This is a genomic window from Methylobacterium aerolatum, from assembly GCF_022179085.1.
Taxonomy (GTDB): domain Bacteria; phylum Pseudomonadota; class Alphaproteobacteria; order Rhizobiales; family Beijerinckiaceae; genus Methylobacterium; species Methylobacterium aerolatum.
This window is the reverse complement of the sequence record NZ_BPQE01000016.1, coordinates 55,977-113,647: the sequence shown is the minus strand read 5'-3', so window position 1 is coordinate 113,647 and position 57,671 is coordinate 55,977. Positions and strand designations below refer to the sequence as shown.

42 protein-coding genes, 1 pseudogene and 1 other annotated feature (2 of these 44 cut by a window edge) are annotated in these 57,671 nt (G+C 70.8%); of the genes and pseudogenes, 21 read left to right on the top strand and 22 right to left on the bottom strand.

Annotated features, from left to right (window positions below; all coding sequences use genetic code 11):
* The 3 genes from MFF06_RS11690 to MFF06_RS11680 all read left to right on the top strand — a co-directional run.
* Positions 1-7,904, top strand: partial view of a hemagglutinin repeat-containing protein gene (locus MFF06_RS11690; RefSeq protein ID WP_238203947.1) — the 3' portion only. It extends 739 nt beyond the left edge of the window; the window shows 7,904 of its 8,643 coding nt (coding positions 740-8,643); its start codon lies beyond the left edge, outside the window; it ends in the stop codon at positions 7,902-7,904.
* Between the two features lie 86 nt (positions 7,905-7,990).
* Entirely contained in the window at positions 7,991-8,275 is a 285-nt protein-coding gene (locus tag MFF06_RS11685; protein ID WP_238203946.1) for a hypothetical protein, read from the top strand.
* 7 nt (positions 8,276-8,282) lie between these two features.
* Positions 8,283-9,395 (top strand): hemagglutinin repeat-containing protein, encoded by a 1,113-nt coding sequence (locus tag MFF06_RS11680; protein ID WP_238203945.1) that lies wholly within the window; start codon positions 8,283-8,285, stop codon positions 9,393-9,395.
* Here the strand turns inward: MFF06_RS11680 and MFF06_RS11675 are convergent.
* From MFF06_RS11675 to MFF06_RS11655, 5 genes are all read right to left on the bottom strand, one after another.
* Positions 9,304-9,612 (bottom strand): SCP2 sterol-binding domain-containing protein, encoded by a 309-nt coding sequence (locus MFF06_RS11675; protein ID WP_238203943.1) that lies wholly within the window; start codon positions 9,610-9,612, stop codon positions 9,304-9,306. The genes MFF06_RS11680 and MFF06_RS11675 overlap by 92 nt on opposite strands.
* A gap of 123 nt (positions 9,613-9,735) precedes the next feature.
* Positions 9,736-11,520 carry an acyl-CoA dehydrogenase C-terminal domain-containing protein gene (locus tag MFF06_RS11670; RefSeq protein WP_238203941.1) on the bottom strand — a complete coding sequence of 595 codons (1,785 nt, stop codon included), beginning with the start codon at positions 11,518-11,520 and terminating at the stop codon, positions 9,736-9,738.
* A 4-nt stretch (positions 11,521-11,524) separates the two neighbouring features.
* A complete protein-coding gene (locus tag MFF06_RS11665) occupies positions 11,525-13,846 on the bottom strand; it encodes a 3-hydroxyacyl-CoA dehydrogenase/enoyl-CoA hydratase family protein (protein WP_238203939.1) in 2,322 nt (773 codons plus the stop codon).
* Positions 13,846-14,982 carry a thiolase family protein gene (locus MFF06_RS11660; protein ID WP_238203937.1) on the bottom strand — a complete coding sequence of 379 codons (1,137 nt, stop codon included), beginning with the start codon at positions 14,980-14,982 and terminating at the stop codon, positions 13,846-13,848. Before MFF06_RS11660 ends, MFF06_RS11665 begins: the two co-directional genes overlap by 1 nt.
* 280 nt (positions 14,983-15,262) lie before the next feature.
* Positions 15,263-15,667 (bottom strand): MerR family transcriptional regulator, encoded by a 405-nt coding sequence (locus MFF06_RS11655; protein WP_238203936.1) that lies wholly within the window; start codon positions 15,665-15,667, stop codon positions 15,263-15,265.
* Between the two features lie 585 nt (positions 15,668-16,252).
* On the opposite strand from MFF06_RS11655, the gene MFF06_RS11650 reads away from it, so the two are divergent.
* Positions 16,253-17,572, top strand: a complete 1,320-nt coding sequence (locus MFF06_RS11650) for an OmpP1/FadL family transporter (RefSeq protein WP_370876750.1) — start codon at positions 16,253-16,255, stop codon at positions 17,570-17,572.
* A gap of 44 nt (positions 17,573-17,616) precedes the next feature.
* Here MFF06_RS11650 and MFF06_RS11645 read toward each other — a convergent pair whose 3' ends face one another.
* Positions 17,617-18,345 carry an aspartate/glutamate racemase family protein gene (locus tag MFF06_RS11645; protein WP_238203935.1) on the bottom strand — a complete coding sequence of 243 codons (729 nt, stop codon included), beginning with the start codon at positions 18,343-18,345 and terminating at the stop codon, positions 17,617-17,619.
* 154 nt (positions 18,346-18,499) lie between these two features.
* Between MFF06_RS11645 and MFF06_RS11640 the strand changes: the two genes are divergently transcribed.
* Positions 18,500-19,999 carry an NCS1 family nucleobase:cation symporter-1 gene (locus tag MFF06_RS11640; protein ID WP_238203934.1) on the top strand — a complete coding sequence of 500 codons (1,500 nt, stop codon included), beginning with the start codon at positions 18,500-18,502 and terminating at the stop codon, positions 19,997-19,999.
* A 7-nt stretch (positions 20,000-20,006) separates the two neighbouring features.
* On the opposite strand, the gene MFF06_RS11635 is transcribed toward MFF06_RS11640, so the two are convergent.
* The 6 genes from MFF06_RS11635 to MFF06_RS11610 form a co-directional block, all read right to left on the bottom strand.
* Positions 20,007-21,071, bottom strand: coding sequence for an ABC transporter ATP-binding protein (locus tag MFF06_RS11635; protein ID WP_238203933.1), 1,065 nt, complete (start codon positions 21,069-21,071; stop codon positions 20,007-20,009).
* On the bottom strand, positions 21,071-21,895 hold the full coding sequence (gene ugpE / locus MFF06_RS11630) for a sn-glycerol-3-phosphate ABC transporter permease UgpE (protein WP_238203932.1): 825 nt from the start codon (positions 21,893-21,895) through the stop codon (positions 21,071-21,073). Before ugpE ends, MFF06_RS11635 begins: the two co-directional genes overlap by 1 nt.
* A complete protein-coding gene (locus MFF06_RS11625) occupies positions 21,892-22,773 on the bottom strand; it encodes an ABC transporter permease subunit (protein ID WP_238203931.1) in 882 nt (293 codons plus the stop codon). Before MFF06_RS11625 ends, ugpE begins: the two co-directional genes overlap by 4 nt.
* Before the next feature lie 41 nt (positions 22,774-22,814).
* Positions 22,815-24,158, bottom strand: coding sequence for a sn-glycerol-3-phosphate ABC transporter substrate-binding protein UgpB (gene ugpB, locus MFF06_RS11620; protein ID WP_238203929.1), 1,344 nt, complete (start codon positions 24,156-24,158; stop codon positions 22,815-22,817).
* A gap of 192 nt (positions 24,159-24,350) precedes the next feature.
* On the bottom strand, positions 24,351-25,274 hold the full coding sequence (locus tag MFF06_RS11615) for a response regulator transcription factor (protein ID WP_238203927.1): 924 nt from the start codon (positions 25,272-25,274) through the stop codon (positions 24,351-24,353).
* Positions 25,267-28,632, bottom strand: a complete 3,366-nt coding sequence (locus MFF06_RS11610; RefSeq protein WP_238203925.1) for a hybrid sensor histidine kinase/response regulator — start codon at positions 28,630-28,632, stop codon at positions 25,267-25,269. The genes MFF06_RS11615 and MFF06_RS11610 overlap by 8 nt, the downstream gene beginning before the upstream one ends.
* Before the next feature lie 302 nt (positions 28,633-28,934).
* On the opposite strand from MFF06_RS11610, the gene urtA reads away from it, so the two are divergent.
* From urtA to MFF06_RS11565, 9 genes and pseudogenes are all read left to right on the top strand, one after another.
* Positions 28,935-30,203 carry an urea ABC transporter substrate-binding protein gene (gene urtA / locus MFF06_RS11605; RefSeq protein ID WP_238203923.1) on the top strand — a complete coding sequence of 423 codons (1,269 nt, stop codon included), beginning with the start codon at positions 28,935-28,937 and terminating at the stop codon, positions 30,201-30,203.
* Positions 30,204-30,348: 145 nt separating this feature from the next.
* Positions 30,349-31,275 carry an urea ABC transporter permease subunit UrtB gene (gene urtB / locus MFF06_RS11600; RefSeq protein WP_238203921.1) on the top strand — a complete coding sequence of 309 codons (927 nt, stop codon included), beginning with the start codon at positions 30,349-30,351 and terminating at the stop codon, positions 31,273-31,275.
* A gap of 10 nt (positions 31,276-31,285) precedes the next feature.
* The gene (gene urtC / locus MFF06_RS11595; RefSeq protein WP_238203919.1) at positions 31,286-32,458 is read left to right on the top strand and encodes an urea ABC transporter permease subunit UrtC; all 1,173 of its coding nucleotides are present in this window, start codon (positions 31,286-31,288) and stop codon (positions 32,456-32,458) included.
* Between the two features lie 10 nt (positions 32,459-32,468).
* Complete coding sequence (gene urtD / locus MFF06_RS11590; RefSeq protein WP_238203917.1) at positions 32,469-33,254, top strand: urea ABC transporter ATP-binding protein UrtD; 786 nt, start codon at positions 32,469-32,471, stop codon at positions 33,252-33,254.
* 2 nt (positions 33,255-33,256) lie between these two features.
* Complete coding sequence (gene urtE, locus MFF06_RS11585; protein WP_238203915.1) at positions 33,257-34,021, top strand: urea ABC transporter ATP-binding subunit UrtE; 765 nt, start codon at positions 33,257-33,259, stop codon at positions 34,019-34,021.
* Between the two features lie 179 nt (positions 34,022-34,200).
* The gene (gene fmdA / locus MFF06_RS11580; protein ID WP_238203914.1) at positions 34,201-35,430 is read left to right on the top strand and encodes a formamidase; all 1,230 of its coding nucleotides are present in this window, start codon (positions 34,201-34,203) and stop codon (positions 35,428-35,430) included.
* A 1-nt stretch (position 35,431) separates the two neighbouring features.
* A complete protein-coding gene (locus MFF06_RS11575) occupies positions 35,432-35,749 on the top strand; it encodes an FmdB family zinc ribbon protein (RefSeq protein ID WP_238203913.1) in 318 nt (105 codons plus the stop codon).
* Positions 35,750-35,850: 101 nt separating this feature from the next.
* Positions 35,851-35,906: a sequence feature (sul1 is cis-regulatory element that is thought to sense ions involved in sulfur or methionine metabolism; They are found in Alphaproteobacteria), on the top strand.
* 110 nt (positions 35,907-36,016) lie between these two features.
* Positions 36,017-37,501: a SulP family inorganic anion transporter gene (locus MFF06_RS11570; protein WP_238203912.1), complete on the top strand. Its 1,485-nt coding sequence runs from the start codon at positions 36,017-36,019 to the stop codon at positions 37,499-37,501.
* Positions 37,502-37,740: 239 nt separating this feature from the next.
* A pseudogene (locus MFF06_RS11565) lies at positions 37,741-38,220 on the top strand (sigma factor); the annotation flags it as partial.
* A 24-nt stretch (positions 38,221-38,244) separates the two neighbouring features.
* Here the strand turns inward: MFF06_RS11565 and MFF06_RS11560 are convergent.
* The 3 genes from MFF06_RS11560 to MFF06_RS11550 are packed head-to-tail and all read right to left on the bottom strand — an operon-like array spanning position 38,245 to position 42,028.
* Positions 38,245-39,666: an MATE family efflux transporter gene (locus MFF06_RS11560; protein WP_238203911.1), complete on the bottom strand. Its 1,422-nt coding sequence runs from the start codon at positions 39,664-39,666 to the stop codon at positions 38,245-38,247.
* Positions 39,667-39,674: 8 nt separating this feature from the next.
* On the bottom strand, positions 39,675-41,006 hold the full coding sequence (locus tag MFF06_RS11555) for a lysine N(6)-hydroxylase/L-ornithine N(5)-oxygenase family protein (RefSeq protein ID WP_238203910.1): 1,332 nt from the start codon (positions 41,004-41,006) through the stop codon (positions 39,675-39,677).
* 8 nt (positions 41,007-41,014) lie between these two features.
* Positions 41,015-42,028 carry a GNAT family N-acetyltransferase gene (locus MFF06_RS11550; RefSeq protein ID WP_238203909.1) on the bottom strand — a complete coding sequence of 338 codons (1,014 nt, stop codon included), beginning with the start codon at positions 42,026-42,028 and terminating at the stop codon, positions 41,015-41,017.
* A 158-nt stretch (positions 42,029-42,186) separates the two neighbouring features.
* Between MFF06_RS11550 and MFF06_RS11545 the strand changes: the two genes are divergently transcribed.
* Positions 42,187-45,021 carry an amino acid adenylation domain-containing protein gene (locus MFF06_RS11545; RefSeq protein ID WP_238203908.1) on the top strand — a complete coding sequence of 945 codons (2,835 nt, stop codon included), beginning with the start codon at positions 42,187-42,189 and terminating at the stop codon, positions 45,019-45,021.
* The gene (locus MFF06_RS11540; RefSeq protein WP_238203906.1) at positions 45,018-45,809 is read left to right on the top strand and encodes a GNAT family N-acetyltransferase; all 792 of its coding nucleotides are present in this window, start codon (positions 45,018-45,020) and stop codon (positions 45,807-45,809) included. Before MFF06_RS11545 ends, MFF06_RS11540 begins: the two co-directional genes overlap by 4 nt.
* 119 nt (positions 45,810-45,928) lie before the next feature.
* On the opposite strand, the gene MFF06_RS11535 is transcribed toward MFF06_RS11540, so the two are convergent.
* From MFF06_RS11535 to MFF06_RS11510, 6 genes are all read right to left on the bottom strand, one after another.
* Entirely contained in the window at positions 45,929-46,615 is a 687-nt protein-coding gene (locus tag MFF06_RS11535) for a class I SAM-dependent methyltransferase (RefSeq protein ID WP_238203904.1), read from the bottom strand.
* A gap of 50 nt (positions 46,616-46,665) precedes the next feature.
* Positions 46,666-47,757: a glycosyltransferase gene (locus MFF06_RS11530; RefSeq protein WP_238203903.1), complete on the bottom strand. Its 1,092-nt coding sequence runs from the start codon at positions 47,755-47,757 to the stop codon at positions 46,666-46,668.
* Entirely contained in the window at positions 47,754-48,701 is a 948-nt protein-coding gene (locus tag MFF06_RS11525) for a glycosyltransferase family 2 protein (protein ID WP_238203901.1), read from the bottom strand. The genes MFF06_RS11530 and MFF06_RS11525 overlap by 4 nt, the downstream gene beginning before the upstream one ends.
* A gap of 40 nt (positions 48,702-48,741) precedes the next feature.
* Positions 48,742-49,884, bottom strand: a complete 1,143-nt coding sequence (locus MFF06_RS11520; RefSeq protein ID WP_238203899.1) for a glycosyltransferase — start codon at positions 49,882-49,884, stop codon at positions 48,742-48,744.
* Between the two features lie 22 nt (positions 49,885-49,906).
* Positions 49,907-50,779, bottom strand: a complete 873-nt coding sequence (locus MFF06_RS11515; RefSeq protein ID WP_238203897.1) for a glycosyltransferase family 2 protein — start codon at positions 50,777-50,779, stop codon at positions 49,907-49,909.
* Positions 50,780-50,846: 67 nt separating this feature from the next.
* The gene (locus tag MFF06_RS11510) at positions 50,847-52,898 is read right to left on the bottom strand and encodes an HAD-IIB family hydrolase (protein WP_238203896.1); all 2,052 of its coding nucleotides are present in this window, start codon (positions 52,896-52,898) and stop codon (positions 50,847-50,849) included.
* A gap of 65 nt (positions 52,899-52,963) precedes the next feature.
* Between MFF06_RS11510 and MFF06_RS11505 the strand changes: the two genes are divergently transcribed.
* Positions 52,964-54,004: a glycosyltransferase family 4 protein gene (locus MFF06_RS11505; RefSeq protein WP_238203895.1), complete on the top strand. Its 1,041-nt coding sequence runs from the start codon at positions 52,964-52,966 to the stop codon at positions 54,002-54,004.
* On the top strand, positions 54,004-55,188 hold the full coding sequence (locus MFF06_RS11500; protein ID WP_238203892.1) for a glycosyltransferase family 4 protein: 1,185 nt from the start codon (positions 54,004-54,006) through the stop codon (positions 55,186-55,188). The genes MFF06_RS11505 and MFF06_RS11500 overlap by 1 nt, the downstream gene beginning before the upstream one ends.
* Positions 55,189-55,219: 31 nt before the next feature.
* Here the strand turns inward: MFF06_RS11500 and MFF06_RS11495 are convergent, their stop codons facing one another.
* Positions 55,220-56,200 carry a glycosyltransferase family protein gene (locus MFF06_RS11495; RefSeq protein ID WP_238204020.1) on the bottom strand — a complete coding sequence of 327 codons (981 nt, stop codon included), beginning with the start codon at positions 56,198-56,200 and terminating at the stop codon, positions 55,220-55,222.
* Positions 56,201-56,306: 106 nt separating this feature from the next.
* Between MFF06_RS11495 and MFF06_RS11490 the strand changes: the two genes are divergently transcribed.
* The 3 genes from MFF06_RS11490 to MFF06_RS11480 all read left to right on the top strand — a co-directional run.
* Positions 56,307-56,930, top strand: coding sequence for a hypothetical protein (locus MFF06_RS11490; protein ID WP_238203890.1), 624 nt, complete (start codon positions 56,307-56,309; stop codon positions 56,928-56,930).
* Between the two features lie 4 nt (positions 56,931-56,934).
* Complete coding sequence (locus tag MFF06_RS11485; protein ID WP_238203888.1) at positions 56,935-57,579, top strand: hypothetical protein; 645 nt, start codon at positions 56,935-56,937, stop codon at positions 57,577-57,579.
* A gap of 68 nt (positions 57,580-57,647) precedes the next feature.
* Positions 57,648-57,671, top strand: the 5' end (the start) of a protein-coding gene (locus MFF06_RS11480) for a hypothetical protein (RefSeq protein ID WP_238203886.1). 258 nt of this gene lie beyond the right edge of the window; only the first 24 of its 282 coding nucleotides appear in the window; it begins with the start codon at positions 57,648-57,650; its stop codon lies off the right edge, out of view.

The window sequence follows — 57,671 nt, the reverse complement described above, 5'->3', positions numbered from 1 at the left end:
TGACCTACGACGCCGCCGGGGACCTCGCCACGCCGCTCGCGGGGGCGGCGGCGGTCACCGGCCCCGCCATCGCGTCGAGCGCGGGCGGGACAATCCGGGCCGGGACGATCTCGGTGCTGTCGCAGGATGCCAACCTCGGCATCGTGCTCGACGGGACGCTCACGGCCCTGTCGGGGCCGATCGAAATCCGCAGCTTCGGCGACCTGAGAATGGCCGCCTCTTCGAGCGCGGGCGACCTGCGGGTGCAGGCCGACGGAGCGGTCACGGTGACCGGCCGTAACGAGGCCGTGGGGCGCATCACCGTCGAGGGCCGCTCGGCCATTTTCGCTCCGGGCTCGCTCCTGATCGCCAACGATGCGATCGTCGCGGAGACCCTGGAGGACCTCTCGGCCAAGGGCACCCTGGTCTCCGGCCGCGACGTCTCGCTCACCGCCGCCGGGGCACTGACGGCGAGCGGCACCGTCTCGGCCTACGGCCGGGTGGCGATCGAAGGGGACACCGTCGCGGCGGGCGACCTGCAGGTCGGGGCGGCGGCGATCGCGCTTGCGGGGCAAACCAGCGTCCGGACCGACCGCTCGGCCTTCGCGGCGCAGGGCGACGTCAGCGTCTCCGGCCGCGCCGTCACCCTCGGGCAGGGCACGGGCTTCGAGGCCGGAGGCCGCCTCGCCGTCGATGCCCGCGACGGGCTGACCCTGGGCACGGTCCTCGACAATCCCAACCTCGACCTCGCCGTGGGCGGCCGCCTGACGATCACCGCCACGGGCGGGCTCGTGCAGGACGACCTGCTGCTCACCCTGCGCGACGGGCTCGTCAACGACGGCTCCCTCTACGGCCGCGTGAGCACCACGCTGACGGCGCCGGAGGTCGTGAACGGCGCGACCGGGACGGTCTACGGCGGCGACCTCACCCTCGGCGTCGGCGGCCCGCTCACCAACCTCGGCCGCATCCTCTCGGCCCGCACCCTCGGCGTGACCGCCGCTGGGCTGGTGCGCAACGACGGCACGATCGCCACCGACGGCACCCTGACCCTGCGGGCGCAAGGTTACACGGCCAACTCGGCCCAAGCCGTCCTGGCCGGGCAGACGGCCGACCTCCTCGTCACCGGCGCCTTCGCGACCCTCGGCACGGTGCTCGGCCAGACCGCGCTGACGCTCCAGGCGGCCTCCCTCACCAACGGCGGGGTGGTGGCGGGTGGAGGGACGCTGACGTCGCTCATCGTTTCCGGGGATCTGACCAACGAAGGGACTTTGTACGGCGGCGGCGCCCTCACGGCATCCGCGGGCAATCTCACCTCGCCCGGACATCTCTACGCGGCGGCGGGGGATCTCACCCTGACCGCGACCGGAGCGATGACGAGCGGTGGCGACATCATCGCGGCAGGCGTCGTCACGCTGAAAGGCGACAGCTTCACGGCCGACACATCTGCGCAGATGTCCGGCAGCCGGATCACGGCCACCGTGACCAAGGGATTCGTCAGCGCGGGACTGGCGGTCGCCGCTACGGACATCGTCCTGGCCGCCGACACCATCACCCTCAAGGACACCGCCAGCTTCAACGCTCCTACCGTTCGCTTCACCTCCGGTGGCGATCTTGTGAATGCCGGGACCGTCACCGGCCAGGCCAGCGTGACGGTGACCGCAGACGGCAAGCTCACCAACAGCGGCATGATCGCCGGAACCTCCGGGCGTTTCACCGCCGGCAAAGACCTCGCCAATACGGGCCTGATCAACGCCATCGACGGATTGACGCTTTCAGCGGGCGGCCCGGTGGTCAACCGAGGCAGCCTGATGGCCCAAAAGGGCGATCTCTCGTTGACCGTGGACAGCGTCGTCACGTCGACAGGCGACATCATCGCCGGGGGCAAGCTCACTCTAACCGCCACCGGCTTCGAGGCCACGACGTCCTCCGCCCGGTTGGGGGGCGCGGACGTCGTCATAAGCCTTGGCACGGGTCGCCTTCTGACCCTGGGACAGCTCATTTCCGCCTCCGGCCTCGACGTGAAGGGAGGCGACCTCAAGAACGAGTCCGGTGGACGGATCGCAGCGGCGGGTCTCCATCTCACGCTGACCGGAGCGGCCACAAACGGTGGGCGTATCGAGTCGACGGGGGACATCGCCATCACCGCGGCGAGCCTGTCGAACGGAGGCTCCGTTCTCGCTAACGGAGCCGGCACCCTGACGCTCGCGGGTGCCTTCGGTAACGAGGGCCAGATCATCTTCAGCCGCGACGGGACGGTCACGGCCTACAGCTACAGCGATGGGACCGGCGCCCGGCTTCGGGCCCGCAACCTCGACCTCACTGTCAAGGCTGCGTCGACTGATGCCGGTGAGATCTCGGCGGCGGGCCGGCTCGATCTTCATGCCGGATCCCTCGACGTTCGCTCCGGAGGCACCCTTTCGGCGGGCGTCGCGCAGCTCACCGTCAAGGGAGATGCCAGCAATTCCGGTTCGATCTCCACCGATGACAGTCTCACGATGTCCCTCGACGGCGGCCTCACCAATCGCGGGACGATCACCGCCAAGGATCTTGGGCTGACAGTCGGCACCGGAATCGCCAATTCCGGGCGGATCGAGGCGGCAGGGACGGCGACGGCCTCCGGCTCCACGCTCGACAACCAGACCGGCGCACGCATCGGCGCTGGCAAGATCAGCTTGGAACTGCGCAGCTCGGCCTCGAACGCCGGAACGATCACAGCCTCCGACACTGCGGCAATCAAAGCAGCTTCGTTCACTAATCGTGGCTCGGCCGGACAGGTCGCCACGCTCGAGGCGCCCGGCCTGGCGATCACCGTTTCCGGTGCGCTGTCCAACGGACCGTACGCGGCGATCCGCGCGGCCTCGCTCGCCGATCTGCACGCCTCGACCGCCGATCTCGACCTCTACGGCCTCAACGACGAGGCCAAGGGTCTGTTCGCGTTCGGCGGCGATCTCGGACTTGAAATGACCGGGCAGGGTTTCACCGTCGACGCCGGTCGATCCCTCACAGTCGCCCAAGGGCGTCTCGCGCTGAAGGTCGCAGGCGACCTGACCGTCCTGGGCACGATCGCCTCACAGGGCGATCTCACCCTGATTACCGGCAGCAATCTCGTCGTCGGCAGCGCATCGAGCGTTGGCGCTCAAATCTTCACGCGTGGAAACGGTGAGCTCCGGGCCACCGGCAACATCATCAACACCGCCTCGACGATCCAGGCCTCCGGCGGCCTCTCGCTCATGGCCGGGGGCACGGTCACCAACACCCGCACCGCGCAGAGCGTAAACACGACCGTGGTGAGGCCCAGCACCCACGCCACCAAGTCCCGCAAGAAGTATGCAGACTTCACCACGACGACGACGGAGACATCGGACGCGGCCCAGATCGTCGCCGGGGGAAACCTGATCGTTCAGGCCGGGGCGATCCGCAACGATGCGTCCGTGATCCACGCGGGAGGCGTGCTCGGGCTCAGGGCCACGACGGTGGACAACGTGAGCCGCCAGACCGGTTCCTACCTGCGGATGTACAAGGTCGGCGGCTCGGTCAACCTCGGCCGAGTGTACTTCCAGGGCTGGCTGAACGGCCCCGCCGAAACGCCCGCCCTGATGGAAGGCGATGGCGGCGTCCGGATCGTGGCCGGAAGGTTGACCAACACCGGCACGATCACCGGCCCGACCGTGGCGATCGCCGCCCAGGTCGTCGTCAACGGCCTCGCGGGGCCGACCGTCGTCACTCCTACTCCGCACATAGGCGGGAGCACGATCGACCTCGCGTCCCAGGCGAGCGGGGGCAGCCTCACCGCAGCGACGGTGAAAACGGCGGGCGGCGGCGTTCTCGGAACGGGCGACACCGCATCCGGTCGCGTTGCCTCCGCCCGGCTGTCCGGCGGCATCAACGCCGCGATCAACGCCCCCGCCCGCACGGACACCGTCTCCGGCATCGTCTACCTGCACGCCGCGCCCTTGCCGGGGGCGGGCGAGCGGGGGCCGGACTGGATCCTCTCCCAGGTGGGTGACAGCCGCCGTTCCGCAGGGCTCCGGGTCTTCGCGGACCCCACCGTCGAGCAGGGGCTGATCCGTCAGGCCTTGGTGGAGCGGACCGGCCGGGCGCTCCTTGACCCGTCCTACACGAACCCGGAGCAGCAGCGCCAAGCCCTGTACCAGGGGACGGTCGACTACCTGAAGGCGCATCCGGAGGTGCATCTCGGCGACACGCTCAGCGACGCCCAGAAGGCGGCGGTGACCGCACCGATGCTCTGGTACGAGAACCGGGTGATCGACGGGCAGACCACGCTGGCCCCCGTGCTGATCCTGCCTCCCGGCTACACCGACCGTTACGCCCCGAGTACGGGCGGACAGATCTCCGGCGACGACGTCTTCATCGCCGCCGACCGCGTCACCAACACCGGCAACCTGCTCGCCACCGGTGCCATGATCATCGACGCGGGGACGTTCCTGAACGAACGCCGGGTCGTCGATGTCGGCACCGGCGCCGTACCGCAGCAGGTGGCGCAGGCCGGAGGAATGGTCTCCGGCTCGACCGTCTCGATCTTTACGAGCGGCGACCTGAGCGATCGCGGTGGAAGCATCGTTTCGGGTGGCGACCTCACGCTCCTCGCCGGCGGGAACATCCTGATCGCCAGCCAGGCCGTGTCGACCACCGCCATCGCCGGCGGCAAGAACCACTGGACGGTCACATCCTCCACCACTCAGCTCGGCGGCACGGTCGCGGCCGGGGGACAGCTCGTCGCCGTGGCTGGCGGGAGCCTCGCCGTGCAGGGCTCGACGATCGCCGCCGGGGGAGACGCGGTCCTCGCGGCGAAGGGTCCGGTCTCTATCACCGCGACGGAAGACAGCACCGCAACCACGGCGTTCGCGCGCAAGGGCGGCCTGTTTGCGTCGCGGACGCTGCGCGCCACGCAGACCGACACCACGACCCACGCCTCGGACGTGTCGGCGGGCGGGGCGCTGACGATCGTCTCGGGCAGCGACCTCACGGTCACGGCCAGCCATCTCTCCGCTGGGGACGATCTCACCGTCAGCGCCGCCGGCTCCGTGGCGCTGCAGGCGGGGCAGGACCGGCACACGAGTACGGTGAGCGCGACGAGCGGCGGGCTCGGCCTGTTCGGCGGCGGTGGCACCCTCGACGTCTGGCGCACCAAGCGCGTCGGCGGGGCCGTCGACGAGAGCACGAACGCGCCCACCACGCTGGACGCGGGCGGCAACGTGACCGTCGTGGCGGGGCAGAACCTCGCGGTCACGGGCTCGGCGGTGGTGGCGGGCGGGGTCGCGCGCCTGGCGGCGGGTCACGACCTGACCATCGATCCGGGCACGAACCGGACGCTGAGCGTGACCCAGCGCAGCGTCGCGGGCGTGGGGATCGGCGCGTCGGTCGACGACAGCGGGGTCTCGACCACGGCGGGCTACCGCTCGAAGTCCACGACGGTGGCCGGCGACACGACGACGGCGGAGGCCTCCGCCATCGTCGGCGGGACGGGGGTCGTGATCACCGCCGGGAACGACGCGACGCTGACCGCGACGGACATCGCCTCGGGCGGCGACGTCACGGTGGCGGCCGGGCGCAACCTCTCCCTGCTGTCCCAGGGCCAAGTCTCGCACAGCGCGGTGACGCGCAGCCGGACCGTGATCGGCTTCACGAACGAGGTGAGCCAGAACGTCTCGGGCGCGGTGAACCAGCTGTCCGGGGCGGTGGCCACGGCGGGCTCGGGCCACGGCGGCAGCGGCTACCAAGCGATCGGGGCGGCCTCAGGCGTGATGCAGGCGACCGACGGGGCGATGGCGCTGACGCACCCGGCCCTCTCGGCCAGCGCGACGATCGGAGCCTCGCACAGCCAGAGCCGGAACGACGCGCAGAGCGACACGCAGCGACCGACGACGATCCAGGCGGCGGGCTCGATCACGCTGTCGGCGGGTCGGGATGCGCACCTGCAGGGCACGCAGGCACAGGCCGGGGCCCGGCTCGACGTGGTGGCGGGGCGCGACCTGACGATCGAGAGCGCGGTGTCCAGTGGGTCCTCCTCGCAAGCGGCCTCGGCGTGGCAGGTCGGGGCGGGGCTCGGCGGAAGCGTCGGGCTCGGCGGCGCGACGGTGGGGTTCACGGCGAACGGGGCGGTGTCCCAGTCGCGGGGCGGCTCGCAGAGCACGACGAACGGGAACGCGCAGCTCTCGGCCGGGACGGGGCTGAGCCTGACGTCGGGCCGTGACACGACGGTGGCCGGGGCGACCATCGGCGCGCCGGACGTGGCGGTGACGGTGGGGGGCGACCTGACGGTGGCCTCGCGGCAGGACACGGCGCAGGGCGGCAGTACATCGTTCCACGCCTCGGCCAGCGTGACGATCGGGGTTGGGACCGACCCGAGTTCGGGTTCGCTCTCGCTCGGCGGGGGCCGGAGCACGAGCGACCGGGCCTGGACGGATCATCAGACGACGATCCACGCGGATGACGGGCTGAGGATCGACGTCGGCGGCCACACGCAGGTGGACGGGGCGGTGATCGCCTCGGGGACGGGGAACCTGAGCCTGAGCACCGGCACGCTGACGGTGACGGACCTGCAGGATCACGACCGGGGGAGCTCCCTCGACGTGATGGTGGGGGCGAACGTCACGACGGGGGGCAGCGACGGGAAGGGCCAGCCGCAGCCTACGACGACACCGGACGGGCGTCCGGTGGGGGCGTCGATCTCCGGGCAGGTGGCGGATCACGACAAGGAGGGTGTGAGCCGGGGAACGATCGGGGCGGGGACGATCACGATCCGAGACCCCGCGCACCAGACGCAGGACGTCGCTTCGATCAATCGGGATCCGTCGCAGGCGCAGGCGGTGACGAAGGACACCTCGTCGGGGGTCAAGTTCTACGGGTCGGACTCATCCGTGCGCGAGATCGCAAGCGGCTTTCAGGGGATCCGGGAGGGGATTAACCAAGTCGCAGCAGCCCTGGGTCATGGCCTTGGCGCGCTGCCATCCTCCCTGTCGGGGGTGTCCAAAGGCGACAAGCTGAGTTCGGCGACCGAGTTCAGGCAGGAGTTGATTGACAAGGGCGCGACGCCCGAAGCAGTCGATGCGCTGTTTGCGAACCCGGCTTTTGCAGAGCAGTTCGGAGCAGTCGTCCAAGCGGCGGCACGAGGCACTAGCGAGGGCTGGCAGAGTCAGAGTTCGGATCCTAATCCGCCGACCGATGATCAAGCAGACCCGAACGCTCTCGACGTAACGGTCAGGCTGCCCGCCTTGTCGGTTACCGCCGAGCAATCGAATGGCGAACAGCTGCTGACACGGATGGGTCAGCTGGCGGATGTGGTTGACTCGCTTCCGACGTGGCAAGTCACGGCAGCAAACCTTGCGCTACAGGTCGCGCTCGGAGGACCTCTCGGCCCGCTGAAAGCGTATGTAGCGTCGAAGATCATCGACGCGACTGTTGGGGATGCCCTCGCAAGCGCGACTACCGCGACGAGCAAGGCAATCTTTGGCTTTCTGAGCGGTCGATCATGGGATGACACAGGAGGTAATAGATCACAGGCCACGATGCAGGCGGGTGCTATGCTTGCAGCTGGGGTTCTCATTGCCTCCGCGACAGGCTTAGCATTCGGAAAAATAAGCAATGTTGCAGGAAAGGCCTCAAACGCGGCGAATGCAGGTAGGCTAGCTGACCAATTACGAAATCAGTCAGCCCGTTCGCCATTTACTAAAAATGGTCAGTTGACAGCAGATGCAGTCAACTCGTCCAAGATGATTATTCAGCCATCTGACCTAAAGAACCCTGCGATCCCAACGGGATACGGTAAATACACTACCGAAACATTTCAAAGTCCATCCGGTGATTTTCAGGTGCATTTTTACAAAAATCCTACTACCGGAGCAGTGCTCTATGATCTGGATTATAAGGCAGTTTACAATAAGGGAGTGCCAGGCTCACCATGAAAATCAAGTGCGTCAAATACATAAATTCCGACGGCGCGGAGACTAATACATCTGCGTGGCTAAATATAGGGAAGAATTACCATGTGATGGGTATATACATCGATCCTAATTGCGTCAAATATTTTCAACTAATCAGCAACGATGTAGATCCTGGATTTGCAACTATGGGATATCATCACGCTGCCGCCTTTGAAATTGTAACAACATCTTTACCTGTAAATTGGCACGTGAAAATTTATTTAAACGGAGCAATAAATATATCGCCGAAATCATGGCAGGTTGATGGTTTTATGGAAGATTTTTATAATAGAGATCCACTTGCAAATGAAATATTTGAGTTTGAAAAACAGAAGATCATAGAGGCGGATTGATCATTATTTGACTGTCGGCGGGTTCGGCCTGTTCGGCAGCGGCGGCCATCTCGACGTCTGGCGCACCAAGCGCGTCGGCGGGGCCGTCGACGAGAGCACGAACGCGCCCACCACGCTGGACGCGGGCGGCAACGTGACCGTCGTGGCGGGGCAGAACCTCGCGGTCACGGGCTCGGCGGTGGTGGCGGGCGGGGTCGCGCGCCTGGCGGCGGATCACGACCTGACCGTCGATCCGGGCACGAACCGGACGCTGAGCGTGACCCAGCGCAGCGTCGCGGGCGTGGGGATCGGCGCCTCGGTCGACGGCAACGGGGTCTCGACCTCGGCGGGCTACCACTCGAAGTCCACGACGGTGGCCGGCGACACGACGACGGCGGAGGCCTCGGCCATCGTCGGCGGGACGGGGGTCGTGATCACCGCCGGGAACGACGCGACGCTGACCGCGACGGACATCGCCTCGGGCGGGGACGTCACGGTGGCGGCCGGGCGCAACCTGTCCCTGCTGTCCCAGGGCCAAGTCTCGCACAGCGCGGTGACGCGCAGCCGGACCGTGATCGGCTTCACGAACGAGGTGAGCCAGAACGTCTCGGGCGCGGTGAACCAGCTGTCCGGGGCGGTGGCCACGGCGGGCTCGGGCCACGGCGGCAGCGGCTACCAAGCGATCGGGGCGGCCTCAGGCGTGATGCAGGCGACCGACGGGGCGATGGCGCTGACGATCCGGTCGGCGGGCGTCACGGTCGAGTCCGAGTCCGGTCAGGAGGTCCAGACCGGGACGGGCAAGACGGCGCGGGTCTTGACGCAGGCGAACGCGGTGGACGGGGACGCCTCGCCGGCGGCGGTGGTGACGGGGCTGTCGGCGCAGGCGGGCCTGGGGTGGATGGCGCAGGTGGCGCAGGGCGGCGCGCCTGTGATGGATGTGGGCCTGACGACGCAGCACCGGTCGTGGGACAACGACAACACGGTGCTGTCGCCGGCGGCGCAGGCGCTGATCGCAGTGGCGGCGTCCCCAGCCCTTTCCGGTGAGGCCCTCACCCGTCGAGGAGCCCCGCGAGCTTCATCGCCACGCCCTGCGAGCCCTGCACCTTCAGCCGTCCGGTGGAGAAGGCCATCATCGGGCTGAGCTTGCCCTGGATCAGCTTCAGCAGGTTGTCGGAACTCAGCGTCATCACCGTATCCGCCTCGGTGCCCTCGGCGGTCGAGACGGTGACCCGGCCGCCGGTCGCATCCACGAGGATGCCGCCGCCGTCCGTCAGGTCGAACCGGACCTTGTAGCCGAGGGTGCTGAGGGTATCCGATCGCTCCTCGATGGAGTCGACCAGGGTTCCAATATCCGCCATTCGTTTTGCTCCACACCGTATTGGCCCACCGTCATGGCGAGCGCCGGCGAAGCAATCCAGGGGCGGCGCCACGATTGGCGATAACCCTGGATTGCTTCGCTTCACTTGCAATGACGCCGGCGTTCAGAACATCGCCTCGTCGAGCGCCATCATCGCGCCCTTGCCCGCCTTCACCGCCGCCAACAGGCCGGCGACCTGGGGCAGGATGCGCTCCATGTAGAAGCGGGCCGTGGTGAGCTTGGCCTCGTAGAAGGCACGCTCGTCGGTTCCGGCTTTGAGGGCGGCGTGGGCGACCTTGGCCGAGCGCAGCCAGACGTAGCCCAGCGCCACCAGCCCGAAGAGGCGGAGGTACTCGGTGGCGGCGGCGCCCGCCTCGTCCGGGTCCTTCAGGCCCTTCTGTGCGATGTGGGCGGTGGCGAGTTGCAGGGCGCCGAAGGCCTTCGACAGGGGCTGGGCGAGGGGAGCGAGGTCGTCGTCGTCGATCGCCTCGTCGAGCGCCGCCAGCACCGGGTGGAAGAAGCTGCGCAGATACCGCCCGGCATGGGCCGGGAGCTTGCGGCCGACGAGATCGAGGGCCTGCACGCCGTTGGTGCCCTCGTAGATCATCGAGATCCGCGCATCGCGGACATACTGCTCCATACCGTGGTCGCGGATGAAGCCGTGGCCGCCATAGACCTGCATGCCGATGCTGGCCGATTCGAAGCCGAGATCGGTGAACAGCGCCTTCACGATCGGGGTCATCAGCGCGCAGAAATCCTCCGCCCGGCGCCGCTCGGCCGGATCGGGATGGTGCTCCATCACGTCGAGGCTGCGGGCGACCCAGGCGCCGAGCGCCCGGCAGCCCTCGTTGTAGGCGCGGATCGTCATCAGCATCCGCCGCACGTCCGGGTGGACGAGGATCGGGTCGGCGGGCAGGTCCGGCCGCTTGGCACCAGTGAGCGCGCGGCCCTGGAGCCGCTCCCTGGCGTAGGCGACGGCGCCCTGATAGGCGGCCTCGCCCGCGCCCAGCCCCTGGATGCCGACCGAGAGCCGCTCGCTGTTCATCATCGTGAACATCGCGCGCAGGCCCTTGTGCGGCTCGCCGACCAGCCAGCCCCTGGCGTCGTCGAAGGACATCTGGCAGGTGGCGGATGCCTTGATGCCCATCTTGTGCTCCAGCGCCGAGCACGTGACCCTGTTGCGCTCCCCCGGCGAGCCGTCCGCGCGGGGCAGGAACTTCGGCACGAGGAACAGGCTGATGCCCTTCACGCCCTTCGGGGCATCGGGGAGCTTGGCCAGCACGAGGTGGACGATGTTCTCGGTGAGGTCGTGGTCGCCCGCCGAGATGAAGATCTTCGAGCCGGTGACGGCGTAAGAGCCGTCGCCCTGCGGCACGGCCTTGGTCCGCAGGAGGCCGAGATCGGTGCCGCAATGGGGCTCCGTCAGGCACATCGTACCGGACCACGTGCCGTCCACGAGCTTGGGCAGGTAGGCGGCCTTCAGTTCGTCCGAAGCGTGGCCTTCGATCGCCTGATAGGCCCCGTGGCTGAGGCCCGGATAGAGGCCGAAGGAGAGGTTGGTCGAGCAGATCATCTCCTCGACCAGCTTGTTAATGCCCGCCGGCAGGCCCTGGCCGCCATAGGCCGGGTCCGCCCCCATGGCGGTCCAGCCGCCCTCCCGGAATGCCCTGTAGGCCTCGGGAAAGCCCTTCGGCGTGCGGACCACGCCGTTCTCCAGGCGGCAGCCCTCCTCGTCGCCGGAGGCGTTCAGGGGCAGCAGGCGCTCCGTGCAGAACTTGCCCGCCTCCTCCAGGATGGCGTCGGCCACGTCGGGGGTGAAGTCTTCCAGCCCCGGCAAGGGCTGGGCGTCGGCGTGCAGCTCGTTCAGCACGAAGCGCATGTCGCGCAAGGGAGCCTTGTAGGTCTGCATCGGGTCAGTTCCTCACCGGCTTGCCGGTTTCGATCACGCTCTCGAACCGGTCGAGGGTCGCCTCCGTCCGCACGAGGCGCATGAAGCCCTCGCGTTCGAGGTCGAGGATCGCCGCCTCGTCGAGCGTATCGAGGCCGTCCGCCTCGCCCCCCGACAGGACGGTGGCGAGTTCCCCCGCCACCACGAGGTCGTGCTTGGTGGCAATGCCCCGGTTGGCGAAGCCCTCCGCCGCCATGCGCAGCGCCAGCGCACCCGAGGGGCCGGGCAGCGTCAGGGTGGCGGGCTTGGGCGCCGCGTAGCCCTCCACGAGCGACAGGGCCTTGGCCTTGGCATCGGCGAGCAGCCGGTCGCGGTTCATGGTGATGCCGTCGGCCGGGCGCAGGAACAGCAGGTCGCGCGCCTCCTCCGCCGACTTGGCCACGGTGGCGGTCGAGACCGTCTCGAACACCTTGGCGGTGGCGGGCATCGGCCCCTTCGGCAGCGTCGGGTTCGCCTGCCAGCGGGCCAGCATCTCCTTGCAGCCACCCCAGGCCGGCACGAGCCCGACGCCGGCCTCCACGAGGCCGATATAGCTCTCGGCATGGGCCTGCACCGCGTCGGAGTGGAGCAGGATCTCGCAGCCGCCGCCGAGCGCCATGCCGGACGGCGCGCTCACCACGGGGAAGGGGGCGTATTTCAGCTGTCCGTAGGTCTGCTGGCCGAGGCTGACGAGCTTCTCGATCTCGCCCCAGGCGGCGATGTTGGCGGCGAACAGGGCGAGGCCGAGATTGGCGCCGACCGAGAAGTTCGAGCCCTCGTTGTAGACCACGAGCGCCTTGTACTGCGCCTTCACCAGCTTGATGGTCTTGGCCAACAGGACCATGATCTGTTCATCGAGGGCGTTCGCCTGCGAGGTGAACTCGAAGCACACCACGCCGTCGCCGATGTCCCACAGGGCCGCCGAGCCGTTCTTGAGGAGCGGCTGGCTCGCGAGCTTGACGTCCTCCAGCCGCAGCACGCCCTCGGGCCGCACGATTGTTTTGTACGTGCCGTCGGCCTGGAGCACCTGCCGCTGGCCGTTCTCGACCCGGTAGAAGGTCTTGCCTTGGAGCCCGGCGAGGATCGGCGGGACGGTCGTGCCGCCCTTCGCCAGCCGTTCGGCCAGGTAGGCACCGCCGATCCTGTCGATCAGCTCGAAGGGACCCCACTTCCAGTTGTAGCCCAGGCGCATGGCCTCATCGATGGCGGCCACGTCGTCGCTCGCCTCGCCCACGAGCCCGGCGGCGTAGGCGAGCGTCGGGCCGATCACCCTCCAGGCATAGGCGCCGGTGCGGCCCTTGAGGTCGAGCACGGCGCGGGGGCCCTTCGCCCCCTTCAATTCCGGCAGGTCGGCCTTGGCGGAGGGGCGGTACACGCCGGTCTTGAGGTCGATCGCCTCCTTCAGCTTCTGCCCGCCCTGGCGGTTCAGGCGGTAGAAGCCGCCCTTGCCCTTCCGGCCTGTGTAGCCCTCCGCGATCAGCGTCGCGATGAGCGGCATCTCGCGGTAGGTGGCGTGGAAGGCGTCGCCTTCCGGCAGGGCGGCCCGCAGGCTCTTCGTCGTGTGCGGGATCAGGTCGAGGCCGACGAGGTCCACGAGGCCGAACACGCCGGTCTTGGGGATGCCGAAGGGGCGGCCCATGATGGCGTCCGCCTCCTCCACCGGCACGCCGAGGTCGTCGGCCGCCGCGATGGCGTTCTGGATCCAGAAGATGCCGAGCCGGTTGGCGATGAAGCCCGGCCGGTCCTTGCAGCGCACGACGCTCTTGCCGAGCCTGCGGTCGGCGAAGTCCGCGACGGCCCCGGCGAGATCCGGGTCGGTCTTCGGGCCGGTCACGATCTCCAGGAGCCGCATGTAGCGCGGCGGGTTGAAGAAATGGGTGATCAGGAAGTCCTTGGCGAACGCCTCGGGCATCCCCTCGATCAGGGCGTCCAGCGGGATGGTCGAGGTGTTGGACGAGACCGCCGTGCCGGGCTTCCGCACCGCGTCGATGCGGCGGTAGAGGGCCTGCTTCGCGTCGAGGCGTTCGATCACCACCTCGACGATCCAGTCGACCTCTGCCAGCCGGTCGAGATGGTCCTCGATGTTGCACGCCTCCACGAGCTTGGCGGCGCGGGGCGACATGAAGGCGGCGGGCTGCGTCTTCAGCATTCGGGCGACGGCGCCCTTGGCCAGCGCGTTCCGGTCGGCGGCGCCCTCGGGCACGATGTCCATGAGCAGCACCGGCACGCCGGCATTGGCGACATGGGCGGCGATGCCGGAGCCCATGACCCCGGCGCCGATGACGGCGACTTTGCGGATTCCGGTCATCACACGCGCTCCAGAAGGGTGGCGATGCCCTGGCCGCCGCCGATGCATTGCGTCGCCAGCGCGAAGCGGCCGCCCTCGCGGGCGAGCAGCGAGGCCGCCTTGCCGACGATGCGCGCGCCCGTGGCGCCGAGCGGATGGCCGAGCGCGATGGCGCCGCCGTCGATGTTGACGGTTGTCCCGTCGAGGCCGAGGTCGCGGATGCAGGCGATGGCCTGGGCGGCGAAGGCCTCGTTCAATTCCACCACGCTCAGCGCGTCCGCGGTGATGCCCGCCCGCGCCATGGCCTTCTTCGAGGCGGCGACGGGGCCGATGCCCATGATCTCCGGCTCGCAGCCCGAGATCGCCACCGCCGCGACCCGCGCGAGCGGCGTCAGGCCGGCGCGGCGGGCGTAGGCGTCGCTGCACACCAGCACCGCCGAGGCGCCGTCGGTGAGCGGCGAGGAGGTGCCGGCCGTGACGGTTCCCGTCTGCTGGAAGGCGGGCTTCAAGGCGGCGAGCCCCTCGGCGCTGGCATCGGCACGAACGCATCCGTCCGTCTCGACGGTGCCGCCCTTGGTCGTGATCGGCACGATCTCGGCGGAAAGCCGCCCTTGCGCCTGCGCGGCGGCGGCCTTGCGGTGGCTGTCCACCGCGAAGGCCTCCTGCTCGGCGCGGGAAATCTCCCAGCGGCGGGCCACGTTCTCGGCGGTGTCGCCCATGCCGATATAGGCGCCGGGCCGCTGCTCATGGAGCGCGGGGTTCGGCATCGGGTTGAAGCCCATCATCGGCACGCGGCTCATGCTCTCGACGCCCGCGCAGAGGAAGGCTTCGCCCGCCCCCAGCGCGATCTGCCCGGCCGCCATGTGGACCGACTGCATGGAGGAGCCGCAGAAACGGTTCACCGTGACGCCGCCGACATTGAGGTCGAGGCCCGCCAGCATCCCGATGAGCCGGGCAACGTTGAAGCCCTGCTCGCCCTCGGGGAAGGCGCAGCCGACGATCAGGTCCTCGATGTCCTTGGAGGGGATGCCGGTATCCGCCACGAGCTTGCGCACCACCTGCGCGGCGAGGTCGTCCGGCCGGACCCGCGCCAGCGCCCCCTTCTTGGCGGGCGTGAAGGGCGAGCGGGCATAGCCCGCGATCACGACGTCGGTCATGCGATCCTCTCGGGATGGGTAGGTGTGGAGCACGTCCTCTCCCCGCTTGCGGGGCGAGGAGAAGCGTAAGCCGTGGCCGATCGGGTCGAGCGACACCCGTCGATGGATCCCCTCGCAACGACGGAGGGGCGTGAGCCGACTTGATCGGCTCCGGCTCGAGGTCCCTCGCCGGCGTCGCGGGTGACGGCGAAGCCAGTGCGAGCAGAGGGCCATCTCCGGCCGCGGCGGATCCCTGGATTGCTTCGCTGCGCGCGCGAGGACGCGGAGGGGGCCGGACCGCCTACCGCGCGCGCGCCTTCCGCGCCGGGGGCAGGGCGGCCAGGGCCGTTTCCGTCTGCTGGGCGATGGAGCGCAACTCCGCCAGGGTCTCGGCCAGCGCCCGCTCCTGCTCGACCAAGCTGTCGATCCGGTCCTGCACCTTCTTCAGCAGGGCGCGCATCTGCTCCTGCCGGGTCGGGTCGGCGTCGTAGAGGTCGAGATATTCCTTGATTTCCCGGAGGGAGAAGCCGAGCCGCTTGCCGCGCAGGATCAGGATCAGCCGCGCCCGGTCGCGATGATTGTAGACCCGGTTGTTTCCGGCCCGCTGCGGAGTCAGCAGCCCCTTGTCCTCGTAGAAGCGGACAGTCCTCGCCGTTACCCCCAGGTCCTGGGCGAGCTGGGTTACAGTGTACAGCGGCTCGGACACAGGTAACCTTCTCTCGCGCGAGGTCACCGTAGCCATGGAGCCCGCGAAGCGTCAACGCCGCGGCGCCGGGCGGGACCGGGCCACGCGGGGGCGAAGTGCCGATCACGGCGCGACACGCTGCCATCGTCCCCTCCCTCCCTGCAGAAAGCCCCGTCCGGGCGCCGATCCGGCGCCGCAGACCTGACGTATACGGCAAGCAGTATCCCATTACGTCACGACAGCGCAAGGGTGTCGCGCCGCTCGGCCCGGTTGCCCCCGGAGGGAGGTCCGGAAGGAAGCATAATGCCGACCGGAAGCCTGGAGGTATGCCGTCCCCGGCGGCGGGGTGCGGTTGAAATGTCACAAGGGGAGGCAAACGCCCCGCGCGCGCCGTCGCACGGCGTCGAACGGCCTTGCAATTTTTTTCCGCTTTCGGCAGCGTCTTCACCTATACGGAAGGTCTGGCCGAAAGCATTGTGCGGCACGCCCGATGCTTGGAGAGACCGATCTCGCCGGAATTAACGTGCCGCCAAAGTGCACGAATAGACTATCGCCATAGTAAAAGACCCGGATAGCGGGCTCATCGATGCTTGGGGAGGGAACGAAATGAGGACGTTGCTTGGCGCCCGGATCGGGGCGGCGACGCTGTTGGCGACGATGCTGGGCGGGACGGCGGCTTTTGCCGGTGCCTTCGGGATCCGCGAACAGAGCACGCAGGCGCAAGGGTTGTCCTTCGCGGGCGCGGCGGCGGGCTCGGGCGGCCTCTCCTCCATGTTCTGGAACCCGGCCGTCATCACGATGAGCCCCGGCTTCGTCTCGGAGCAGAACCTCACCTATATCGGTCTCTCCTCGCGCATCACCCCGGTGGCCGGCACCAACCCCGCCTTCGCCCAGCTCGGCGACTCCGGCGACATCGGTCAGGGCGCGGTGGTGCCCGCCGGGGCGACCTCGTACCAGCTCAGCGACCGCCTCTGGCTCGGCCTCTCGACGGGCGCGCCCTTCGGCCTCGTGACGAAGCCGAACCAAGTCTGGGCGGGCGAGGTCTACGGCCGCTCGTCGCGCATCTTCTCCCTGGCGTTCAACCCGGTTCTGGCGTTCAAGGTCAACGAGTGGCTGTCCATCGCCGCCGGGCCGAACATCGAATACTTCCGCCTGACCCTGCGGCAGGCGCTGCCGCTGCCGGGGCTTCTGCCGCAGACCTATCCGAGCTCCTTCCTCAAGGGCGAATCCTGGGGCGTCGGCTTCACGGCGGGCGCCACGATCACGCCCTGGGCCGGCACGGCGCTGGGCATCGGCTACCGCTCCTCGGTGCACCACGACATCGACGGCTCCATCGGCGTGCCGATCCTGGCCCTGGCGCCGCTCGCCGGGCAGGTCCGCGCCCGGCTGAACACGCCGGAGAAGCTGAGCGTGGGCCTCACCCAGGCGATCAGCCCCGTGGCGCGGGTCAACCTCGGCTTCGAGTGGGACAACTGGTCGAGGCTCGGCTCCATCGGCATCGTCTCGAAAACGCGGGGCGTGACGGTCAACAACCTGCCCCTCAACTACAAGGACGGGTTCCTCTACTCGATCGGCGGCGAGTACGACGTGAATCCGGCGCTGACCCTGCGGGCCGGCTTCGGCTACGAGGTTTCGCCCATCGACTTCACGAACCGCTCCGTCCGCCTGCCGGACGGCGACCGCTACATCGCCTCCTTCGGCGCAAGCTACCGCTGGAGCCAGCAGCTGACCTTCAACCTCGCCTATTCGCACTTCTTCCTGGACCGCTCGCGGATCCTGGCCGGGCTCGGGCGCGACTACAACGTCAACAACATCGCCTTCGCGGGCGTGGTGGATTCGAGCGCCGACATCGTCTCGGTGGGCTTCCGCTACGTCTTCGGCGCCCCGCCGCCCCCGGCCCCCGCACTGCTCGTGCGCAAGGACTGACGCCCGGGACCGACGGGGCGGCCACCGCCCCGTCGGCCTGCCGCTCAGGCGCCCGGATCCCGCGCCAGCAGGGCGTGGAGGGGGACCGAGAGGCCGACGCTCTCCACGGTGACGGGCGCGCGCCGGGCGTTGACGGCGCCCGCCGCCAGGGTCGCCGCCGCGCCCGCCTCGACGGAGCAGATCACCGGCACCGGAACCGAGGGCTGCACGAGGGGGGCGAGGCCCGCGAGGGCGGCGCCGCCGAGGATGACCGCCTCGGCCCCGTCCTGCGCGGCACAGGCCCGGCAGGCCTCCGCAAGCAGCGGGATGGCGGCTCCGGGGTCGCGCGCGATGTCGCCGCCCGTGAGGGCCAGGGTGCGCACGCCGGTGAAGCCCTCCGCGAGGCCGAGCCCGGCCACGACCTCGTTGAGGATCGGCTCCCACAGGACGCCGCCCGTCACGATTCCATACCGGCCGATCCGCCGCGCCGCCCGGCAGGACGCCTCCACCATGCCGACCACCGGCACGGGGGAGACCTCCTGCAGGGCGAGCAGCCCGGGATCGCCGAAGCAACCCAGGAAGGCGACGTCGCACCCCGCGACGTGCTCGGAGAGGCAATCGAGGGCGGCGTGCCCCGCGATGGCGAGGGCAGCGCGGCTCGCGATGTAGCGCGCGCCGAACCGCGCCGTGACCGGCTTCAATTCCGCCCGCGACCCGACCATCGTGCCGACATGCCCGGCGATGAGGGCGGTGATCTCCGCGCTGGTATTGGGATTGATCAGCAGAATGCGCATAGTCGCCCTTCACCCGGATTGTCTCGCGGCACGGGGCGACACTCACTTGCGCCCGTCTCCGACAGGTTTCGTTGCGCCGTGCTCCGCAAAATCATGGCACGGTGCTTGCGGCCCCCCGCGGCCTGCGTAAAGTCGGGTTTCGGGGGGCCGAACAATGCACGCACACGCTACACCCATCGCGTCGGAAGGCGCCATCGGCGACGATCACTCCGCCATTCTCATGAAGCCGTCCTACGACGAGAACCTCGTGAACGAGGATCTCGCGCCGCTGCGGAAGCAGACCTGGGGCGCCTACAACATCTTCGCCTTCTGGATGTCGGACGTGCACAGTGTCGGCGGCTACGTCACGGCGGGCAGCCTGTTCTCCCTCGGGCTCGTGAGCTGGCAGGTGCTCATCGCCCTGGTGGTGGGCATTCTCATCGTCCAATTCTTCTGCAACCTCGTCGCCAAGCCGAGCCAGGTGACGGGCACGCCCTATCCGGTGATCTGCCGCGCCTCATTCGGCGTAAAGGGCGCCAACATCCCGGCCATCATCCGCGGGCTGATCGCGGTGGCGTGGTACGGCATCCAGACCTACCTCGCCTCGGCCGCCTTCATGGTGGTGGCCCTGCGCTTCTGGCCCGAACTGGCCCCCTACGCGGACCTCAGCCGCCACGGCTTCGCCGGGCTCTCGACGCTGGGCTGGGCCTCCTTCATGACCCTGTGGGTCCTCCAGGCGCTGGTATTCTGGCGCGGCATGGAGGCGATCCGCGTCTTCATCGATTGGGCGGGCCCGGCGGTCTACGTGGTGATGATCGCCCTCGCGGTCTACCTCGTCGCCCGGGCGGGGATCGGCAACATCGGGCTCACCCTCGGCGCGGTGAAATACACCGGATGGGATGCCCTGCCGGTGATGATCAACGCGATCGCTCTGGTCGTGTCCTATTTCTCCGGCCCGATGCTGAATTTCGGCGATTTTTCGCGCTACGGCCAGTCCTTCGCGGCGGTGAAGAAGGGCAACTTCTGGGGCCTGCCGGTGAACTTCCTCGGCTTCTCGCTGCTCACCGTCATCACCACCTCCGCGACCCTGCCGGTCTTCGGGCAGCTCATCACCGACCCCGTCGAGACCGTGAGCCGGATCGACAGCGATGTCGCCGTCGTGCTCGGCGCACTCACCTTCGTGACGGCCACGATCGGCATCAACATCGTCGCCAACTTCGTCTCGCCGGCCTTCGACTTCTCGAACGTGGCGCCGAAGGTGATCTCCTGGCGGATGGGCGGGATGATCGCGGCGGTGGCCTCGGTCTTCATCACGCCGTGGAACCTCTACAACAACCCCGCCGTGATCCATTACACGCTCGATGTGCTCGGCGCGTTCATCGGGCCGCTGTTCGGCATCCTCATCGCCGACTTCTACGCCGTGAAGCGGCAGCGCGTGATCGTGGACGACCTCTACACGATGAGGCCCACGGGCGCGTATTGGTACGCCAACGGCTACAACCGTGCGGCGGTGCTCACGATCATCCCCTCGGCGGCCGTGCCGGTGCTCTGCGCGGTGATGCCCGGCCTCGAAGGGCTCGCGAACTTCACGTGGTTCATCGGCTGCGGGCTGGGCTACCTGCTCTACACCCAGCTGATGAAGCGCCAGCCGCAGGCCGCGCCGGCCCTGGTCTGAGGGGTTGTCAGGCTGGGTCGAGCCTCAGGCCCGTCGCCCGGTCGAACAGGTGCAGGTGTTCCGGCGGAAAGGACACCCGCACCGCCTCGCCCACGGGCGCGCCGTTGGCGAGGCGCAGGGTCAGCGTCGCGGCGCCGGTGCGCCCGGCATGGATCAGCGTCTCCGAGCCGAGGAGTTCCACCACCTCGACGGGCCATTCCCGGCCGGACGGGTCGAGGGCGACGTGCTCCGGCCGGATGCCGAGAATCACCCCGTGGCCGTCGGGCAGGGCGTAGCGCCGGGTGCCGAGGCCGACCTCGGTGCCCTCCAGGCTCACCGCCGTGCCGTTCCGGCCGAGCGTGCCGGGGAGGAGGTTCATCGCGGGAGAGCCGATGAAGCCGGCGACGTAGGTGTCGGCGGGGCGCTCGAACACCTCGGTGGGCGTCGCGAGCTGCACCGGCACGCCCTGGTGCATCACCAGCAGCCGGTCGCCCAGCGTCATCGCCTCCACCTGATCGTGGGTGACGTAGAGGCTCGTGACCTTCAGGCGGCGCTGGAGGCGGCGGATCTCGCCGCGCATCTGCACGCGGAGCTTGGCATCGAGGTTCGAGAGCGGCTCGTCGAACAGGAAGAGCTTCGGGTCGCGCACGATGGCCCGCCCCATGGCGACGCGCTGGCGCTGGCCGCCTGAGAGCTGGCGCGGCTTGCGGTCGAGGAGGGCGTCGAGGCCCAGCAGCGCCGAGGCGGCATCGACCTTCGCGCGGATCCCGGCCTTGGGCAGGCCGCGGATCTTCAGGCCGTAGGCCATGTTCTCGAACACGCTCATGTGCGGGTAGAGCGCGTAGTTCTGGAACACCATCGCGATGTCGCGCTCGGACGGGTCGAGCCGGGTGACGTCGCGCCCGTCGATGAGGATGCGCCCGGCGGTCGGCGTCTCCAGCCCCGCCACGAGGCGCAGCAGGGTGGATTTCCCGCAGCCCGAGGCGCCGACGATCACCAGCATCTCGCCGTCCGCGAGGGTGAGATCGACACCCTTCAGGATCTCGTTCTGGCCGAAACTCTTGCGCAGGCCCTCGAGCCTCAGGCCCGCCATCACTTGTCCCCCTCGGTAAGGCCCTTCACGAACCAGCGCTGCATCAGGAGCACCACCGCCACTGGCGGGATCAGCGCCAGCACGGCCGTGGCCATGACCTTGTTCCATTCCGTCGCCGTATCGAGCCCGATCATCTTGACGATCCCGATCACCACCGTGTCGAGCTTCGGGTCCGTCGCCACGAGGAGCGGCCAGAGGTACTGGTTCCAGCCGTAGACGAACAGGATCACGAACAGCGCCGCGATGTTGGCGCCCGAAACCGGGATCAGGATGTCCCGCAGGAAGCGCAAGGGGCCGGCCCCGTCCATCCGCGCCGCCTCCACGAGCTCGTCGGGGATGGCGAGGAAGGTCTGGCGGAACAAGAGCGTCGCCGTCGCGGAGGCGACGAGCGGCAGGGTCAGCCCCGTGAAGCTGTTGATGAGGTCGAGGTTCGACATGACCTGGAAGGTCGGGATCAGCCGCACTTCCACCGGCAGCATCAGGGTGAGGAAGATCAGCCAGAAGGCCGTCATGCGGAAGGGGAAGCGGAAGAAGGTCACGGCGTAGGCCGAGGGCAGCGACAGGGCGATCTTGCCGAGCGCGATGACGAGCGCCATCCCCGCCGAGACGAGGAGCGCCCGCCAGACCGGCCCGGCCCCGGCCGAGCCGTGCAGCAGCACGTCGCGGTAGACGCCGAGGCCCGCCAGGTCCGGGATGAGCGAGAGCTCGCCCCGGGCGATCACGGCGGAATCCTGCGTCGAGCCCGCGATGGCGATCCAGATCGGCAGAGCGAAGAGCAGGACCGCGAGGGTCAGGACGGCATGGGGGATGAACCGGCCCGTCATGTCACGGCCTTGCGCCCGAGGAAGCGGAACTGGATGGCGCAGAGCACGATGACGCCGACCATCAGCACCACGGATTGGGCCGAGGACGAGCCGATATTCGCGTTGACGATGCCGTCCAGATAGACCTTCAGCACCAGCGTCTGAGTCGATTGGCCGGGGCCGCCGCCGTTCACCGCGTAGACCGTCGCGAAGGTATCGAAGGCCGCGTAGACGAGGTCCACGACCAGCAGGAAGTACACCGTCGGCATCAGCAGGGGCAGGATGATGGTGCGGAACCGGCGGAAGCCCCGGGCACCGTCGATCCGCGCCGCCTCGATGATGGTCTTCGGGATCGCCTGGAGCCCGGCCAGGAAGAAGATGAAGTTGTAGCTGATCTGCTTCCAGGCGGCGGCCAGGATCACCAGGAGCATCGCCTGCGTGCCGTCGAGCTTGTAGTCCCAGCCGATGCCGATCCGGTTCAGGAACGCGCCGACGAGGCCGATCTGCGGGTGGAACATCAGCACCCACAGCACCGCCGACATGGCGGGCGCCACCGCATAGGGCCAGATCAGCATGGTGCGGTAGAAGGCCCGGCCCCGGATCTCGGTATCGGCCAGCACGGCGAGCAGCAGCGCCACGCCGATCGACACGGCGGTGACGCCCGCGCAGAACACCGCCGTCCGCCCGATCGCCGCGAGGTAGAGCGGGTCGTTGAACAGGTCCGCGAAGTTCTCCAGGCCGACGAACTCGGTGCTCGTGCCGAAGGCGTCCTCCCGCTCCAGGCTCGATTTGATCGCCTGAAGGGCGGGCCACAGGAAGAAGACGAAGGTCAGCACCAGCTGCGGCAGGATGAGGAGGGCCGGCAGGAGCCGGCCCGGAAACAGGGTGCGTCGTTCCATGGTCGAAAAGCCCGCCGCCTCAGCCCGCCCTTAGCCCGTCGTCAACCCTTGGCCGACTTCTGGAACTCGCGCAGGACGCGGTTGCCCCGCGCCGTGGCGCTGTCCATCGCCGCTTGCGCGGTCTGCTGGCCCTGGAGGGCCTTCTCGATCTCCTCGTAGAGGATCGCGCGGATCTCCGGCAGGCGGCCGAGCCGCAGGCCCCGCGAGTTCGGGGTGAGTTCGCCCCGCGAGAGCTGCCGGGCGGGCACGTCCGTGCCGGGGTTCTTGTCGAAGTAGCCGGATTGCTTCGTGGCCTCGTAGCCCGCCACCGTCACGGGCACGTAGCCCGTATGCTGGGCGTAGAGGGAGACCTGCTCGGGCTTGGAGATGAAGCCGTAGAAGGCGGCGACCGCCTTGTACTCGGCCTCGCTGCGCTTGGGCGCGGTCATGGCCCAAAGGCTGGCGCCGCCGATGATGGAGTTGTTCGGCTTCGGATTCAGGGCCGGCTCGGTGGGCAGGAACGCCTCGGCGTAGCGGAACTTCGCGTTCTTCACGATGTCCGCCCGGCCCGACGACGAGCCGAAGCCGATGGCGGCCTGGCCCGAATAGAACACCGCGTCCGGCGCCCCGTCGCGCCCGGCGTACTTGAAGGCCCCGTCCTTCGAGAGGTCCATGAAGCGCTGGAGCTGGGCCACGAAGGGCTTGGTGTTGAGCAGGAGTTCGGCGCCGAGGCCGTCGTAGCCGTCGTTCTCGGTGGCGAAGGCGAGGTTCTGGATCGCCGCGTATTCCTCGAACTGGATCCACGTCATCCAGGCGGTCGTGCTGGCGATGGGGGTCGGCGCCTTGGCGGCCAGCGTCCGGGCGGCCGTCTCGAAGTCCGCGTAGGTCGTGGGCGGGCTCTCGGGATCCAGGCCCGCCTTCTCGAAGGCGTCCTTGTTGTACCACATCACCGCCGTCGAGGAGTTGAACGGCATGGAGGCGAGCTTGCCGTCGGGCAGGCTGTAATAGCCGCGCACGCCCGGGATGTAGGCCTTGGGATCGAGGGCGAGCCCCGTCTCCTCCGCGAGCTTCCAGGCCGGCTTGATGGCCGGCCCCGCCTGCAGCATCGTGCCCGTGCCGACCTCGAAGACCTGGACGATGTTGGGCGCCTTGCCCGCCCGGAAGGCGGCGATGGCCGCCGTGAGGGTCTCAGGGTACGAGCCCTTGTAGACCGCCTCCAGCGTCACGTCGGACTGGCTGGCGTTGAAGTCGCGCGCCAGGCGCTCGATCTCCTCGCCGTTCGCCCCCGACATGGCGTGCCAGAACACGATGGTCGTCTTGTCGGCCGCACGGGCCCCGGTCGAGGGCTTGAGCACCGTCCACGCGGCAAGGCTGCCCGCGCCGGTCAGCAGGACGCGACGATCCATTCCATTCCTCCCGAGCGCCGGACCCGCCCGCCCGTGAGCCGGGCCTTGAAGCGCATGTCCGTGGTGAGGCGCGGGCGGTGACGGCCCCGCGCTCACGCTTCCATCATGCACGTGCATGACAGTCGAATAAAGCACTGTGGGTTGCATAGTCCCGCTTTCCCTGCGGGTGAACCGCGCCGTCAGGGGGCGCCGTCAGAGCGCGTCTTGCAACAGGCGGTTGGCGATGAGGGAGGCGGCGGTGCGGTTCTCGACGCCGAGCTTCGCGTAAAGGCTCTCGCAGTGCTTGGTGACCGTGCGGGGACTGAGGCCCAGGATGTCGCCGATGTCGCGGCTCGATTTGCCCTGGGACAGCCAGAAGAGCACCTCCGATTCCCGCGCGGTGATGGGCAGGCCCGCGCGCAGGCGCTCCGGCCCGGCCGCGACGGTGTCGCAGGAGAGCCGCAGCAGGGTTTCCTCGCCGGTCCGGCCGATGAAGCTGAGGCTGTAGGCCGCCGCCGCGACCTTCAGGGCGAGGGCGGGCGGCGCTCCCTGGGAGCCGCAGGCGCGCAGCCAGTCGAGGCTCTGCGGCGGCAGGCGCAGGGCGGATTCGTCCCCCGGCGCCAGGGCCGCCAGCATCCGGCCCGCCTGGGGCGTGCACCACAGGATGGCGCCGTCCGCCGCGACGGCCAGCAGCGCCCGGCCTGCCGTGTCGAGGGCGGCGCGGGCGCTCTGGGCGGCCCGGGCGCTCGCGAGGTGGACGCGGATCCGGGCGAGGATCTCGTCCGGGGCGATGGGCTTGGTGACGTAATCGATCCCGCCCGCGCTGAGGCCGCGCACGATGTGCTCGGTCTCGCTCAGTCCGGTCATGAAGATCACCGGCACGCCCGCGAGGTGCGGCTTGGCCTTGAGCCGCCGGCAGGTCTCGAACCCGTCGAGCCCCGGCATCATCGCGTCGAGGAGGATCACGTCCGGCGTGATCTCGTCCACGAGGGCGAGGGCGAGGTCGCCCCCCACCGCCACGAGAACGGTGGCGCCCGAACGCTCGATCGCCTCGGTGAGGAAGCTCAGGGTATCGGGGGAATCGTCCACCACGAGGACCACGTCCCGGTGCGGCCGGCCGGCCGCTGCCTCAGCCATCGCGGGCGAGCTCCTGCAACACCGAGAGGTAGTGCCGCAGGTCGTAGCCGGCGGCGAGGCCACGCATCCGCTCGACGAAGGCCCTCGGTACGGTGGCGTCCCCCTCCAGTTCCGCGAGCTTGGCCTCGATGCCGCGGATATGGCCGATGCGGCCGAGGCGCAGCAACTCGCCCACATGCTCGGCGCCGGGATGGATCGCGCCGTCGCCGGGTGCCGCGGCGGCGGGCGGGGCGGGGAGGGCGGGCTCGCTCCATTCGAGGCGCAGGAGCTTACCGATCCGCTCGGTCACGTCGCGCAGATCGAAGGGCTTGGCGAAGATCGCGTCGTGCGGGGCGTCGTCGCCGCGCACGGGGCTGATCTCGTGGACGTTGGCCGACATCATGGCGACGGGACCGGCATGGCCGCCCTCCCGCAGGGCGGCCGCCACCGTCCAGCCGCTCATGCCCGGCATGGCGATGTCGAGGAGGATCAGGTCGATGCCGCCCGCCCCCACCGCGCTCAGGCATTCGGGGCCGGAGCCCGCCTCCAGCACGCGCAGGCCGCGCGGTTCGAGGATCTCCCGCATCAGGGCGCGGTGGGCGCTGTCGTCGTCGGCGACGAGAACGGTGCGGCGGGCGCCGGTATAGGCGCGCTCCGGCTCGGCCGCCTGCGCGGGGGCCGCGACGGGGGCGGCTTGGCCGACCGAGGCCAGCATCAGCCGCAGGCGCGCCTGTGTCCCGCCGCCGGGCGCCGCCGTCACGGTGATCTCGCCGCCGAGGAGCTGGGCCAGAAGGTTGGCGATGGTGAGCCCGAGCCCCGTGCCCGGCGTGCTCCGGGCGGCGGGGGTGGAGCCGCGCTCGAAGGGCTCGAAGATGCGGGCGAGGTCGGCCTCGGGGATGCCGGGGCCGGTGTCGCGGATGGTGAACACCGCGATCTGGCTGCGGTAGCTGAGGTCCAGCGAGACGGTGCCGGAGGGCGTGAACTTGATGGCGTTGGAGAGCAGGTTCAGCAGCACCTGCCGCAGGCGCTTCTCGTCGGTGGCCACCACGGCGGGCAGAATCTCCGGCCGGGAGAAGCGGAAATCGAGGCCGGCCTCCCGTGCCTGGAGGCGCACCATGTCCACGAGCTGGTCGAGGAAATCCGACAGGCGGACCTCGTCCCGGTGGATCTGGAGGCGCCCGGCCTCCATGCGGGAGATGTCGAGCAGGCCGTCGATCAGCCCCGACAGGTGCTGGGCGCTGCGCCGGATCACCCGGATGGCGTTGAGGCGCTGCGGGGGAATCGCGGCGTCGGATTCGAGGAGCTGCGCGTAGCCGAGCACGGTGGAGAGCGGCGTGCGCAACTCGTGGCTGATGCCCACCACGTAGCGGCTCTTGGCCTGGTTCGCCGCCTCGGCCCGCTCCTTCGCCTCCTGGAGCTTGGCGTCGGTGACCTTGTGGGCGGCGATCTCGGCCTCGTAGAGGGCGGTCTGGCGCATGGTCTCGGCCTGCGCCACCCGGCGGCTCTCCTGGGCGAGGACGAAGAGCCACGCCACCACGCCGAGGATCACCACCAGCGTGAAGAACACGCTCGTCAGGGCGGCACGCAGCACCTCCCGGTGCTCGGGATGGGCGATGGTCGCCCCCGCATGGACAATGCCGAGGATCAGGCCGATCACGGCGCAGAGGGTCAGCATCACCGCGAGGTAGCGGCCGAGGGGCGCGCCGATCCAGGCGGCGGTGCGGCCGGGCAGGACCTTGGCCAGCGTCTGCTGCGCCTGCACGTCCATCCGGCCGTGCGGCTTGCACAGGTCGCCGCAGCGGGCATCGAGGGAGCAGCACAGGGAGCAGATCGGCGCGTCGTAGGCCGGGCAATGGGCCATGTCCTCGCCCTCGAAGGGCAGCTCGCAGACCCGGCAGACCACCTCGCCCGAGCCCCAATCCCGCTTCGGCGCGCGGGCGAGGTACCAGCGGCCCCCCGTGGCCCAGGCGATGGCCGGGGCGGCACCGAACGCCGTGGCGAGGGTGAGGAGCGGCGCGAAGGGCTGGAGCCCCGGCCCGAGGGAGACGAGGCCGCCGCAGAGCAGCGCCAGCACCATCGCTCCGGTCCCCACCGGGTTCACCGCGTAGAGGTGGGCGCGCTTGAACTCGATGCCGGGTGGCGAGAGGCCCAGCGGCTTGTTCACCGCGAGGTCGGCGGCGAGCGCCCCGACCCAGGCCGAGACCACCGAGGCGTAGAGCGGCAGGGTGCTCTCGATCGTCCGTTCGATGCCGAACTCCATCAGCAGCAGCGCGATGGCGACGTTGAAGACCAGCCACACCACCCGGCCGGGGTGGGAATGGGTCAGCCGGGAGAAGAAGTTCGACCACGCGATCGACCCGGCATAGGCGTTGGTGAGGTTGATCTTGAGCTGCGAGACCAGCACGAACAGGCCGGTGACGAGCAGCGTCGCCCGGCTGCCCTCGCCGGTGAGGTAGCCGAAGGCCACGGCGTACATGCGCGTCGGCTCGGCGGCGTGCTCGGGCGGTATCCCGCTCCCAAGCACCAACACCGCCAGGACGGCGCCCAGCAGGATCTTGAGCAGGCCCGGCACGATCCAGCCCGCGCCCCCCGAGACCACGGCGACCCACCATCGCCGATCCCGCCGCCCCGCCGGCTCCGGCACGAAGCGCAGGAAGTCCACCTGCTCGCCCACCTGCGCCAGAAGCGCCAGCAGCACGCCGGTGGCGAGGCCGAATCGCGGCAGGGCGAACCCGGTGCCCGCGCCGTCGAGCCCGGGGTAGGCCGCGACGGCGCGCAGCGCCTCCGTCCCCTGCGCGGCGACGAAGGCCAGGGGCAGCAGGCTCAGGATGATCCAGGCGGGCTGGGTCCAGATCTGGAACCGGCTGATCAGCCGGATGCCGTAGACCACGAGGGGAATCACCGCCCCCGCGCAGAGCAGGTGGCCGAGGGCCAGTGGCAACCCGAAGCAGAGTTGCAGGGCGAGCGCCATGATCGCCGCCTCGATGGCGAAGAACAGGAAGGTGAAGCTCGCGTAGATCAGCGACGTGACGGTGGAGCCGAGGTAGCCGAACCCCGCCCCGCGGGTCAGCAGGTCCATGTCGACCCCGTACCGCGCGGCGTAGACGGTGATCGGCACGGCGGTGGCGAAGATGATGAGTCCCACCGCAAGCACCGCCGCGATGGTGTTGGGCAGGCCCACGGTGAGGGCCAGCGTGCCGCCGATCGCCTCCAGGGCCAGGAACGAGACCGAGCCCAGGGCCGTCTGCGCCACCTGGAAGCCCGACCAGCGCCGGGCCTTCTTGGCGGTGAAGCGGAGGGCGTAATCCTCCAGCGTCTCGTCGGCCACGAAGCGGTTGTAGTCCCGGCGGATCGGGATGATGCGCTGGGGCGCCCTCATTGCACCCGGACCCGTACCCGGCCGCGCTTGCGGCGGCGCACAATCCCTGGGCGCTCGCGGACGGCCGCGCGGGCGGGAAGCCTCGCGCGCACGCGAAGAAATTCACTCTCGCGTGTGTTGCCCGCGATGGAACACCTCACAAGGACCGGTCTCCGGAGTATTGATCGCCCATGCTGCGCCGCATGCAAGGGCATGGCCATACGCAAAATCGCGTATAGGTCGCCGCGCGATCACGGATCTAGCCTGCACTCGCCGATCCGGGGCCGCCGTCAAATGTCCTGGACGCGAACAGGGGCAGGCTGATGGCAGACGACACCGACACGGGCGCGGATCGGGGCTTGAGGTCCCCGTTGCGGCGCAGGCTGCTGATGGGGCTCGCGGGCGCTCCGGCGCTGGCGCTGATGCCCCGGACGGCCTGGGCCGCGCCCGAGACCGCCGCCGTGAACACCACCGGCCTCGCCGTCACCGACAGCGAGGTCACCGTCGGCATCCTGCACTCCATCACCGGCACGATGGCGATCTCCGAGACCGGCGCCCAACAGGCCGAGAAACTCGCGATCCAGCAGATCAACGAGGCGGGCGGCGTGCTCGGCCGCAAGATCAAGATCATCCAGGAGGATGGCGCCTCCGACTGGCCGACCTTCGCCGAGAAGGCGAAGAAGCTCCTCGTCAACGACCATTGCGCCGCCGTGATGGGCTGCTGGACCTCGGCCTCGCGCAAGGCGGTGCTGCCGGTCTTCGAGCAGTACAACGGCCTTCTTTACTACCCGACCTTTTACGAGGGTCTGGAGCAGTCGAAGAACGTCTTCTACACCGGCCAGGAGGCGACGCAGCAGATCCTCGCGGGCCTCGACTGGGTGCACAAGGAGAAGGGCGGCGACAGCTTCTACTTCATCGGCTCCGACTACATCTGGCCGCGCACCTCCAACAAGATCGCCCGCAAGCACGTGGAGAACGTGCTGAAGGGCAAGGTGGTCGGTGAAGAGTACTTCCCGCTGGGCCATACGCAGTTCAACTCTGTCATCAACAAGATCAAGCTTACCAAGCCCAAGGTGATCTTCGCCGACGTGGTCGGCGGCTCGAATGTGGCGTTCTACAAGCAGCTCAAGGCGGCGGGCATCGACCTGTCGAAGCAGGTGCTCATGACGATCTCCGTCACCGAGGACGAGATCGACGGCATCGGCGGCGAGAACATCGCCGGGGCCTATGCCTGCATGAAGTACTTCCAATCGATCGAGAGCGAGAACAACAAAGCCTTCGTCGCCGCCTTCAAGAAGATGTGGGGCGAGAAGACGGTCATCGGCGACGTGACCCAGGCCGCCTACCTCGGGCCGTTCCTGTGGAAGATGGCCTGCGAGAAGGCGGGCTCCTTCGACGTGGACAAGGTGGTCGCGGCCTCGCCGGGCATCGAGTTCAAGGGCGCGCCGGAAGGCTACGTCAAGATCGACGAGAACCATCACCTCTGGTCGAAGACCCGCGTCGGCAAGGCCAAGCCCGATGGCCAGTTCGAGATCGTCTACACGAGCCCGGAGCTGATCAAGCCGGACCCGTTCCCGAAGGGATACCAGTAGGGGGCGCCGGAGGGGCGGCCTCCGCCCCTCCCTTCGTCATTGCGAGCGCAGCGAAGCAATCCAGGGCTTCGCCACGCTTCAAGACGTCCCGCTGCACTGGATTGCTTCGCTACGCTCGCAATGACGGGTTGTGGAGATTTCAACAATGCTCGGCGACTACTCCCTCGGCGATCTCGGCGCGATCTTCGCCATGCAAGGCTTCGCCGGCCTGATTCTGTTTTCCGTCTACCTGCTGATGGCGCTGGGGCTCGCGATCATCTTCGGGCAGATGGGCGTGATCAACATGGCCCACGGGGAGTTCATGATCCTTGGGGCCTATGTCACGTATCTCTGTTCGAGCTTCTTCCAAGCTTACCTGCCGGCCCTGTTCCCGATCTACTTCTTCATCGCGATGGGCTTGGCCTTCCTCGCCTCCGGGGCGCTCGGGATGCTGGTGGAGTGGAGCCTGATCCGGTTCCTCTACAAGCGACCGCTCGATACGCTGCTCGCCACCTGGGGCCTGTCGCTGATCCTCCAGCAGGCCTACCGGTCGATCTTCGGCGCCCGCGAGGTCGGCGTCGAATTGCCGTCCTGGCTGATCGGCTCGGTGCAGGTCACGGACACGATCGAGATCCCGATCAACGGCCTGTTCGTGATGGCCGTCACCATCCTGATCACCCTCAGCGTCGCCCTGCTCATCTTCCGCTCGCGCTTCGGCCAGCAGGTGCGCGCCGTCATGGCGAACCGCGCCATGGCGGGGGCGGTGGGCATCGATACCGAGAAGGTCGACCGCTATACCTTCGGACTGGGCTGCGGCATCGCGGGCATCGCCGGCTCGGCCTTCACGATGATCGGCTCCACGGGGCCGACCTCGGGCCAGCTGTACATCGTCGATACCTTCCTGATCGTGGTCTTCGGCGGCGCGGCCTCGCTCCTCGGCACCATCGCCTCGGCCTTCTCGATCTCGCAGACGCAATCGACGTTGGAATTCTTCCTCTCCGGCTCGATGGCGAAGGTGATCACCCTGCTCGCGGTGGTCGGCATCCTGATGCTGCGGCCGCAGGGGCTCTTCACCCTCAAGGTCCGGCGCTGAGGAGCCTGCCATGACGAACCCCGTCCAGACCCTCACGCAGTCGGTCACCGTCGACGACAACCCGTTCATGAAGCCGGTGGAGTGGCTGAGCCTGGCCGTGCTGGCCGGGGTGATCCTCGTCGTCCTGCCGCTGACCCTCGACGGCTTCCGCCTCAACCTCGTGGGCAAGTACCTCACCTACGCCTTCGTGGCGCTGGGCCTCGTGATCTGCTGGGGCTACGCCGGCATCCTGTCGCTTGGCCAGGGCGTTTTCTTTGGACTGGGTGGCTATTGCATGGCGATGTACTTGAAGCTGGAGGCTTCGAGCATCGAAAACACCAAGATCCAATCGACGCCCGGCATCCCGGACTTCATGGACTGGAACCAGATCACGGCGCTGCCCTGGTTCTGGCAACCGTTCAAGAGCCTGCCGCTGACGCTGATCCTCGCGGTCGCGGTGCCGGTGCTGTTCGCGATGCTGATCTCCTTCGCGATGTTCAAGCGCCGGGTCGGCGGCACCTACTTCGCCATCATCACCCAGGCCATCGCCGCGATCCTGACGATCCTGATCGTCGGCCAGCAGGGCTATACCGGCGGCATCAACGGCATCACCGACCTGCGCACCCTGCACGGCTGGGACATCCGCACCGACCACGCGAAGGTCATCCTGTACTTCGTCAACGGCGGGCTGCTGCTGGCCTGCATCCTGGCGGCGCAGTACGTGAAGAGGTCGAAGCTCGGCCGCATCCTCGTCGCCATGCGCGACAAGGAGGACCGGGTCCGCTTCTCCGGCTACTCCGTGGCGGGGTTCAAGGTCTTCGCCTTCTGCCTCGCCGCCGGGTTCGCCGCCATCGGCGGAGCGATGTTCACCCTCCAGGTCGGGTTCATGTCGCCGTCCTTCGTGGGCATCGTGCCCTCGATCGAGATGGTGATCTACGCGGCCGTGGGCGGGCGACTGTCCCTGTTCGGCGCGGTCTGGGGAACGCTGCTGGTCAACTGGGCCAAAACCACCTTCTCCGAGAGCTTTCCGGACCTCTGGCTGTTCGGCCTCGGCGCCCTGTTCATCGCCGTGGTTCTCGCCTTCCCGAACGGCCTCGCCGGGATCTGGCGCGAGCACATCGAGCCGCGCCTCACCCGCCGGGTGAAGGGCCTGCGCGCCCCGTCGCCCGCCATCGTCCCGCCGCACGGCGCCCCAGCCGAGTGAGGATGACCCGATGAACGCCGCGATCCTCTCCACCCCCGCCATCGGCGCCGAGGCGGCGCCCGCCGACTACCTCCTGGCGGTCGAGGCGCTGACCGTGTCCTTCGACGGGTTCAAGGCGGTGAACGACGTGTCGTTCTACGTCGATCCCGACGAGATCCGGGTGATCATCGGCCCGAACGGCGCCGGCAAGACCACGGTGCTCGACCTGATCTGCGGACGCACCAGGGCCAGCGCCGGCTCGATCCGGTACAAGGGCCAGGAGCTGACCAAGCTCTCCGAGAGCGCCATCGTCCAGGCGGGCGTCGGCCGCAAGTTCCAGACGCCCTCGATCTACGACGACCTGACGGTGTTCGAGAACCTGGAGATCTCGTTCCCCCGGGGGCGCTCGGTCTTCGGCGCCCTGACCTTCAAGCGCGACGGCGAGGTCCGCGACCGCATCCACGCCATCGCCGAGACGATCTTCCTCAAGGACCAGCTCAAGGAGCGGGCCGAGTTCCTGAGCCACGGCCAGAAGCAGTGGCTGGAGATCGGCATGCTGCTGATCCAGGACCCGGAACTCCTGATGCTCGACGAGCCGGTGGCCGGGATGAGCGTCGGTGAGCGGATCAAGACCGCCGAACTGCTCAACCAGATCATCAAGGGCCGCTCGGTGCTGGTGATCGAGCACGACATGAAGTTCGTCGAGGACATCGCCCACCGGGTGACCGTCCTGCACCAGGGCAAGGTGCTCTCCGAGGGCTCGATGGACCGGGTCAAGAACGACCCGAAGGTCATCGAAGTGTATTTGGGACATTGACGATGGGCTCGCTCCAGACCGCGCATCCCCCTGAAATCCAGGCGCCGCCCCTCGCCGTTGCGCCGTCCGCCACGCCGGCGCTGGCCGTCGACGACCTGCACGCCGCCTACGGCCAGAGCGAGGTGCTGCACGGCCTCACCTTCTCGGTGGCACCGGGCGAGATCGTCGCCGTGATGGGCCGCAACGGCATGGGCAAGACCACGCTGATGAAGACCCTGATGGGTCTCGTGCCGGTGAAGGCGGGCGCTATCCGCGTCGGGGGGGAGGACGTCTCGGGCCTCAAGAGCCACAGGCGGGTCGCCAAGGGTCTCGCCTACGTACCGCAGGGCCGGATGATCTTCTCCACCATGACGGTTCAGGAGAACATCGAGACCGGCCTCACGGTGACGGGCGCCCGCGCGGTGCCGCCCGACCTCTACGCCATGTTCCCGGTCCTCCTGGAGATGAAGGGCCGCCGCGGGGGCAACCTCTCGGGCGGGCAGCAGCAGCAACTCGCCATCGCCCGGGCGCTGGCGAGCGGGCCGAAGGTGCTGCTGCTCGATGAGCCCACCGAGGGCATCCAGCCCTCGATCATCCGCGAGATGGGCCGGACCCTCAAGACGATCCGCGACGAGCGCGGGCTGTCCATCATCGTGTCCGAGCAGGTGCTGAGCTTCGCCCTCGACGTCGCGGACCGGGTGATCGTGCTGGAGAACGGCGCCATCGTCCACGAGGCCCCCCGCGACGGGATCGACGAGGCGGCGGTAGCCCGGTTCCTGTCGGTGTAGGGGCGCTTTTCCCCACCCCCCGTGCGGGGAGGGGTCAGGGGTGGTGGTGCAGGATCGAGCGTGACGGTGCCTTCCGCACCATCCCGACCTCCAACTCATCCCCGCAAGGGGGAGGAGTGCGCGTCGCGGAACGCGCGAACGCGGGACCGACTGGCCGTCTTTCAGAGGAGTCGCACACAATGCCCGAGACGCTGATCAAGGTCGATCTCACCCAGTCGGCCTACGACAACGACATGGTCCACAACCGCTGGCACCCGGATATCCCGATGGTGGCCACCGTGAAGCCCGGCTCGGACTTCATCGTCGAGACCTACGACTGGACCGGCGGCTTCATCAAGAACGACGATTCCGCCGACGACGTGCGCGACATCGACCTGTCGATCGTGCACTTCCTCTCGGGGCCCATCGGCGTCGAGGGTGCGGAGCCCGGCGACCTGCTGGTGGTCGATCTCCTGGATATCGGCGCCAAGCCCGAGAGCCAGTGGGGCTTCAACGGGTTCTTCTCCAAGAAGAACGGCGGAGGCTTCCTCACGGAGCACTTCCCGCAGGCGCAGAAGTCGATCTGGGACTTCGAGGGAATGTTCACCAAGTCGCGCCACGTCCCCGGCGTGCGCTTCCCCGGCCTGATCCATCCCGGCCTGATCGGCTGCCTGCCCGATCCCAAGCTGCTCTCCACCTGGAACGAGCGCGAAATCGCCTTCGTCAACACCGATCCCGACCGGGTGCCGGCGCTGGGCACGGTGCCCTTCGGCCCCACCGCCCATATGGGCCGCCTCAAGGGTGAGGCGCGGGACAAGGCGGCGGGCGAGGGTGCCCGCACGGTGCCGCCCCGCGAGCACGGCGGCAATTGCGACATCAAGGATCTCTCGCGCGGCTCGAAGATCTACTTCCCCGTCTACGTGCCCGGCGCCGGCCTCTCCATGGGCGACCTGCATTTCAGCCAGGGCGACGGCGAGATCACCTTCTGCGGCGCCATCGAGATGGCGGGCTGGGTGCATCTCAAGGTCGATCTCATCAAGGGCGGCATGGCCAAGTACGGGATCAAGAACCCGGTCTTCAAGCCGTCGCCCATCACCCCGCGCTACGACGACTACCTGATCTTCGAGGGCATCTCCGTCGATGAATGGGGCAAGCAGCACTATCTGGATGTGCATGTGGCCTATCGCCAAGCCTGCCTCAACGCCATCGAATACCTGAAGAAGTTCGGCTACTCGGGCGCGCAGGCCTATTCGATCCTCGGCACCGCGCCGGTGCAGGGGCACATCTCGGGGGTGGTCGACATCCCCAATGCCTGCGCCACCCTGTGGATCCCGACGAAGATCTTCGACTTCGACATCAACCCGAGCGCCGCCGGGCCGACGCAGTTCCTCGACGGCTCGATCCAGATGCCGCTCTCGCCGGACCTCTGACATGCCGGTCTACGACTACGCCTGCGCGGCCTGCGGGCCCTTCACCGTGATGCGGCCGATGGCGGAATTCCGCGAGCCGCATGATTGCCCCGATTGCGGGACGACGAGCCCGCGCGCCTTCCTCACCGCCCCGCGCCTCGCCGGGATGGATGCGGGGGTGCGCGCGGCCCACGCCACCAACGAGCGCAGCCGTCACGCGCCGCGCCGGTCCGGCGGTCACGGGGCGGGCTGCGGCTGCTGCTCGCCGAAGAAGACGGACGCGGCGCCCGCAGCGGCGAAGAGCTTCCCGCGCGCCCGGCCCTGGATGATCAGCCACTGAGAGGCGGCCCCTCCCCCCTCCGGCGGGGGAGGGGCCGCTTTCCGCCGCGTCCGTGGCGTCGTTGCAATGCAACGCGCCGATGCGCTATGACCGTCGCACAACCTGGACCCGGTGAAATTCCGGGTGGCTCTTCCGGCCGCCGATCCGCCGGACAACGCAAATCGTGGCACCCGTGTCTCATCCCCGCCGAGGGGACGACGGGTCCTGTTGCGCGCCTCATGCGCCCGAACCGACCGCGCGTGGGACAAGGAAAGTCTTCGTATCATCATGGATCTCGTCCGACTCCGGAGCGAGTGGGCTCCCGACATCACGCGTGAGGTGCTGGCCGGAACGGTCGTCGCCCTCGCTCTCATCCCCGAAGCCATCGCCTTCTCGCTGATCGCGGGCGTCGAGCCGAAGGTCGGGCTCTATGCCTCCTTCTGCATCGCCGTCGTCACCGCCTTCGCCGGGGGACGCCCGGCCATGATCTCCGCCGCCACCGGCGCCACGGCCCTGCTGATGGTCGGGCTCGTGAAGGAGCATGGCCTGCCCTACCTCTTCGCCGCCACCATCCTCACGGGGCTTCTGCAGATCGTCGCGAGCGTCCTGCGGCTCGGCGACCTCATGCGCTTCGTCTCCCGTTCCGTCGTCACGGGCTTCGTCAACGCCCTGGCGATCCTGATCTTCCTGGCGCAGATGCCGGAGCTGGTCGGGCGGGGGACCACCGTCTACGCGATGACGGCGGCGGGCCTCGCGATCATCTACGGACTGCCGTACCTCACCAAGGCGGTGCCCTCGCCGCTGGTGACGATCGTGCTGCTCACCGCCGTGTCGATGGCGCTCGGCCTCGACATCCACACGGTGGGTGACATGGGCGCGCTGCCGACCGACCTGCCCTGGCTGGCCCTGCCGCAGGTGCCGCCGACCGTCGAGACCCTGCGGATCATCCTGCCGACCTCCCTCACCATCGCCATGGTCGGGCTTCTGGAGAGCCTGATGACGGCGGCGATCGTCGACGAGATGACCGATACGGGCTCGGACAAGAACCGCGAATGCGCCGGGCAGGGCGTCGCCAACATCGCCTCAGGCTTCCTCGGCGGCATGGCGGGCTGCGCGATGATCGGCCAATCGGTCATCAACGTGTCCTCCGGCGGGCGCGGGCGGCTCTCCACCCTCTGGGCCGGGGCCTTCCTGCTGTTCCTGATCGTGGTGCTGGGCCCCTACGTGGCGCGCATCCCCATGGCCGCCCTGGTGGCGGTGATGATCATGGTGTCGATCAACACCTTCCAGTGGCGCTCGATCCGCACCCTCGTCACGCATCCGCGCTCGTCGAGCGTCGTCATGCTCGGCACCGTCATCGTCGTCGTGGCGACCCACGATCTCGCCAAGGGCGTGCTCTTCGGGGTCGTCCTCAGCGGCCTGTTCTTCGCGCACAAGGTCACGCGCTTCTTCGGCGTCACCTCCACCCGGGACGAGGCGCGGGCGGAGCGCCGCTACCTCGTGAACGGGCAGATCTTCTTCGCCACGGCGGAGGCGTTCCACGCGGCCTTCGACTTCCGCGAGGAGGGGCTGAAGGGCGTCGTCATCGACCTCCACGCGGCGCATTTCTGGGACCTGACCAGCGTGAACGCCCTCGATCGGGTGGTGCTCAAGTTCCGGCGCCACGGCCTGCCGGTGGAGATCGTCGGGATGAACGCGGCCACGGCCACCATGGTCGAGCGGCTCGGCACCCACGACAAGCCGGGTACCGCCCTCACCGCGCCGGGTCATTGAGGCCGGCCCGCCACGCTCAACGCGCTCCGGGCCGGATGGTCCGGGGCGGGAGCCGGGGGATCGGGGCGGTGCGGCGAAGTCTCCTGCCGTTCACGGCGGCCACAGTTCAAAATATCATCTTGGAATAATTTGAAAAGTCGCTGTTTTTAATGAATACAATTCATAAACATAGGCGTTGAGGCAGAAAACAGCGCCATGTTAGCTGCGATGACGGTTCCGTCACTGCAAGCATCGATTCCATGTCCCATCGTCACGCGGCCGGCACCTGGGCTGGCACGGGCGCTCCCATGCCCTTCGAGAGGGCGCCCTGGACCGTCGCGTCCTGGAACATCCCGGCCCTCGAACGGATGCGCGCCGCCTACCTGTCCAAGGCGCGGCGCATCCTCGGATGCCCGGCGCTGGCCGAGGACGTGGTGCAGGACGTGATGCTGCGCCTCCTTGCCGATCCGCCGCAGGCCGAGGGGCCGGTCCAGGCCGCCTATGTCGGGCGGATGGTGCGCAACCTCGCCGTGGACCGGGCGCGGCGGCGGCGCTTCGAGGGACGGCTGTTCACCGGCCTCGACCTCGCTCCCGATCCGGCGGATGCGGCATCGGGCACGCCGGAGGCGGCCGCGACCTCGCGGGACGCCCTCCGCCGTATCGATGCGGCGGTGGCGGAATTGCCGGAGCCGGTGCGCACCGCCTTCCGGCTCCACCGGGTCGAGGGCGTCCCGCAGAGCGAGGTCGCCAAGCGTCTCGGCGTCTCACGCGCTCTGGTGTGCGGCCTCGTGCGCCGGGGGCACCTCCACTGCCTCGCGGCCCTGGACCGGCGCTGCGCCGGCTGTCCGGCGCGCGTCCGCCGCCCAGGCGAGCATCAGGCCGAGGCCGAGGCCGTCGGCGAGGAATTCCGCCACAACCCGGCTCAGGAGCACGCCCTCCAGGCCGAGGAGCGGCGGCAGCAGCAGCAGCGGCGGGATCAACGCGAGCCCCTGCGCCGCCAGGGAGACGGCCGCCGCCCGGCGCGGCGCGCCGATCGCCTGGAACAGGGTCGCGGCGGCGAGCTGTAGGCCCACCGGCAGGAAGGCGAGGGCGAAGACCGCCAGTGCGCGGGCGCCCTCCCACGCCGTTTCGGGATCCTGCGCGAACAGGCCCGCCAGGGGCGCGGCGAAGGCGATCATCAGGCCGCCGACCGCCATCCCGTAGGCCAGGGACGCGGCGACGGTGAAGACGAGGGCGGCGGAGAGCCGGTCCCGGCGGCCGGAGCCCGCCGCGTGGCCGATCACCGCCTGCGCTCCGGCGACGAGGCCGAGGAGCGGCAGGGCCGCCACCAGGGTCAGGCGCAGGGCGATGCCCTGGGCAGCCACGGCCGCCGCCCCGTACGGCGCGGCGGCTTCCACGAACAGCGCCATGGCGAAGGCGGCGAGCAGGCTGGAGCCGGTGACCGGCACGGCGAGCCGCAGGGCCTCGCCGACGAGGCCGGGCTCGCGGCGGCCGGCGGGCCGGAGGCGAAGCCGCGCGGGGCCACGCGCCTTCGCGAAGTGCCAAAGATAGGCTCCCGCCCCGGCGACCTGCGCGCCGATCGCCGCCCAGCCCGCCCCCGCCGTGCCGAGGCCGCAGAGCCGGATCAGCACCCAATCGAGCACGATGTTGAGGCCGAACCCCGCCACCATGATCGCCCCGCTGAGGCGGGCATGGCCCTGCGCCCGCACCACGAAGCCGCCGACGATCATCACCAGCATCAGGGCGGTGCCGATGGTCGCGAGCGCCGTGTAGGGCGCCGCCGCCGCCGCCAGGTCGGCATCCGCCCCGAGGAGCCGCAGCCAGGCGGGGGTATCGAACAGGATCGCGGCGGTCACCACGCCCCCCGCCGGGAGGGCGAGGCGGAAGCCCAGGGCTGCCGCCGCGCCCGCCCGTGCGGGGTTCCCCGCGCCGAGCGCCCGCGACACCTGCGAGGCCGCCGCGACACCGGCTCCGTAGCCGAGCGCCGCCACGAGGAGGGTCACGGGATAGGCGATGGCGATGGTCGCGATCGCCGTGGCGCCGAGGTCGGCCACGAACCACGCGTTGACGAGCATCTGCAGGGCATGGGCCGAGATGCCGAGGATCGCCGGGCCGGACAGGCGCAGGATTAGCCCGGCCACCCCGTCCTCCCCGAGGTCCACCGGGCGGCTCGTGCGAGGCATCATCGGGTGTCTCACTGGTGCATCGCGGCCGGGCGGATCGCGGAGCGCGCCGCCCGTTCCTCGGCGAGGATCGTGCGGGCGATGGCGCCCGCCCGCACCGGCAGGATCGAGAGAAGCGTCTCGGTCAGCCCGTGGGTCGGCTCGCTGAAGCCCTGCAGGTGCAGGCTCACCCGGGCCTCGGCGGGGTCCAGCGGCAGGCGGTAGTGGCGGTCGGCCACCTCGCCCGCCAGGAACGGCCGGACGGGATCGAGGATCGCCGGCACGGTGGCGCGTGCGTAGCCGGTGGCGCAGATCACCGCCGCGTAGACCTGCCGATCCTGGCTGCCCGCCACGGCGTCGTGGAGGGTCGCGTCGAGGCCGTCCGGCGTTGCGGTCAGCGCCGTGACGCGGGTGTTGCGCCGGAGCCGGTAGCGGGTCTCGCCGCGGACCTCCTGGTCGTAGAGGGTGGCGTAGAAGGACTGGATCAGGTCCGCATCGACCACCGCGTAGTTGGTCGCCCGGTGCGCGGCGATCAGGTCCGCCCGCACGGGTTCCGGCGCGCCGTGGACGAGATCGACGGCGGCGGGGTCGAAGATCTCGTTGACGAAGGGGCTGTCGTCGGCGGGCTTCAGGGCCGGCGCGCGGATGGCGAGGTCGATCCGCGCCCGCGGATAGCGCTGGCCGAGGTCCGTGACGATCTCCACGGCGCTCTGGCCGCCGCCCACCACGAGGAGGCGGGGCTCCGGCCCGTCGAGGCGCGGGGCGCCCAGTGCCTTCGCGATGCCGGGGAGGTAGGCGGAGGAGTGGATCAGCCGCGGGTCGCCCCGCAGGGCCGCGAAGGGCTCGGGGATCGCAGGATCTCCCCCGGCCGCGACGACGAGGTGGCGGCAGCGCCGCAGGCGGGGCGCTCCGGCCCCGTCCCGCGCCTCGACCACGAAGGCGGCGAGCCGCCCATCGCGGAGTTCCGGGTGCACGGCCACGACGGTCTCGCCATAGGCCACCACGTCGGAAAAATGCTCCGCCGCCCAGGAGAGATAGTCGTTGTACTCGATCCGCGAGGGGTTGAACGTCTTGAGGTTGAGGAAGGTGGTGAGCCGCCCCTTCGTGTGCAGGTAGTTCAGGAAGCTGAATGGGCTCGTGGGGTCGCGCAGGGAGACGAGGTCCTTCACGAAGCTGATCTGCATGTCGGCGCCGGGCAGCATCATCGCCCGGTGCCAGCCGAACCGCTCCTGGCGCTCGATGAAGCGGAAGGACGGGCGCGGCGGCCCGGCCGCCACGGCGTCGCGCAGGGCGATGGCGAGGGAGAGGTTGGCCGGGCCGAAGCCGAGGCCGAGGATGTCGTCGGTGGCGGGTTGATCGGGCATGATCGGTCTCACGCGCAAGGCCCCTGGGGCGGGACGGCGGCGGGGCGCGGGGTCGCGTCGGCGGCGGCGGCGCCCGGCACCCAGAGCCGGTCGCGCACGAAGTGCTCCCGCGAGAGGCTGACGAGGGCCGCGCGCTTGTGCGGGAAATCGACGGTCGCCACCGTGCCGAAGCCGGAGGCGTGCAGGTTGCGGATCTGCTGCGCGTGGTCGGCGCGGGGCTCGCCGACGATGCGCCGCGTGCGCGGCTCGTCGAGGAACAGGTAGTGCATCAGCGAGGGCAGCCACGCCGAGAGGATGGCGCGGCCGCGATACTCCGCCTCGCCGATGGCGACGTGCCAGCCCCGGTCGTAGGGCCCGGCCTCGTAGAGCGGCCCGAGGCGGCTCTCCCGCGCCCAGTACAGCTCGATGTAGCCGAAGGGCTTTCCGTCGAGGCAGGCGAGGAGCGGCAGGGTCGCGGGGTCGGCCCGGAGCCGGGCGAGGTAGGCCTCGTGCGCGGCGAGGCTGCCGGTCTCCTGCCAGATCTCCGCGACGCGGGGGTCGTTCATCCAGGCGGAGAACAGGGCCGCGTCGCCCGGCTCGGACATCGTGCGGAAGCTGAGGCGCTGGCCGAGCCAGGGGATGGCGCGGGCGTAGACAGTGCCCTCCGGCGTTTCGGGACGCAGGGGATGGCGGCGGCCGTCCGTGGCGGTGAACACCTCCGGGAAGGGCGGCCGGGGGGAGGGCAGCCAGCGGGAGGCGCATTGCCAGAGGAGGCCGGGCAGGATCTCGATCCCGTCTGCGCTCCGGCGGGCCGCGCCGAGGGCCACGAGCCGGTCGGCGGTGGCGGGATCGGCCTCGGCCACGATCCGGTGGGCGCGGGTGTCGGCGGCGGTCAGCGCCTCGGCGCGGGCCAGGATTGCCTCCGCCCCCGCCTCGGGGGAGGGCGCCCGGTGCAGGCGCAGCACCGGCACGTCGCGGGTGCCGGCGAGGTCGAGCCCGATCGAATCGTCGCCTCGCGTTCCGGTAGTCGCCACGTCGTTCATCCGTCCCCTCGCATCGCGTCATCTCCCTGACGGATGAGCCCGGCGGCCGTTCAGGGAATTCTTTTTGCGGTCTTCCGCCGTGAACGGCCCCGTGCGCCGTTCGTCAGATCTCTCGAGGGACCCCCGGCGATGCCGTCCGGGGGCGCGGGAGCGGATGCATGAGCGGACAGGCCGGGGACGCATCGGGCGAGGACTGGACCTCGGACGCCCTCGTGGTCGCGGTCGATCGGACGGGCCACGCGGCCTTCTGGCCCGCCCGGCGCGCCCTGCCCACGGGCTGGCGCCGCGTTCACGGCCCCTGCGCCCTCACGGAGGCCCGCGGCTGGATCGGCGATCCGGCGAACGCCCCCGAACCCGTCCCCGGCGCTCTCCCGCCGGACGCGGACGGGGACAGTGTGCCGGAGCGCCTCGCCCGCCTCGCCGCCGCCGATCCGGGGCATCCCGCCGTGGTGTTCGGCGGGCGGACGTTGAGCCGGGGCGACCTCGACGCCTGGGCGGCCTCCCTCGCCGCCGGCCTCGCGGCGCGGGGGATCGGCCGGGGGCACCTCGTCGCGGTGGCGTTGGATCGCTCGCCGGAGTTGATTGCCGCGTTGCTCGGCGTGCTCCGGGCCGGGGCGGCCTTCCTGCCCCTCGACCCCGCCTACCCGGTCGCCCGCGTGCGGACGATGCTGGAGGATGCGGGCGTCGCGGAGTGCATCGCCACGCCGGAGATCGCCGCTCGCCTCGACCTGCCGCCCCGCATCGCGCGGCTCGATCCGGCCGTCCTGACCGGGACGGCCCCCTCGGCGCCTTCCATGCCCGCGCCGGGGGATCCCGCCTACCTCATCTTCACCTCGGGCTCGTCGGGGCGGCCGAAGGGCGTGCTGGTCGAGCACGGGCCGCTCGCCATGCATTGCCGCACCACCGCCGAGGCGTACGAGATGGGCGAGGGCTCGCGCGAATTGCACAGCCTGTCCTTCGCCTTCGACGGGGCGCACGAGCGTTGGATGACACCCCTCGTCGCGGGGGGCTGCGTCGTGCTGCGCGGGCCGGACCTCTGGACCGCCGCCGAGACCCTGGCGCAGATCCGCCGCCACCGGGTGACCCATGCGGGCTTCCCCACGAGCTTCATCGGCCAGGTGGCGGACTGGGCCGAGCGCCTGGGCGAGGCGCCCCCCGTCGAGGTCTACTCCTTTGGCGGCGAGGCCATGCCCCGCGAGACCTTCGCCCGCCTCGGCCGGGCCTTGAAGCCCCGGCTTCTCATCAACGGCTACGGGCCGACGGAGTGCGTGATCTCGCCCCTCATATGGAAGGTGCCGCCGGGCGCGGCCTTCGAGGAGCCCTACGCGCCGATCGGCGGCCCGGTCGGCGCGCGGGCCGTCTACGTGCTGGGGCCGGACCTGGAGCCCGTGCCGGAGGGGGAAACCGGCGAACTCTACATCGGCGGCGGGCTCGCCCGCGGCTACTGGGGACGCCCCGACCTGACGGCGGAGCGCTTCCTGCCCGATCCCTTCGCGCCCGGCGGCGGCCGGATGTACCGCACCGGCGACCGCGTCCGGCGCCGCGCCGACGGCAGCCTCGCCTTCGCGGGCCGGGCGGACGATCAGGTGAAGATCCGTGGGCACCGGATCGAGATCGGCGAGGTCGAGGCGGCCCTCCGGTCCCTGCCCGGCGTCCGGGAGGCCGCGATCCTGCGGCGGGAGGGCCCGGCCGGGGCCGCCCTCGCGGGCTACGTCGTGCCGGAGCCGGGGCGGCGCCTCGAACCGGGCCGCCTGCGCGCGGCCCTCGGCCGTCTCCTGCCCGAGCCCATGGTGCCCGCCTCCCTCACGCTCCTCGACCGTCTGCCCGTCACCGCCAACGGCAAGCTCGACCGGGCGGCGCTGCCCGACCCCGCCGCGGACGACCGGCGAGGCCGCCCGCCCGGCAGCGCCACGGAGCGGCGCCTCGCGGGCATCTGGTCCGAAGTGCTGGGCTATCCCGTCCGGGTGGCGGACCGGCGGTTCGTCGAACTCGGCGGCGACTCGCTCTCGGCCCTGCGCCTCGTGGCGCGCCTGCGCCTCATCGCGCCGCGGGGCGGGATCGGCGTCGCCGACCTGCTGCGCAACCCGACCATCGCCGAACTCGCCGCCCGGATCGAGGCCGGGACGCCCCAGGCCGAGGACGGCCTCGCCCCGACGGTGCGGCTCTCGGGGGGGCGGGGGGGAAGCGGGCGCCCGCTCCTCGTGCTGTTCCCGGGACTCCTCGTGAGCACCCGCGAGTACGAGCCCCTGGTCCAGCATCTGGGGCCGGAGCAGGAGGCGCACGGCTTCCTCTGCGCCTCCCTGGTGGAGGAGGTACGGCCCCTGCCGCCGGTGGCCGAGCTGGCCGCCGCCTATGCCGACACGGTGCGCGGGCTGATGCGTGGCCGGGCCGGCTCCTGCCTGTTCCTCGGCTGGTCCTGGGGCGGCGTCCTCGCCTACGAGACCGCCCGGCGGCTCGGTCCCGGCTTCCCGCTGGAGGCGGTGGGGATGCTCGATGCCTGCGGGCTGGAGCCGCCCTTCGCCCCCGGCGCCGCCCACCCCCTCGCGCCGGAGGAGCGGGCGGCGCACGCGGCCATGCTCGCCGCGTGGCTCGCCCGCTCGCCGATGCGTGCCCATTGGGAGGCCCTGCGCGCCCGCATGGACGAGGAGACCGAGGGGCAGTTCCTGCGCTTCCTGGCCGCCGAGCCGCAACCCCTGCCCACGGACGGCCCGGAGGTCGGGAGCCGGGAGCGCATCCTCTGGACGCTGGTCGATCACGCGCTCCAGTTCCGGGCACTGCGCCTGACGTCGAGCGACGTCCCCATCCGCAGCTTCGTCGCGCAGGACTCGCAGGCCCGGTCCCTGCCGGTGATTGACTGGGCGCCGCTGACCAGCCGTCTCCTCTCCGTCGAGACGGTGCCGGAGACCGACCATCTCGACATCGTGCTCTCCCCGCACCTGCACGGGCGGATCGCGGATCTCGTCGCGCGGGAGCCGACGTGGAGCGCCGCGTGACGCGGTGGCCGGACGGCGAGCCCGGCTTCGAGGCCCTGCGGCAGGCGCATGTCGAGGCGCTGACGGGCTCCCTGATCGACGGGGTCGAGCACGGTCCCGGCGGATCGGGCTACGTCTGGTCCCGTGGCATCCCCGACCCGACCCTGAACTTCGCCCACGGCGTCCGTCACGCCGAGCCGTTCGCCTGGGCGGGGGCGGCGGCCCTCGGGCGCGGACGGGCTCCGGCCTTCCTGGCGCAGGACGCGGCGGAGGAGGGCGCCCTGCGCCGGTTGTTCGAGCCCGCCGCCGCCTTCGCCGCGAGCTGGATGGTGGCAGGGCCGCATCCCGCCCAGGCTTGCCTGCCTCGGGGCGTCAGGGTGACTGTGGGCGCGGCTCCCGCGCCGGGCGCGGACTTCGCGGAGGTTTTCGCCGGGACCTCGGACGACCCCGCCGTGCGGCGGCACCTGCACCGGACCTATCTCCCGGCCCTCCGCGTGGCGCGGGGACGCCCCGGCCTCGTCCCGCTCCATCTGGTGCTGCACGACGCGCGGGGACCGGCGGCCTGCGCGAGCCTCTATTGCCGGGGCGCGTGGGCCGGGCTCTACAATGTCGGCACACGGTGCGACCGGCAGGGGCGGGGGCTCGGCAGCGCCCTCGTCGCGGCTGCGCTCCGCGAGGCGCGGGCGCGGGGGGCGGCGCTGGTCTTCCTGCAATGCCCCGCCGGAGGGGCGGTGGAGGCGTTCTACGGGAAGGCCGGATTCCGCACGCTCTACCAGCCGGTCCTGCTCTGCACGGAATCGCCGGTCTGAGCATTCGCGCCGCCGCCGTCATTGCGCGCGGAGCGAAGCGATCCAGGGATGCGCGAGGTCTGAAACGGGCCGCCGCCCCTGATTGCGTCGCACGCGCTCGCAACGACGAGGAGGGCCCATCAGCGGTCCGTACCGCTCCCCTCCGGCTTGGTGAACTTGGCCTTCCCGCGCTGTGACCACGGCCCCTTCACGCCGGCCTCGGCGCAGAAGGCGTCGACGGCGCGCATGACGCCGGGGAAGCGGCCCCCGAGGCTGTCGTAGTCGTCGGCGATGAACAGGCCGCCGGGGCGCAGGACCGGCCACCACGCCCGCAGATCCGCCGCGACCGAGGCTTCCTCGTGCCCGGCATCGAGGTGGATGACGTCGGCCGTGACGCCGCGCAGGCGCATCAGTTCGGCGGCGTTCACCGAGTCGAGGGGCAGGGGCACGACGCGCTCGGCTTGGCCCTCGCGCAGGACGTTGGCGAGGAAGGTGCGGTAGAGGCTCGGGAAGCCGTTCTCCATCGCGAGTTCCGCGAACAGGCCGGGGTCCGCCCAATGGTCTACGGCCCCGAGCCAGGTATCGACCGCGATGACCGTGCCGGACACGCCGTGCTCCGCCATGGTCCGGGCGAGGTAGAGGGCGCTCGCGCCCTTCCACGTCCCGATCTCCACCACGACGGCGGGGCGGAACCCGGTCACGGCCTCCTCCAGATAGGGGTGGATGCTGCGCCAGCCCTGGAGGTCGAGGGCGCGCAGCTCGCCCGGCGGGTCCGCGAAGGGGTCGCGGCCGTGCCACAGGGCGGCGAGGATGTCCTGTCGGGTCATTGGGTCTCGGGCTCAAGGGAGGGGCGGCAGGCGGGCAGGACCGGCGCGGTTCAGACCGCCGCCGCAAGCGCGGGTCCGGCCCCGGCCCGGACCCGCGCGTAGAGGGCTTCGCACCGGTCGAGCCAGCGGTCGCGGGTGAACAGGCGCAGGACCCGCGCGCGCGGGACGGTGCGCGGGATCGCCAGCGCCCCGCCGATGGCCTGCGCCAGGGCGGCTTCCCCTTCGTCCTCGCCGGGGGGGACGAGGCATCCGGCCTCGCCCACCACCTCCGGGACGGCGCCCCTGGCGAAGCCCGCGACGGGCAGGCCGCAGGCCATGGCTTCGAGGGCCGAGAGGCCGAAGGGCTCGTCCCAGCACGGCGTGGAGAGGAAGCAGGAAGCCCGGCCGAGTTCGGCCGCCAGCGCCGCCCCGGCGAGGTGGCCGCCGTGGCGGATCGGACCGCCGAGGAGCGGGGCGACGGCCGAGCGCCAGTACCCGCCGTCCTCCACCGGGCCGAACAGCGTCAGCGGGATTCCCGCCCGGCGCGCCGCCGCGATGGCACGGTGCGCCCCCTTCTCCGGTGCGAGGCGCCCCGCCCAGACGGCGCCGCCGTCGCCCCGGGGCGAGAAGGGCCACGCGGCGGGGTCGATGCCGTTCGCCAGGACCTCGGCCTCGGGCGGCGCGCCCTCCGGCCACCATGCGGCGAGGTGCGCCCGCGAGGTCGCGGTGATCCGGTGCGTCGGAGCGGGGCTCGCGTGGACGAACCAGCGCAGCGCGTCGTAGGGCGGCACGTGCAGCGAGGTGAGCGTCGGCACGCCGCCCCGGCGCGCGCCGTCGAGGGCGAGGCGGCTCAGGCTGTTGTTGTGCAGCACGTCGAAGCCGCCCGCCGCGATCCTGCCGAGGGCGGCGGCATAGCCCGCATCCACATGGGCCTTCAGCCCCGCATCGCCCGTGTGCTCCAGGCCGGGGAAGACCGCCTCCTGATGGACCGGGATCACAGGATCCAGGGACAGGCGCCGGTCGCTGTCGCCGGAGGCGAAGAGCACGACCTCGTGGCCCCGCGCCGTGAGACCCTCGGCGAGGTGCCAGGAAAGGGCTTCGAGCCCTCCCGCGAAGGGCGGGGCGATGGGGTGACGGCAATGGGCGAGGAGGGCGATCCTCACGCGGTGACCGCCGCCGGCTCGCCGACGAGGGCGCTCTCCCGGGCCTGCGCCTGCGCCTCGATGTGGCGGATCACGGAGGCCGAGTTTGTATAGGGCTGGTGGCCCTGCTGGCCGGTGAGGGCGAGGTCGGCCGCGTCCGGGCGGCGCAGGATGCGGATCGGCCGGTCGGGCGTGTCGTCGATCAGCCCCATCATCTTGAAGGCGTAGAGCCAGTGGCCCATGGTGCGGTAGCCCCACTTGGCCTCGAACAATTCGGCGTTGCGCACCACGCTGTCGAGGTGGTGGACCGGGGGCATGTGGTGCGGGTGGTACTGGTGGTAGGCCAGCGCGCCCTTCATCCAGGCGATGGGGATGCCGCTCCGGTCGAGGAGCTTGCCGAAATCCGTGTCCTCACCGCCGTAGCCGACGTAACGCTCGTCGAAACCGCCGGTCTTGAGGAAGGTGTCTCGCCGGATCGCGAAGTTGAGCGACCAGAAGCAGCGGTAATCGGTACAGATCTCAATGCCCGAGGCCGGAGGCCCCCGGCGGTCGGAATGCTTCTCGGCGACGGCCGCGAGGCCGTCGTAGTCCCAGGGGCCGACCGTGGCGCGCTCGGGCAGGTGCAGCACCTCGCCCATGAGCAGCCCGTCGAGGTCGGCGAGGCCGGCGGCATACTCCGCCACGAAACCGGGCGCGGGGATGCAATCGACGTCGAGGAAGGCCACCGCATCCCCCGACGCCTCCGCGACGCCACGGTTGCGCGCGGCGGCCAGCGGCAACTCGCGGCCCGGCACGAGGATCTGGCGGACCGGGAAGGCGGTCTCGGGCAGGTCGTAGGGCGCGTCCTGCATCACCGCGACGATGAATTCCCGGGGCGGCCGGGTCTGCCGCTCCAGGCCGAGGAGCACGTTGCGCAGGTGCGCCGGGCGGCCCTTCGCGAGGGAGACGACGGAGACGGTGGTCATGCGGGGCGGGCTCCGGCTCGGGACAGGGGGGGAGGGCGGCTCAGCCCGCCGCGACGACGCGGAGCGGGGCGGCCTCGGGGGCGGCTGCCCCCGCCCAGAGTTCGTCGGTGAGCCCTTCGAGCCAGCCCGCCGCGCGGGCGGCGGCGTCGGGCGCCCAGAGGCCGTGCAGGACCGTGCCGTCGAGGGCGCGGGCGCGGGCGAGGAGGTTGGTCCAGCCCTGGAGGTCGCCGGGCCACGCGGGCGCGCTCACGGCGGCGCCGAGGCGGACCAGGGCCTCGGCCTTGCGGGTCTGCTCCGCGAAGTAGCGCCATTCCGGCATGACGATCAGGCGGCCGCCGACGCGGGCGACCTCGTGCACGGTGTTGTCCCCCGCGGAGGCGATCACGAGGTCGGCGGCGGCGAGGTAGTCGGTCACGGAGGCGACCCAGCCGCATTCGCGCAGGTTCGCGAAATCGGTCTCGTGGCCCTCGCGGTGGGTCGGGCCGAGCGTCAGCCAGAGGGCATCCGGCGCGGCGCGGGCGGCCACCGTCAGGGGTGCGTAGGGCGTCCCGCTGCCGCCGCCGCCCGTCACCGCCACGATGATTTCGCGCGCCGGATCGAGCCCGAGCCGCGCCCGCGCCTCGGCCCTGTCAGGCACCCGGTCGAGGGTGGTGCAGAGGCCGCCGGAATAGAAGGTCCTGGCGCGCAGGGTCGCCGGATAATCGTCCTGCTCCAGGCGCGCGTCGAAGGGGGCGAGCATCCCGACGCAGGTCTCGTAGGATCCGAGATGGCCGATATCGGAGCGGTCGCCGTGCATCCGGATCTGCACGGCCGGTACGCTGGCGATGCGGGCGAGCAGCGCGATCTCCGCCGAGACGTCGACGACGAACAGTCCGACGGCCCTCTCGTCGAGGTGGTCGAGGATCGTGCGCATCGTCCGGCGCATCTCGGACAGGCCCAGCGGCACGCAATGCATCACCCGCGGCGTCGGCTCCGCGAAGAGGCGCGGCGTCGGCACGCCCGCGCCGATCATGTTCGGCAGGGGCACGATCTCGATGTCGCGCGAGAAGCCGTCGAACAGCTGCGGCCCCGCCGTGAGGACCGAGACGGGCCGGGTCCGCGCGAACTCGGCGGCCACCGCCATCGTGCGCCGGGCATGGCCCCGGCCCTGATGGTGAACGAAGAACGCGATGGGCTTGGTCATGGGAAGGCGGCGGGCTCGCGGATCAGGAGAACAGGGCATCGGGCCGCAGCGAGGCGGCGATCTCGGCCTCGCTCGGCGGGCGGATCAGGCGGATCGCGGGGGCGGCCTCGTCCCAGGCGATCAGCCCGGCGGCGCGGAACTGGTCTAGCCAGTAGGTCATGCACCAGCCCCCGTGCCGGGCGTGGAAGCGCGCCGCGTTCGCGAGGATCGCGGCGAAATGCTGGAGGGGCGGGACGTGGACGGGATGGTGCTGGTGGTAGGCCCGCGCGCCGCCGACCCAGTAGGTCGCCAGACCCGCCCCCGCGAGCCGGGCCGCGAGGTCCGTCTCCTCGCCGCCGTAGCCCGTGAAGCTTTCATCCATGCCGCCGACGGCGTGCCACCCGGCCGCCGGGAGCGCGAAGGACAGGCCCCAGAGCTGGCCCGCATCGGGCTCGCGGCGCAGGCCTGTCTCCGGCACGGCGGGCCGGGCCGGATGGCGGCGGCCGAGACGGTCCAGATCGTCCGGGTCCACCGCGCCCGGCGGCAGGTACAGCACCTCGCCGAGGAACAGCCCCCGCGCCGCCTCCGCCGCCGCCGCATAGGCCGCCACGAGGCCGGGGGAGGGGATGCAATCCACGTCCAGGAACACCAGCAGGTCGCCGGAGGCCGCCTCCGCCGCCCGGTTGCGCGCGGCGGCGAGCGGCATCGGCTCGCCCGGCACGAGGACGTGGCGCACGGGACAGCCGGGATCGGGCAGGCCGGAGGCGGGCTCCGGCTGCATCCAGGCGATGACGAGTTCGCGCGGGAGCGCACTCTGCCGGGCGAGGCCCTGCATCAGGCGGCGCAGGCGGTCCTCCCGGCCGCGCACCAGCGTGCAGACGCTCGCGCCAAGGCCGGCCGCGTTGCCATCGGTCATGGCTCGGCGCCCTCGGGCCGGCGTGCGCTCCGTCGCCGAACCGGCCTCCGCTGCGGCGGCGATCGTTCTACCGGGCATCGGCGCCCATCCGGCGGAAATGGCCGACGCCCTCGATGATGCCCCGGGCGTGGGACGCGCGGGCGACGTAGGAGTGGCGCAGGGCGGCGTTGCTCGCGAGTTCGTCGGAGTAGTTCGCCACGATGATCGCCTGCACGCGGACGCGCAGCATCTCGACGTCGTTGCCGGAATCGCCCGCCACGAACACCGCCCGCTCCGGCAGGCCGTAGAGGGCGCGCACATGGTCCACCGCCGTGCCCTTCGAGGCGCCGGCGGGCAGCACGTCGAGGTAGCGGTCGTGGCTGTGGATCACGCAGGCCGGCAGGCCGGCGCGGTCGAGGGCATCGCGCACCCGCCGCGCCGTCGCCGCGTCTCCGAAGAAGCTCAGCTTCAGGGCGCGCTGCTCCAGCGGACCCTGCGGCGTCAGTCCGGCGATGGCCGCGCACCGGGCGTGGATCGCCGCCCGGTCCCAATCGCTCGCGATCCGCTGCCGCCATGGGACGTCGGCCGTGTAGGTCACGCCGTTGGCGTCGAGGTGGTAGATCTCGGACCCCACGGAGGTGATCATCACCTGCGGCCGGGGGCTCGCCTGCTGCTCCAGCACCGCCATGGCGCTGTGGAAGGAGCGGCCGGTGGCCACTCCGAAGGCGAGTTCCGCCTGGCGGCTGCGCCACCGCCGGAAGATGCCGAGCGCCGCCTCGCAGCCGACGAGGGTGTTGTCGATATCGCAGACGAGGAGTTGCCGGGGCGTCGGCAGGGGCGGCTCGGGGGTGAGGAGGGCACGCAGCAGGGTGTGGTAGCGCGCCGCGTGCCGGTCCCAATCGTAGGCGGCGGCCGCCCGCGCGCCGCCCGCGACGCAGCGGGCGTAGAGGGCGGGATCGGTGAGGATCGTCAAACAGGCGCTCGCGATGGCGCCGGGATCGCGCGGATCGACGAGCAGGCCGTTGCCGCAGAGTTCCACGATGTCGTTCGGCCCGCCGCTGTCGGTGGCCACCAGCGGCAGGCCGGCGGCGGAGGCTTCGAGCAGAGTGAGGCCGAAGGGCTCGTTGAGCGCCGGGTTGACGAACAGGCCGCCCCGGATGCGGGCCTGAGCGTAGATCGCCGGCACGTCCTCCGGGCGGTGCGTCTTCGGGTAGGCCACCCGCCCGTAGAGGTCGTAGCGGTCGATCAGGACGAGGAGGTCGCGCATGGTGGCGGCCATGTCGCCGTCCAGCGTGTCGATGTCCTCCCGCGTGCCCGCCACGAGGACGAGGTTCGCCCGCACCTGCAGGGCGGGACTCTCGCCGTAGGCCCGCACCAGGGCCGCAAGGTTCTTGCGCGCCACCGGCCGGGCCAGGGCGAGCAGGACGGGCTTTCCGGGATCGTCGAGGAACCGGTCGATCGTGGCCTCGACCCGGGGATTGCGCCGGGCGGCGGCGAAGCGGGCGAGGTCGCTGCCCGGCGGCAGCACGCGGATATGGCCCGGCTCGTAGGCGCCGTAATGGGCGTACTGCACCTCCGCCTCGTCCCGGGAGGAGGCGATGACGAGGTCCGCCCGCGCCAGCGCCGCCTCCTCGGTCGCGATCCGCCGGGCGAGGTCCGGGCAGGACGGGCAGGCGCCCGTCACCGCCGCCTTCACCCGCCCGAGGGAATGGGCCGTGAACACGAAGGGGATGCCGAGCCGGTCCTTCACGAGGGAGGCCACGGCGGCGGCATCGGCGTAGTGGGCGTGGATCAGGTCGGGCGGGCGGTCCTGCGCGGCGATCCAGGCGACGAGGTTGCGGGCGTAATCCGCCACCTCGGCATGCATCTCCTCCTTGGTCCGGTACTCGTCGGACGCGCCCGCGAGCCGCACCACGGTGACCTTGTCGGACACCCGCTCCTCGGGCACGGCGTAGTCGGCGCCGAGCGGTCCGCGGAACAGGCGGGTCGCCACCACGATCCGCGCGACGTCGCGATCCTGCGACGAGGCGGCCACGAGATCGAGCAGGTAACGGATGTGCCCGCCGGTATCGGCGGTGATGCCGTATGCGACGCCGTGACCGCGCAGGCACCCCTGCAGGGCGATGTGCAGGACGAACATCGTGCTACACCCGCGGCGAACACAGGCGGAGCAATTCGCACAATAACATATGTAAAGAGGCCTCCGTGATTCGCGTTGCCCAAGTCGCGCCGAACATTTTTCCCGTTCCTCCCAGACATCATGGCGGCACAGAACGGATTGTGCACGATCTAAGTACGGAATTACGAAGCTTGGGCTTGGAGGTAACGCTGTTTGCCGCTTCGGATAGTGCGACAGACTTGCCGCGCGTCGGGGATTATCCGAGCCTGAGCGCCCTGGAAGCCCGGCACGGGCGGGTCGCGCCGGGCGTGCCCGCGGCCCTCGACGCCCTGCAGCTCGAGGCCCTGAGGCAGCGGCTCGATGCCTTCGACATCGTCCATTGCCACGGTGAGTTCGCCCACGCGGCCCTGCTCGGCGCGCGGCGGCGGCGCAGCCTGACGACGATCCACTGGCGGGTGGACGAACTGGACCGGGCCCTGTTCTTCGCGGGCTTCCCGGACCTGCCGGTCGCCGCGATCTCGGCGGCCCAGGGCGAAGGCATCCCGGCCTCGAACCGGGTGGGCGTGGTGCATCACGGCATCGCGCGCGACCGCTACGCCTTCGGCGCCGGGCCGGGAGACTACGTCGCCTTCGTCGGCCGCCTGACCGACCAGAAGCGGCCCGACACCGCGATCCGCGTGGCCCGCGCGGCGGGGCTGCCGATCCGCCTCGGCGGCACGATCGACGTCGGCAACCCGGGCTATTTCGAGCGCGAGGTCCGCCCGCTCCTGGGGCCGGACGCCACCTATGGCGGCCCCCTGGACGATGCGGGGAAGGGCGAGTTGCTCGCGGGCGCGCGGGCGCTGCTCTTCCCCATCGACTGGCCGGAGCCCTTCGGCCTCGTGATGATCGAGGCCATGGCCTGCGGCACGCCGGTCGTCGCCTGGAACCGGGGCTCCGTGCCCGAGGTGGTGGAGGATGGCCTCACGGGCTTCGTCGTGTCCTCCGAGGCCGAGGCGGTGGCCGCGCTCGAGCGGATCGGCGACCTCGACCGGGCGGCGGTCCGCCGCCGCTTCGAGGAGCGCTTTACGGCCACCCGCATGGCGGAGGATTATCTCGCCCTCTACCGGCGCCTGCTCGCCGCCTGATGCGGACCGCCCTGCTCACCTGGGATTACCCGCCCGCGCCGAGCGGCCTCTCCACCGCCGCCCGCGAGATCGCCGAGAGCCTCTCGGAGGCCGGGGCGGAGGTCACCGTGTTCACCCTCGACCGGTCCGGCCGGGAGCGCGTCGGCGGAGTCACGGTCTCGGGCCACGCCCTGCCGCCGGGATCCGGCCTCGCGCGCCTGCGCCGCTGGGGCTCGCTCGGCCATCTCGCCGCGCCGCTCGCCTTCCGCAGGGCCGTCCTCGCGGAGCACGCCGAGCGGCCCTTCGCCGTGGTGGAGGCGACGAACTGGTACGCCCCGGCCGCGCTCCTGGCCGGGCGGCGCGACCTGCCCCTCGTCACCCGTTCCTCCACGCCAGCCGCCTTCACCCGCGATCCGGCGCCCGGCCCGCGCGACCGCCTCGACGGCTGGAGCGCCGACGCCCTCGAGAGGCGGCAGGCGCGGGGCAGCGCCGGGCTCATCGCCAACACGGGGGACCACGGGGCGGTGATCGCGCGGGCGTACCGGCTTTCGGGCCGCCGGCCCGCCGCCGTGATCGGCCTCAGCCTGCCTCCGGATCTCCTCGCGACCGCGCGGGCGGCGGTCTACCCGGCGGCGGACGCCCCCCTGCGCCTGCTGTTCGTCGGCCGGGCGGAGGCGCGCAAGGGGTTCGACGCCCTCCTCGACGCGGCGGCGATCCTCGGGGAGGAGCAGGCGCGCGGCGCGCTGCCGCCCTTCCGCCTCGACCTCGTGGGCGTGCCGCCCGGCGACCTCCCGGCGGACCTGCCCGAGACGGCGCGCTGCCGCATCGCCGCCCATGGCCGGATCGATGCCGCCGCCCTGGCCCGCGCCTATGCCGCGAGCCACGTGGTCCTCGCGCCCTCCCGCTACGAGAGCTTCGGCCTCGTCTATCAGGAGGCCCTGGCCTACGGGCGGCCGGTGGTGGCCTGCGCCGTGGATGCGAGCGCCCGCGCCTTCGTCGGAGCCCCCGGCGCGGGACCCCTCGCCGGGGCCGCGACCGGCGCGGCGCTGGCCGACGCCCTGCGCCCGCTCCTCATCGATCCCGCCCTGCGCCGCGCCTACCGGACCCGCGCCCTCGCCGCGGCGGGCCGGTTCGACCGGGCGAGCCTTGGGCGGGACACCCTCGCGCTCTACGGGCGGGCCATCGCCGCGGCGGGAAGCGGATGAGGTGCGGGCGCGGGGTGGGGTGAGCATCCGCTCACGCCTCGTAGGCCCGCAACAGCGCTTCCTCCTCCTCCACGCGCCCCTGGCCGGGGGCGAGGGCTTCGTAGCGGCGGGAGCGGGCCCGGACGTGGGCGCCGCTCATGGCGTGGTCGATGGCCCCGTGCAGGGCGATGAGGCTGCGGGGCCAGCCGCCGTCGAGGAGAGGGCGCTCGTGGACGCGGCCGCCGTAGCGGACCGTCCGCCGGTTCAGCCGGTACTGCACATCCGGGAAGACGTCCGACAGCACACCCTCCACGCGGTTGCGCCGGGCGAGCCCGACCGAGACGACATCGCCCGCCTCGGCGAGGGCGGCCAGCGCCGGGAGCAAACGCGCAGTGGCGGGATCGAGGGTTTCGTCGGCATCGAGTTGCAGCATCCAGCCGTGGCGGGCGAGGTCGTGGAGGGCGTTGCGCTGGGCGGCGAAATCCCCGTCGAGGGGCCGGGACGCCACGCGCACCGCACCGGGGGCAAGGCCCTCGGCGGCCACCGCCTCCGGCGGCGAGGGTGGCCCATCGAGGAGCAGCACCACGTCGTCGCTGAAGGTGGCGATCGCGGGCAGGGCCGCCAGCAACGCCTCGCATTCCGCCGGGCGGCAGATCAGCCCGAGGGAGACGGGGCGGGTGCCCGCCTCCTCCAGGCGGGAGAGCGCTGCCCGCGCCGCCCGCGTTGCGTGCGGATGGCGCAGTTCCGCCTCGCCCGCCGGGTCGAGGGGGCGGATGCCGAGGCCGAACCGGGTGGCGGCGCTGCGCAGGGTGTAGAGATCGAGGCCGTAGGGGGCCTGCGGGTCGGACTCGAAGACCGGCGCCTCGCAGCGCCGGGCGAGGTGATCCCGGCAGGCCGCCGGATCCGCGTCCCGGTCGAGGAGGACGCCGCAGGATCCGCAGGCCAAAGGGAAACTTCGCCGCCCCTGCGGGTAGTCGAGGGTACGCTCGCCCGCCCCCAGCATGGCGGCGGAACAGAGGAAGCAGCGGCGCATCGTGATCATCCCGGCCTTCCCGACTCCAGCGCCCGCCGGGCCCCGGCCGTTCCCGAGCCGCCCTCGCTCCGTCGCCCTCACCCGTCCGCGTTGAAGGGCGACGGCGGTGCAAAGCCTTGCCTGGCCGGGCGGTTCGGCCCCCGAGGGCGCCTCGCTCGCCATCGTCGGCAACGCCCCCGGCCGCGCCCCGTCGGGCGCGGCCATCGACGCGGCGGCCTGCGTGGTACGCTTCAACAACGCCGCGGGCTTCGGCGGACCGGCGGGCGGGCGGGTCACGCACCTCGCCCTCGTCAACCGTGGCGGCCAGGCGCGGGAGTGGGTCGAGGATCGTCACTTCCGGGAGCGGCCGGTGGTCCGGGCGGCGCGGGCCTTCATCCTGCCCTTTCCGATCCTGCCCGCCGCGCAGAACGTGCCCGAGCCGATCTGCTGGACCCGCGAACTCCTGGCCGTGCTGCGGCCGCTGGGGCGCCCGGTCCACATCCTGCCCGAGGCGCTGCACGAACGGGCGCGGGCGCTGCTGACCGCCGGCCCCGGCGACCGGCCGAACCCGAGCACCGGCTTCCTGGTGACCCTGGCGCTCTGCGAGGAACGCCCCGCCGCCGCCCCGCCGGCGGAGGCGTTCGGCTTCGGCTTCGACGGTTGGCCCGGTCACCCCTGGGCGGCCGAACGTGCGTGGTTTGCCCGGAGCCACGCGGCCGGGCGCCTGCGCCTGCACCACAGCGAAGGATGAGCCGATGGCCACGCTGGTGACGGTCCTCAAGGCGGGCGGGCGCTACGACGCGCGCTGGGTCGCGCGGCTGGCCGGAGGCGTTCGCCGCCACGCGCCCGCCTTCGGGCGGGTCATCTGCCTCACCGATGCCGACCTCGCGGTGCCGGGGGTCGAGGCGGTGCCGCTGCGGCACGGCTGGCCGACCTGGTGGTCGAAGATGGAAGCGCTCCGGCCCGGCCTCGCGCAGGGGCCGATCCTCCTGTGCGATCTCGACACGGTGTTCACCGGACCGGCCGACGCCCTCGCCGAGCCGGGGCTCGCCGCGATGGAGGATTACTTCCACAAGGGCCACCTCTCCAGCGCCCTGCTGCGCTGGGACGGCGACGACCTCGCTGGCGTCTACGCGGCCTTCGCCGCCGATCCGGGCCGGTGGATGGCCCCCGGCTCCTGCGGCGCGGTGCCGAATGCCGTCCACGGCGATCAGGTCTTTATCGACCACTGGTTGCAGAAGGAGGGGCGGCGCCCGGCCTTCCTGCAGCGGCTCTACCCCGGCCTCCTCGATTTCTACGACCCGCGCCGGGCCGATCACGGCCCCGTCGTGATTTTCATCGGTGAGTCGAAGCCCGATACGGCCTCCGGCCCCGTCCAGGCCGCTTGGGAAGGCGCGTGAGGGCCTGCGTCAGGATGGAACGCGCTCCGGCAGAGGCTGTTACCCCGGCACGAAGAGGGAGACACACCATGCGGCTTGCAGTGACGGCCTCG

Coding starts and splice junctions, on each gene's coding strand:
- MFF06_RS11510 (WP_238203896.1), bottom strand. CDS start 52,898: ATGTTCGTCCTGCACATCGCCCTGCAGGGGTGCCTGCGCGGTCACGGC.
- MFF06_RS11550 (WP_238203909.1), bottom strand. CDS start 42,028: ATGAACGACGTGGCGACTACCGGAACGCGAGGCGACGATTCGATCGGG.
- MFF06_RS11640 (WP_238203934.1), top strand. CDS start 18,500: ATGCACGCACACGCTACACCCATCGCGTCGGAAGGCGCCATCGGCGAC.
- MFF06_RS11535 (WP_238203904.1), bottom strand. CDS start 46,615: ATGACCCGACAGGACATCCTCGCCGCCCTGTGGCACGGCCGCGACCCC.
- urtA (WP_238203923.1), top strand. CDS start 28,935: ATGGCAGACGACACCGACACGGGCGCGGATCGGGGCTTGAGGTCCCCG.
- MFF06_RS11500 (WP_238203892.1), top strand. CDS start 54,004: ATGCGGACCGCCCTGCTCACCTGGGATTACCCGCCCGCGCCGAGCGGC.
- MFF06_RS11610 (WP_238203925.1), bottom strand. CDS start 28,632: ATGAGGGCGCCCCAGCGCATCATCCCGATCCGCCGGGACTACAACCGC.
- urtE (WP_238203915.1), top strand. CDS start 33,257: ATGGGCTCGCTCCAGACCGCGCATCCCCCTGAAATCCAGGCGCCGCCC.
- MFF06_RS11615 (WP_238203927.1), bottom strand. CDS start 25,274: ATGGCTGAGGCAGCGGCCGGCCGGCCGCACCGGGACGTGGTCCTCGTG.
- MFF06_RS11625 (WP_238203931.1), bottom strand. CDS start 22,773: ATGGAACGACGCACCCTGTTTCCGGGCCGGCTCCTGCCGGCCCTCCTC.
- MFF06_RS11570 (WP_238203912.1), top strand. CDS start 36,017: ATGGATCTCGTCCGACTCCGGAGCGAGTGGGCTCCCGACATCACGCGT.
- MFF06_RS11635 (WP_238203933.1), bottom strand. CDS start 21,071: ATGGCGGGCCTGAGGCTCGAGGGCCTGCGCAAGAGTTTCGGCCAGAAC.
- urtB (WP_238203921.1), top strand. CDS start 30,349: ATGCTCGGCGACTACTCCCTCGGCGATCTCGGCGCGATCTTCGCCATG.
- MFF06_RS11660 (WP_238203937.1), bottom strand. CDS start 14,982: ATGACCGACGTCGTGATCGCGGGCTATGCCCGCTCGCCCTTCACGCCC.
- MFF06_RS11545 (WP_238203908.1), top strand. CDS start 42,187: ATGAGCGGACAGGCCGGGGACGCATCGGGCGAGGACTGGACCTCGGAC.
- fmdA (WP_238203914.1), top strand. CDS start 34,201: ATGCCCGAGACGCTGATCAAGGTCGATCTCACCCAGTCGGCCTACGAC.
- ugpE (WP_238203932.1), bottom strand. CDS start 21,895: ATGACGGGCCGGTTCATCCCCCATGCCGTCCTGACCCTCGCGGTCCTG.
- MFF06_RS11685 (WP_238203946.1), top strand. CDS start 7,991: ATGGGTATATACATCGATCCTAATTGCGTCAAATATTTTCAACTAATC.
- MFF06_RS11525 (WP_238203901.1), bottom strand. CDS start 48,701: ATGACCACCGTCTCCGTCGTCTCCCTCGCGAAGGGCCGCCCGGCGCAC.
- urtC (WP_238203919.1), top strand. CDS start 31,286: ATGACGAACCCCGTCCAGACCCTCACGCAGTCGGTCACCGTCGACGAC.
- MFF06_RS11495 (WP_238204020.1), bottom strand. CDS start 56,200: ATGCGCCGCTGCTTCCTCTGTTCCGCCGCCATGCTGGGGGCGGGCGAG.
- MFF06_RS11485 (WP_238203888.1), top strand. CDS start 56,935: ATGGCCACGCTGGTGACGGTCCTCAAGGCGGGCGGGCGCTACGACGCG.
- MFF06_RS11555 (WP_238203910.1), bottom strand. CDS start 41,006: ATGCCCGATCAACCCGCCACCGACGACATCCTCGGCCTCGGCTTCGGC.
- MFF06_RS11650 (WP_370876750.1), top strand. CDS start 16,253: ATGAGGACGTTGCTTGGCGCCCGGATCGGGGCGGCGACGCTGTTGGCG.
- MFF06_RS11515 (WP_238203897.1), bottom strand. CDS start 50,779: ATGACCGATGGCAACGCGGCCGGCCTTGGCGCGAGCGTCTGCACGCTG.
- MFF06_RS11670 (WP_238203941.1), bottom strand. CDS start 11,520: ATGCAGACCTACAAGGCTCCCTTGCGCGACATGCGCTTCGTGCTGAAC.
- MFF06_RS11575 (WP_238203913.1), top strand. CDS start 35,432: ATGCCGGTCTACGACTACGCCTGCGCGGCCTGCGGGCCCTTCACCGTG.
- MFF06_RS11675 (WP_238203943.1), bottom strand. CDS start 9,612: ATGGCGGATATTGGAACCCTGGTCGACTCCATCGAGGAGCGATCGGAT.
- ugpB (WP_238203929.1), bottom strand. CDS start 24,158: ATGGATCGTCGCGTCCTGCTGACCGGCGCGGGCAGCCTTGCCGCGTGG.
- MFF06_RS11665 (WP_238203939.1), bottom strand. CDS start 13,846: ATGACCGGAATCCGCAAAGTCGCCGTCATCGGCGCCGGGGTCATGGGC.
- MFF06_RS11560 (WP_238203911.1), bottom strand. CDS start 39,666: ATGATGCCTCGCACGAGCCGCCCGGTGGACCTCGGGGAGGACGGGGTG.
- urtD (WP_238203917.1), top strand. CDS start 32,469: ATGAACGCCGCGATCCTCTCCACCCCCGCCATCGGCGCCGAGGCGGCG.
- MFF06_RS11520 (WP_238203899.1), bottom strand. CDS start 49,884: ATGACCAAGCCCATCGCGTTCTTCGTTCACCATCAGGGCCGGGGCCAT.
- MFF06_RS11645 (WP_238203935.1), bottom strand. CDS start 18,345: ATGCGCATTCTGCTGATCAATCCCAATACCAGCGCGGAGATCACCGCC.